At 34.0% G+C, this 57,671-nt stretch carries 60 protein-coding genes (2 of these 60 cut by a window edge); 49 read left to right on the top strand and 11 right to left on the bottom strand.

Annotation, left to right across the window (positions count from 1 at the left end; all coding sequences use genetic code 11):
- Position 1, top strand: partial view of a phosphocarrier protein HPr gene (locus tag BP17_RS09085; RefSeq protein WP_035053681.1) — a 1-nt sliver only. It extends 266 nt beyond the left edge of the window; a 1-nt sliver of its 267-nt coding sequence is all that appears in the window; the start codon falls outside the window, past its left edge; only part of the stop codon is in view: it crosses the left edge, with 1 base visible at position 1.
- Entirely contained in the window at positions 1–1,722 is a 1,722-nt protein-coding gene (gene ptsP, locus BP17_RS09080) for a phosphoenolpyruvate--protein phosphotransferase (protein WP_035053678.1), read from the top strand. The genes BP17_RS09085 and ptsP overlap by 1 nt, the downstream gene beginning before the upstream one ends.
- A 120-nt stretch (positions 1,723–1,842) precedes the next feature.
- Positions 1,843–2,727: an NAD(P)-dependent oxidoreductase gene (locus BP17_RS09075; protein WP_035053675.1), complete on the top strand. Its 885-nt coding sequence runs from the start codon at positions 1,843–1,845 to the stop codon at positions 2,725–2,727.
- Positions 2,728–2,787: 60 nt separating this feature from the next.
- Here BP17_RS09075 and BP17_RS09070 read toward each other — a convergent pair whose 3' ends face one another.
- A complete protein-coding gene (locus tag BP17_RS09070; protein ID WP_035053672.1) occupies positions 2,788–3,969 on the bottom strand; it encodes a pyridoxal phosphate-dependent aminotransferase in 1,182 nt (393 codons plus the stop codon).
- Positions 3,970–4,145: 176 nt separating this feature from the next.
- Between BP17_RS09070 and BP17_RS09065 the strand changes: the two genes are divergently transcribed.
- The 4 genes from BP17_RS09065 to thrB all read left to right on the top strand — a co-directional run bounded on the left by BP17_RS09065 (position 4,146) and on the right by thrB (position 7,826).
- A complete protein-coding gene (locus BP17_RS09065) occupies positions 4,146–4,379 on the top strand; it encodes a YkuJ family protein (RefSeq protein ID WP_035053669.1) in 234 nt (77 codons plus the stop codon).
- A 236-nt stretch (positions 4,380–4,615) separates the two neighbouring features.
- On the top strand, positions 4,616–5,905 hold the full coding sequence (locus BP17_RS09060; protein ID WP_035053668.1) for a homoserine dehydrogenase: 1,290 nt from the start codon (positions 4,616–4,618) through the stop codon (positions 5,903–5,905).
- Positions 5,905–6,963: a threonine synthase gene (thrC, locus tag BP17_RS09055; protein WP_035053667.1), complete on the top strand. Its 1,059-nt coding sequence runs from the start codon at positions 5,905–5,907 to the stop codon at positions 6,961–6,963. The genes BP17_RS09060 and thrC overlap by 1 nt, the downstream gene beginning before the upstream one ends.
- Positions 6,960–7,826 (top strand): homoserine kinase, encoded by an 867-nt coding sequence (gene thrB / locus BP17_RS09050; protein WP_035053666.1) that lies wholly within the window; start codon positions 6,960–6,962, stop codon positions 7,824–7,826. The genes thrC and thrB overlap by 4 nt, the downstream gene beginning before the upstream one ends.
- A gap of 192 nt (positions 7,827–8,018) precedes the next feature.
- On the opposite strand, the gene BP17_RS09045 is transcribed toward thrB, so the two are convergent.
- Entirely contained in the window at positions 8,019–8,660 is a 642-nt protein-coding gene (locus BP17_RS09045) for a copper homeostasis protein CutC (RefSeq protein ID WP_035053663.1), read from the bottom strand.
- Positions 8,661–8,916: 256 nt separating this feature from the next.
- On the opposite strand from BP17_RS09045, the gene dapG reads away from it, so the two are divergent.
- From dapG to BP17_RS08870, 35 genes are all read left to right on the top strand, one after another.
- Positions 8,917–10,116: an aspartate kinase gene (dapG, locus tag BP17_RS09040; protein ID WP_035053660.1), complete on the top strand. Its 1,200-nt coding sequence runs from the start codon at positions 8,917–8,919 to the stop codon at positions 10,114–10,116.
- 178 nt (positions 10,117–10,294) lie between these two features.
- Entirely contained in the window at positions 10,295–10,840 is a 546-nt protein-coding gene (locus BP17_RS09035) for a YqeG family HAD IIIA-type phosphatase (protein ID WP_035053658.1), read from the top strand.
- On the top strand, positions 10,818–11,951 hold the full coding sequence (gene yqeH, locus BP17_RS09030) for a ribosome biogenesis GTPase YqeH (RefSeq protein WP_035053657.1): 1,134 nt from the start codon (positions 10,818–10,820) through the stop codon (positions 11,949–11,951). Before BP17_RS09035 ends, yqeH begins: the two co-directional genes overlap by 23 nt.
- A gap of 49 nt (positions 11,952–12,000) precedes the next feature.
- A complete protein-coding gene (gene yhbY / locus BP17_RS09025; RefSeq protein ID WP_035053654.1) occupies positions 12,001–12,315 on the top strand; it encodes a ribosome assembly RNA-binding protein YhbY in 315 nt (104 codons plus the stop codon).
- 33 nt (positions 12,316–12,348) lie between these two features.
- Positions 12,349–12,993, top strand: a complete 645-nt coding sequence (locus tag BP17_RS09020; protein ID WP_035053651.1) for a nicotinate-nucleotide adenylyltransferase — start codon at positions 12,349–12,351, stop codon at positions 12,991–12,993.
- Positions 12,983–13,591 carry a bis(5'-nucleosyl)-tetraphosphatase (symmetrical) YqeK gene (yqeK, locus tag BP17_RS09015; protein WP_035053649.1) on the top strand — a complete coding sequence of 203 codons (609 nt, stop codon included), beginning with the start codon at positions 12,983–12,985 and terminating at the stop codon, positions 13,589–13,591. The genes BP17_RS09020 and yqeK overlap by 11 nt, the downstream gene beginning before the upstream one ends.
- 10 nt (positions 13,592–13,601) lie before the next feature.
- Complete coding sequence (rsfS, locus tag BP17_RS09010) at positions 13,602–13,958, top strand: ribosome silencing factor (protein ID WP_035053647.1); 357 nt, start codon at positions 13,602–13,604, stop codon at positions 13,956–13,958.
- A gap of 5 nt (positions 13,959–13,963) precedes the next feature.
- Positions 13,964–14,698 (top strand): class I SAM-dependent DNA methyltransferase, encoded by a 735-nt coding sequence (locus BP17_RS09005; protein ID WP_035053645.1) that lies wholly within the window; start codon positions 13,964–13,966, stop codon positions 14,696–14,698.
- A gap of 99 nt (positions 14,699–14,797) precedes the next feature.
- Positions 14,798–16,567, top strand: coding sequence for a DNA helicase RecQ (recQ, locus tag BP17_RS09000; RefSeq protein WP_035053641.1), 1,770 nt, complete (start codon positions 14,798–14,800; stop codon positions 16,565–16,567).
- A gap of 16 nt (positions 16,568–16,583) precedes the next feature.
- Positions 16,584–17,804, top strand: coding sequence for a nucleotidyltransferase (locus tag BP17_RS08995; RefSeq protein ID WP_035053639.1), 1,221 nt, complete (start codon positions 16,584–16,586; stop codon positions 17,802–17,804).
- An 85-nt stretch (positions 17,805–17,889) separates the two neighbouring features.
- The gene (locus BP17_RS08990) at positions 17,890–18,453 is read left to right on the top strand and encodes a YceD family protein (protein ID WP_035053638.1); all 564 of its coding nucleotides are present in this window, start codon (positions 17,890–17,892) and stop codon (positions 18,451–18,453) included.
- A gap of 68 nt (positions 18,454–18,521) precedes the next feature.
- Entirely contained in the window at positions 18,522–18,701 is a 180-nt protein-coding gene (gene rpmF / locus BP17_RS08985) for a 50S ribosomal protein L32 (RefSeq protein WP_034548189.1), read from the top strand.
- Positions 18,702–18,915: 214 nt separating this feature from the next.
- The gene (locus BP17_RS08980; protein WP_035053637.1) at positions 18,916–19,296 is read left to right on the top strand and encodes a DUF3397 domain-containing protein; all 381 of its coding nucleotides are present in this window, start codon (positions 18,916–18,918) and stop codon (positions 19,294–19,296) included.
- 570 nt (positions 19,297–19,866) lie between these two features.
- The gene (mraZ, locus tag BP17_RS08975; protein WP_035053636.1) at positions 19,867–20,298 is read left to right on the top strand and encodes a division/cell wall cluster transcriptional repressor MraZ; all 432 of its coding nucleotides are present in this window, start codon (positions 19,867–19,869) and stop codon (positions 20,296–20,298) included.
- A gap of 61 nt (positions 20,299–20,359) precedes the next feature.
- A complete protein-coding gene (rsmH, locus tag BP17_RS08970) occupies positions 20,360–21,316 on the top strand; it encodes a 16S rRNA (cytosine(1402)-N(4))-methyltransferase RsmH (RefSeq protein ID WP_035053635.1) in 957 nt (318 codons plus the stop codon).
- Positions 21,317–21,346: 30 nt separating this feature from the next.
- On the top strand, positions 21,347–21,730 hold the full coding sequence (gene ftsL / locus BP17_RS08965; RefSeq protein WP_035053633.1) for a cell division protein FtsL: 384 nt from the start codon (positions 21,347–21,349) through the stop codon (positions 21,728–21,730).
- A complete protein-coding gene (locus BP17_RS08960) occupies positions 21,727–23,892 on the top strand; it encodes a penicillin-binding transpeptidase domain-containing protein (RefSeq protein ID WP_035053631.1) in 2,166 nt (721 codons plus the stop codon). Before ftsL ends, BP17_RS08960 begins: the two co-directional genes overlap by 4 nt.
- A 15-nt stretch (positions 23,893–23,907) precedes the next feature.
- A complete protein-coding gene (locus tag BP17_RS08955) occupies positions 23,908–25,386 on the top strand; it encodes a UDP-N-acetylmuramoyl-L-alanyl-D-glutamate--2,6-diaminopimelate ligase (RefSeq protein WP_035053629.1) in 1,479 nt (492 codons plus the stop codon).
- 12 nt (positions 25,387–25,398) lie between these two features.
- Positions 25,399–26,364: a phospho-N-acetylmuramoyl-pentapeptide-transferase gene (gene mraY / locus BP17_RS08950; RefSeq protein ID WP_035053625.1), complete on the top strand. Its 966-nt coding sequence runs from the start codon at positions 25,399–25,401 to the stop codon at positions 26,362–26,364.
- Positions 26,365–26,435: 71 nt separating this feature from the next.
- Entirely contained in the window at positions 26,436–27,821 is a 1,386-nt protein-coding gene (gene murD / locus BP17_RS08945; protein WP_035053622.1) for a UDP-N-acetylmuramoyl-L-alanine--D-glutamate ligase, read from the top strand.
- Between the two features lie 20 nt (positions 27,822–27,841).
- On the top strand, positions 27,842–28,945 hold the full coding sequence (gene murG, locus BP17_RS08940; protein ID WP_035053620.1) for an undecaprenyldiphospho-muramoylpentapeptide beta-N-acetylglucosaminyltransferase: 1,104 nt from the start codon (positions 27,842–27,844) through the stop codon (positions 28,943–28,945).
- Between the two features lie 23 nt (positions 28,946–28,968).
- Complete coding sequence (locus BP17_RS08935; protein WP_035053617.1) at positions 28,969–29,925, top strand: cell division protein FtsQ/DivIB; 957 nt, start codon at positions 28,969–28,971, stop codon at positions 29,923–29,925.
- A 144-nt stretch (positions 29,926–30,069) separates the two neighbouring features.
- On the top strand, positions 30,070–31,392 hold the full coding sequence (ftsA, locus tag BP17_RS08930; RefSeq protein WP_035053615.1) for a cell division protein FtsA: 1,323 nt from the start codon (positions 30,070–30,072) through the stop codon (positions 31,390–31,392).
- 35 nt (positions 31,393–31,427) lie between these two features.
- Positions 31,428–32,687 carry a cell division protein FtsZ gene (ftsZ, locus tag BP17_RS08925; RefSeq protein ID WP_035053612.1) on the top strand — a complete coding sequence of 420 codons (1,260 nt, stop codon included), beginning with the start codon at positions 31,428–31,430 and terminating at the stop codon, positions 32,685–32,687.
- Between the two features lie 2 nt (positions 32,688–32,689).
- Complete coding sequence (locus BP17_RS08920) at positions 32,690–33,364, top strand: YggS family pyridoxal phosphate-dependent enzyme (protein ID WP_035053610.1); 675 nt, start codon at positions 32,690–32,692, stop codon at positions 33,362–33,364.
- A gap of 45 nt (positions 33,365–33,409) precedes the next feature.
- On the top strand, positions 33,410–33,895 hold the full coding sequence (locus BP17_RS08915; RefSeq protein WP_035053608.1) for a cell division protein SepF: 486 nt from the start codon (positions 33,410–33,412) through the stop codon (positions 33,893–33,895).
- A 21-nt stretch (positions 33,896–33,916) separates the two neighbouring features.
- Positions 33,917–34,201: a YggT family protein gene (locus BP17_RS08910; protein ID WP_035053606.1), complete on the top strand. Its 285-nt coding sequence runs from the start codon at positions 33,917–33,919 to the stop codon at positions 34,199–34,201.
- A gap of 20 nt (positions 34,202–34,221) precedes the next feature.
- Positions 34,222–35,004, top strand: a complete 783-nt coding sequence (locus tag BP17_RS08905) for a YlmH family RNA-binding protein (RefSeq protein ID WP_035053603.1) — start codon at positions 34,222–34,224, stop codon at positions 35,002–35,004.
- 82 nt (positions 35,005–35,086) lie between these two features.
- On the top strand, positions 35,087–35,749 hold the full coding sequence (locus BP17_RS08900; RefSeq protein WP_035053601.1) for a DivIVA domain-containing protein: 663 nt from the start codon (positions 35,087–35,089) through the stop codon (positions 35,747–35,749).
- Positions 35,750–36,098: 349 nt separating this feature from the next.
- Positions 36,099–38,882, top strand: a complete 2,784-nt coding sequence (ileS, locus tag BP17_RS08895; RefSeq protein ID WP_035053598.1) for an isoleucine--tRNA ligase — start codon at positions 36,099–36,101, stop codon at positions 38,880–38,882.
- Between the two features lie 71 nt (positions 38,883–38,953).
- The gene (gene dapF / locus BP17_RS08890) at positions 38,954–39,976 is read left to right on the top strand and encodes a diaminopimelate epimerase (protein WP_198022559.1); all 1,023 of its coding nucleotides are present in this window, start codon (positions 38,954–38,956) and stop codon (positions 39,974–39,976) included.
- A gap of 163 nt (positions 39,977–40,139) precedes the next feature.
- The gene (locus BP17_RS08885; protein WP_035053596.1) at positions 40,140–40,340 is read left to right on the top strand and encodes a cold-shock protein; all 201 of its coding nucleotides are present in this window, start codon (positions 40,140–40,142) and stop codon (positions 40,338–40,340) included.
- Between the two features lie 262 nt (positions 40,341–40,602).
- Positions 40,603–41,103 (top strand): MarR family winged helix-turn-helix transcriptional regulator, encoded by a 501-nt coding sequence (locus BP17_RS08880; protein ID WP_232219611.1) that lies wholly within the window; start codon positions 40,603–40,605, stop codon positions 41,101–41,103.
- Between the two features lie 30 nt (positions 41,104–41,133).
- Positions 41,134–42,912, top strand: a complete 1,779-nt coding sequence (locus BP17_RS08875) for an ABC transporter ATP-binding protein (protein WP_035053594.1) — start codon at positions 41,134–41,136, stop codon at positions 42,910–42,912.
- A gap of 97 nt (positions 42,913–43,009) precedes the next feature.
- Positions 43,010–44,707 carry an ABC transporter ATP-binding protein gene (locus BP17_RS08870; protein WP_198022558.1) on the top strand — a complete coding sequence of 566 codons (1,698 nt, stop codon included), beginning with the start codon at positions 43,010–43,012 and terminating at the stop codon, positions 44,705–44,707.
- A gap of 373 nt (positions 44,708–45,080) precedes the next feature.
- Here BP17_RS08870 and BP17_RS08865 read toward each other — a convergent pair whose 3' ends face one another.
- From BP17_RS08865 to BP17_RS08855, 3 genes are all read right to left on the bottom strand, one after another.
- Positions 45,081–45,329 carry a GlsB/YeaQ/YmgE family stress response membrane protein gene (locus tag BP17_RS08865; protein ID WP_408605787.1) on the bottom strand — a complete coding sequence of 83 codons (249 nt, stop codon included), beginning with the start codon at positions 45,327–45,329 and terminating at the stop codon, positions 45,081–45,083.
- 361 nt (positions 45,330–45,690) lie between these two features.
- Positions 45,691–46,911 (bottom strand): toxic anion resistance protein, encoded by a 1,221-nt coding sequence (locus BP17_RS08860; RefSeq protein WP_035053590.1) that lies wholly within the window; start codon positions 46,909–46,911, stop codon positions 45,691–45,693.
- Positions 46,912–46,930: 19 nt separating this feature from the next.
- Complete coding sequence (locus BP17_RS08855; RefSeq protein WP_051910510.1) at positions 46,931–47,635, bottom strand: 5-bromo-4-chloroindolyl phosphate hydrolysis family protein; 705 nt, start codon at positions 47,633–47,635, stop codon at positions 46,931–46,933.
- Positions 47,636–47,912: 277 nt separating this feature from the next.
- On the opposite strand from BP17_RS08855, the gene BP17_RS08850 reads away from it, so the two are divergent.
- Genes BP17_RS08850 through BP17_RS08840 form a run of 3 tightly spaced genes read left to right on the top strand, consistent with a single transcriptional unit; the run spans position 47,913 to position 49,447 of the window.
- A complete protein-coding gene (locus BP17_RS08850; protein ID WP_035053588.1) occupies positions 47,913–48,464 on the top strand; it encodes an NUDIX domain-containing protein in 552 nt (183 codons plus the stop codon).
- Positions 48,465–48,483: 19 nt separating this feature from the next.
- A complete protein-coding gene (gene macP / locus BP17_RS08845) occupies positions 48,484–48,735 on the top strand; it encodes a cell wall synthase accessory phosphoprotein MacP (RefSeq protein ID WP_035053585.1) in 252 nt (83 codons plus the stop codon).
- A gap of 19 nt (positions 48,736–48,754) precedes the next feature.
- Entirely contained in the window at positions 48,755–49,447 is a 693-nt protein-coding gene (locus BP17_RS08840; RefSeq protein WP_035053583.1) for a 5'-methylthioadenosine/adenosylhomocysteine nucleosidase, read from the top strand.
- A gap of 59 nt (positions 49,448–49,506) precedes the next feature.
- On the opposite strand, the gene BP17_RS08835 is transcribed toward BP17_RS08840, so the two are convergent.
- Positions 49,507–50,001 (bottom strand): GNAT family N-acetyltransferase, encoded by a 495-nt coding sequence (locus BP17_RS08835; protein ID WP_035053581.1) that lies wholly within the window; start codon positions 49,999–50,001, stop codon positions 49,507–49,509.
- A 230-nt stretch (positions 50,002–50,231) separates the two neighbouring features.
- On the opposite strand from BP17_RS08835, the gene BP17_RS08830 reads away from it, so the two are divergent.
- Positions 50,232–50,792: a GNAT family N-acetyltransferase gene (locus BP17_RS08830; protein WP_232219610.1), complete on the top strand. Its 561-nt coding sequence runs from the start codon at positions 50,232–50,234 to the stop codon at positions 50,790–50,792.
- A gap of 30 nt (positions 50,793–50,822) precedes the next feature.
- On the opposite strand, the gene BP17_RS08825 is transcribed toward BP17_RS08830, so the two are convergent.
- The gene (locus tag BP17_RS08825; protein ID WP_035053579.1) at positions 50,823–51,272 is read right to left on the bottom strand and encodes a YueI family protein; all 450 of its coding nucleotides are present in this window, start codon (positions 51,270–51,272) and stop codon (positions 50,823–50,825) included.
- Between the two features lie 328 nt (positions 51,273–51,600).
- On the opposite strand from BP17_RS08825, the gene BP17_RS08820 reads away from it, so the two are divergent.
- Complete coding sequence (locus tag BP17_RS08820; protein WP_035053577.1) at positions 51,601–52,245, top strand: DUF1054 family protein; 645 nt, start codon at positions 51,601–51,603, stop codon at positions 52,243–52,245.
- A gap of 65 nt (positions 52,246–52,310) precedes the next feature.
- Here BP17_RS08820 and BP17_RS08815 read toward each other — a convergent pair whose 3' ends face one another.
- The 4 genes from BP17_RS08815 to BP17_RS08805 form a co-directional block, all read right to left on the bottom strand.
- A complete protein-coding gene (locus BP17_RS08815; RefSeq protein ID WP_035053575.1) occupies positions 52,311–52,775 on the bottom strand; it encodes an S-ribosylhomocysteine lyase in 465 nt (154 codons plus the stop codon).
- Between the two features lie 123 nt (positions 52,776–52,898).
- Positions 52,899–53,069 (bottom strand): hypothetical protein, encoded by a 171-nt coding sequence (locus BP17_RS13435; protein WP_156956023.1) that lies wholly within the window; start codon positions 53,067–53,069, stop codon positions 52,899–52,901.
- Positions 53,070–53,400: 331 nt separating this feature from the next.
- Positions 53,401–54,006, bottom strand: coding sequence for a 30S ribosomal protein S4 (rpsD, locus tag BP17_RS08810; protein ID WP_035053573.1), 606 nt, complete (start codon positions 54,004–54,006; stop codon positions 53,401–53,403).
- A 221-nt stretch (positions 54,007–54,227) separates the two neighbouring features.
- Positions 54,228–54,695, bottom strand: a complete 468-nt coding sequence (locus BP17_RS08805; RefSeq protein ID WP_035053570.1) for a GAF domain-containing protein — start codon at positions 54,693–54,695, stop codon at positions 54,228–54,230.
- Between the two features lie 225 nt (positions 54,696–54,920).
- Between BP17_RS08805 and BP17_RS08800 the strand changes: the two genes are divergently transcribed.
- Positions 54,921–56,642 carry a septation ring formation regulator EzrA gene (locus BP17_RS08800; protein ID WP_035053568.1) on the top strand — a complete coding sequence of 574 codons (1,722 nt, stop codon included), beginning with the start codon at positions 54,921–54,923 and terminating at the stop codon, positions 56,640–56,642.
- Between the two features lie 165 nt (positions 56,643–56,807).
- On the top strand, positions 56,808–57,671 hold the 5' portion of the coding sequence (locus tag BP17_RS08795; protein ID WP_035053566.1) for a cysteine desulfurase family protein. It continues 276 nt past the right edge of the window; 864 of the gene's 1,140 nt are visible here — the first part of the coding sequence; its start codon is at positions 56,808–56,810; its stop codon lies beyond the right edge, outside the window.

Below are 57,671 nucleotides of genomic sequence, written 5' to 3'. Positions count from 1 at the left end.
ATGGTTGAAAAATTAAATGGGATCGCAGCAAGTGACGGTATTGCAGTCGCAAAAGCTTACTTACTAACTGAACCCGATTTAACTTTCAACAAAATTTCAGTTGAGAACTCTGATTCAGAAATTAACCGCTTAAAATCGGCATTAAACGAAGCATCAAAAGAACTTGAGATCATTCGGTCTAAAGCAGCAGAATCTCTAGGTGAAAAAGAAGCCCAAGTTTTTGATGCGCATTTAATGGTTCTATCTGATCCAGAATTAATCGGGAGCATTGAAAGCTCTATTAATGATAATAAATTTAATGCAGAAAGTGGTTTGAAAGAAGTAACAGATACGTTTATCAGTATGTTTGAAGGCATGGAAGATAACCCTTACATGCGTGAACGTGCAGCTGATATTAAAGATGTTACTAAACGAGTATTGAGTCATTTGTTAGGCGTGAAACTTCCTAATCCTTCAATGATTGATGAAGAAGTGATTGTGGTTGCTCATGATTTAACACCAAGTGACACTGCTCAATTAAATCGCCAATTTGTGAAAGCTTTTGTTACCGACATCGGTGGACGTACTTCACATTCAGCAATTATGGCTCGTTCTTTAGAAATTCCTGCAATTGTAGGAACAAAAGATATTACTTCTTTTGTTAAAGAAGGAGATCTTATCATCATCGATGGTCTTGAAGGCGATGTAATCGTTCATCCAGAAGCATCTGATGTTGCGACGTATGAAGCAAAAGCAAAAGCTTTTGCAGATCAAAAAGCTGAATGGGATAAATTAAAAGATGAACCAACAATTACAGCAGATGGAAAGCACATCGAATTAGCTGCAAATATTGGTACTCCAAAAGATTTAGTAGGCGTAAAAAGCAATGGTGGTGAAGCTGTTGGATTATACCGTACAGAATTCCTTTATATGGATTCACCTGATTTTCCTACAGAAGAAGCTCAGTTTGAAGCTTATAAAGAAGTTTTAGAAGGTATGGAAGGTAAAGGCGTTGTTGTTCGTACAATGGATATTGGCGGAGACAAAGAATTACCTTATCTAACGTTGCCACATGAAATGAATCCATTCTTAGGTTACCGTGCTATCCGTATTTGTTTAGCAAGACCGGATATGTTTAGAACGCAATTGCGTGCATTATTACGTGCCTCTGTTTTCGGACAATTACGTATTATGTTTCCAATGATTGCAACTTTACAAGAATTCCGTCAAGCTAAAGCAATGCTTTTAGAAGAGAAAGCTAAATTAGTAAATGAAGGTATTGAAGTATCAGATGATATCGAACTTGGTATCATGATCGAAATTCCTGCTGCTGCTGTTATTGCAGATAAATTTGCTAAAGAAGTAGATTTCTTCAGTATTGGTACTAATGATTTGATTCAGTATACTATGGCTGCTGATCGCATGAATGAACGCGTTTCTTATCTTTACCAACCCTATAACCCATCAATTTTACGTTTAATTAAAACGGTTATTGATGCTTCTCATAAAGAAGGAAAATGGACTGGTATGTGTGGAGAAATGGCGGGAGATCAAACGGCTGTGCCGCTTCTATTAGGACTGGGATTAGACGAATTTTCTATGAGTGCTTCAAGCATTCTTAAGACACGTAGTTTAATGAAACGTTTAGACACAAAACAAATGGCTGAATTGGCTGATAAAGCAATCAATGATTGTGATACTGCTGATGAAGTTGAAAAACTTGTCGAAATGTATACTAAATAAAGATGAAAAGTGGAAGAATCAATTTGATTCTTCCACTTTTTTTATTTTTTTCTAAATAAATACGCTCTCTTTGCAAGAACTGATATACTAGAGTTAAATTGAAAAGGGGAGAGGATATAAATGAAAAAAACTATCGGATTTATCGGAACTGGGGTAATGGGTTCCTCCATTGTTAAACATTTATTAATAGCTGACTATACAGTCACAGTATACAATCGTACGAAGAGTAAAGCTGACGAATTAATTCAGTTAGGAGCAAAATGGGCTGATTCACCAGCTGAGGTAACTGAAAAAAGCGACATTGTTTTTACTATTGTAGGCTATCCAAAAGACGTTGAGCAAAGTTATTTTGGTGAGAAGGGCATCTTTAAAACGGCCACTGAAAAACATATCTTAGTAGATATGACGACCAGTACACCTACATTGGCTAAAAAACTGTATAAAGAGGGACAGCAAAGAGGTATTGAAGTTCTAGACGCTCCAGTTTCTGGAGGAGACTTAGGGGCTAAAAATGGAACTTTGACAGTTATGGTTGGTGGAGATATACATACTTATGAAAAAGTGAAACCTATTTTTGAAGTATTTTCTGGCAAAGTTAATTTACAAGGTGAAGCTGGGAGTGGACAGCACACGAAAATGGCTAATCAAATCATGATTGCTGGAACAATGATGGGTATGGCTGAACTGTTAGTTTATGCGCAAGCTGCAAATTTAGATCTTGAAAAAGTATTGGATACGGTTGGCGGAGGCAGTGCCCAAAACTGGTCTTTATCAAACTATGCTCCAAGAATTCTTAAAGAAGATTATACAGCTGGTTTTTTTGTTAAACATTTTATTAAGGATTTGAAAATTGCTCTAGACGAAGCTGGAAAAATGGCTTTGGATCTGCCTTCAACTCGCTTAGCTAAACAATTATATGAAGATTTGGCACAAAATGGTTTTGAAAATGATGGAACGCAAGCTATTATTAAATTATGGTGGTCAGAAGGAAAACGTTCAAAATAAAAAAAGACAGAAATGAAATTGATTCAATTTCATTTCTGTCTTTTAGGTATGAGGATCATTTTACAAGCTACCTTTATTTCTTTGGGTGTAATTGCTCAAACGCTTAACAGCTTCCACTAATTTTTCCATACTAGCAGCATAACTTATCCGTACATAACCTTCACCGGCACTCCCAAAAGCAGATCCGGGTATCAGCGCTAGTTTATCTTTTTCGGCTAGTTCAATACAAAACTCCATGCTGTTTTGTATATACTCTTGTGGGATTTTTGCAAAAAGATAAAAAGCTCCATTTGGACGAGCAATTTCAAATCCTAATTGAGTCAGTTCTTCAAAAAGATAATCTCTTCTTTTATGGTATTCTTTTTTCATTGGAAGAGCATCGTCTATCCCCGTAGTTAAAGCTGCTAAAGCTGCTTTTTGAGAAATAGAAGTGGCGCATGTGACGAGGTATTGATGTACCTTGATAATTTGTGCTGCAAGTTCTTTTGGAGCAAAAATGAAGCCAATTCTCCACCCGGTCATGGCATGAGATTTTGAAAGTCCGTTGATCAAGATAGTTTGATTTCTCAGGTACTCTGCAATAGAAACATGTTCAACATCATAAGTTAGTTCACTGTAAATTTCATCACTAATAACAAATATAGGGTATTTTTTAATAGTATCAGCAAGGGCTTTGATCTCTTCCCTTGTATAAGTCACGCCTGTTGGATTATTTGGGTAATTTAAGATAATTGCTTTTACACTCGGTCCGTGTTCTTCCATTGCATTTTCAATCATCTGTGGAGTCAATACAAATCCATTTACACTAGTATCAATAAAAATAGGCGTCGCTTGACTCAAGGTGATCAGCGGTTTGTAGCCTGGAAAAATTGGAGAAGGAATCAATATTTTATCCCCAGGATTTAGAATAGCTAACAAGGAAGCTGAAATAGCTTCAGTAGCTCCAACGGTAACTAATACCTCATTTTTAGGATCATACGAAACGGCATATTTTTTTTGCATAAAAGCTGAAGCAGCTTCGCGCAGTTGGATATCCCCAGCTGTACCTGTATAATGCGATTGATTGTTGTTGATAGCTTCGATGGCAGCTAATTTAATATGATTGGGTGTATTGAAATCGGGTTCACCCAAGGTCAATTTAAGGATGTCATTTATTACTGACACACGCTCATCAAATTTCCGAATATCTGAGATCTCAATTTTATACGTTTGATTGTTAAAATGATCAAGTAATGGATTCATAATTTTAACGTCTCCTTTTGGATTATGTAATGCAATTATAGTAACACAACTCTTTGAAAAAAATAAATTTTTTAGATAAAGATTATTTTTTTATGAAAATAGTGTGAGTTTAATGTCTTTTGTATAAAATTCTGTTAGAATGATTATTGAGTTAAGTTTGAAAGGGGCACGAAACTATGACAACTTCACAATTAGTAGGGATTATTCGCCGATTGGAAGCTATGCTAGAAGATACAGAAAGTGAAGTTCAAGTTCGTCGATTTGAAAAAGAAGGAAATGAACGGTGTATTATTACCTATGATACAAAAACCGAAACATTTGAATTGTTAGAAACATCTACTCAGCAAGTATATCAATTTGATGATGTAGACTTAGTTGCTATGGAAATATTTGAAGTACTTCAAGATTAAAATAGCCGTTGATGGTAAAAAAATATTAATTAAAGACAGATAGAAAAAATTCTAAAAAGAATTTTTTCTATCTGTCTTTTTTTTGATCAATTCTAGCTAGTATTTTTTCTGAAATCCTTTATACTAGTGATATTGATAATTAAAATTGGATGAAAAATAAATTGCTTAAATCTCATATAAAAACAAATATAAAAACAAATATAAAAGGTAATCAGATAAGTAAAAGGAGAGAAAGCATGAAAAATAATTTGCAGATAGGTATCTTAGGTTTTGGAACTGTTGGAAGCGGCGTATTGCGTATTTTGAAGCATCATGAGCCGAAATTAAATCAAGTAACAGGTGTATCATTAAAAGTGAAAAAGGTTTTAGTGCGTGATATGGAAAAAAATCGAGGTTCAATTGCTGAGGGCATTGAACTAACGCTAGATGCTGATGAGATTGTAAGTGATCCTGAGATAGATATTGTTGTCGAAGTTATGGGCAGTGTTGATGATGCAAAAAAATACATCAAAAAAGCATTAGTATCTGGAAAGCATGTCGTCACGGCAAATAAAGATTTAATTGCATTACACGGGAATGAATTGGTCGCATTAGCAAAAGAAAATCATTGTGATCTTTACTATGAAGCTAGCGTTGCTGGAGGGGTCCCAATTTTACGCACGATAGTGGATAGTTTAGCTTCTGATGAGATCCAAAAAGTTTTTGGTATTGTTAATGGAACAACAAACTTTATCTTGTCAAAAATGACAAACGAAGGAAAATCTTATGATGATGCCTTAAAAGAAGCACAGGAATTAGGTTTTGCTGAAAGCAATCCAACTAATGACGTTGACGGTATAGACGCTGCTCGTAAGATGGTTATATTAACGCGTTTAGCTTATGGGATGAATGTAGAAGTAAATCAAATTGAAACAAAAGGAATTCGAAATTTACAACAAAAGGATATTGAAATGGCTAGAAAATTAGGCTACAAAATCAAATTAATTGGATCAGCGATTCAAATTGAAAATAAAATCAGTGTAGACGTAGGCCCAATATTGGTACCAAACAATCATCCACTAGCAAGTGTCCAAGATGAGAACAATGCTGTTTTTGTAGTAGGAGCTGCTGTTGGAGAAACAATGTATTATGGACCTGGAGCTGGGGAATTACCAACGGCTACCAGCGTCGTCAGCGATGTCATTACAGTAGCAAAAAATATTCGTTTAGGTACAAGCGGAAATGTATTTAGTTCTTATCAACATGAAACAAGACTCGCAGAAGATACAGAAGTATTCAATAAATATTATATTGCTATTGAAATGCAAGATAAAACAGGACAATTTTTAGCTTTAACAAAGTTATTTAGTCAATTTGATATTGGTTTTGACCAAATTATTCAACAACCACTGCCTAGCGATATGTCAAAGGTCGTAATTGTGACCCACAAGATAAATAAGGATCAACAAAAAAAATTACTAACAGTTCTTAAAGGTGCAAATGAAATGAATTTACTCGTTTGTTTTAAAGTGATGGAGGGAAAATAATGTATCAAGGACTACTTGAAAAATATAAAGAAGTATTGCCAATTACAGATAAAACACCTATGATTTCTCTTTACGAAGGGAACACACCTTTAATTCCACTGAAAAATCTTTCGAAAGAGCTTGGTGTCAAAATTTATGGGAAATATGAAGGGTTAAATCCTACTGGGTCTTTCAAAGATCGTGGGATGGTTATGGCAGTAGCTAAAGCAAAAGAAGAAGGAGCAAAAGCAATCATTTGTGCATCTACTGGAAATACCAGTGCTGCAGCTGCAGCTTATGCTGCACGTGCAGGATTAAAAGCGTATATTGTTATTCCAGATGGGAAAATTGCTTTGGGTAAGTTAGCCCAAGCTGTTATGTATGGAGCAGATATTATTTCTATACAAGGTAATTTTGATCAAGCATTAAAATCAGTAAGGAAATTAGCTGAAACGGAAGCTGTTACACTAGTTAACTCAGTAAATCCATACCGAATTGAAGGGCAAAAGACTGCTGCTTTTGAAGTTTGTCAAGATCTCGGAAAAGCTCCAGATGTTTTAGCTATTCCAGTTGGGAATGCTGGAAACATTACAGCTTATTGGAAAGGTTTTAAAGAATGGAATGAATTAAATCAAACTGGGCTGCCGAGAATGCATGGTTACGAAGCAGAAGGAGCAGCTGCAATTGTCCAAGGAAAAATTATTGAATCTCCTGAAACGATTGCCACAGCTATAAGAATCGGCAACCCAGCTAGTTGGAAATTAGCTGAAAATGCTCGGGATGAGTCTAAAGGAAAAATAGATTTTGTTACAGATGATGAAATCATTGACGCTTACCGAAAAGTTGCTGCAATGGAAGGTGTCTTTATTGAACCAGGATCAGCGGCTTCATTAGCCGGAGTAATTAAAGATGTTAAAAGTGGAGCTATTAAAGAAGGAGAAACCGTTGTTTGTGTATTTACTGGGAATGGATTGAAAGACCCAGATACAGCACTTGAAGTAAACACTATTCCTATTTCAAAAATGGATGATTTAGAAGATATGAGGAAACATTTGCAGGCAAGTGTGAAAAAATTATGAAAATAATTGTACCCGGAACAACTGCAAACCTAGGTCCTGGTTTTGATTCATGTGGATTAGCTTTAAATCTTTATTTGACGTTAGAAGTAGGAGCTGAAAATAGAAATTGGGTGATCCATCATACTTTAGATGAGCGTATTCCATGTGATGAAACGAATCTTATCATTCAAACGGCTCTTGCTCTTGCTCCAACTATTCAACCTAGAGAACTATGGATGGAAAGTGAAATACCTGCAACTCGGGGATTAGGGAGCAGTTCGGCTGCTATTATTGCTGGAATTGAATTAGCTAACCAATTAGCCGAATTAAAGTTAAGCGACAAAGAAAAGGTGACTATAGCTTCTAATTTGGAGGGACATCCAGATAATGCTGCATCAGCTATATTAGGAGACTTTGTGGTAGCAACTAAAATTAATGAGGTCGTTTTTGCAGTTAAACATTCTTTTCCAGATACAGGGATATTAGCTGTTATCCCAAATTATGAATTATTAACAACAGAAAGTCGGGATGTATTGCCAAAAAAATTGGCTTATCCACAAGCAGTTCAGGCCAGTTCTATTAGCAATGTTATGATTTCAGCCTTTTTAGCTAATGAATTAGAGGTAGCAGGGGAAATGATAGAAAACGATTTATGGCATGAGAAATACCGCAAGGATTTGGTTCCTCACTTGTCAAAAATTCGCATTTTGGCTAAAAAAAATGGAGCTTATGCTACTTTTTTAAGCGGTGCAGGACCTACTGTTTTAATTCTTGTACCTTATCTAAAATTAAAAAAACTTGAACAGTTATTAAAGAAGATGTTTTCAAATGCTACTGTGCAACAATTTAAAGTTGACCGAAAAGGTATGCAAGTACTGAAATAAAAGCAAAAATGGAGTCGGAATTTATACCGACTCCATTTTTTTAAGTTAAAATAAGTTCTTAAACAATTCTCAAAAAAACTGTTACCAAATTAAATTTATTAAAAAATTTTTTTAATTTTAGAGTATTCCTATTTTTTGTAACGGTATTTCGTTGAATAGTTCACTAACCAACACTATTTGATACAGGGTATTTTAAAGTTCACCGACGATTTTTGAACCATGTAACTCTGAAACACCTAGGTAGTCTTGAATAGTAGCTGCGTTTTTGTCAGTAATGCCTCCACCTGGAAGAATAAGAATACGATCTTTTGCATAGTCGACTAATTCTTTAAGATGTGGAAGTGTTTCTGTAATGGGTATACTTAAATCCCCACCATGCGTTAAAATTCTTTGTACACCATGTTCAGCCAACCAATCGATTGCTTCAAACTGATTTTCAACTGGAATTGCATCAAAAGCCATATGAAAGGTTGTTTGTAATCCATAAGATTCCTCTAATAACTGTTCCATTGCATCTTCATCAATTAAATGATCGTTTGTCAAACAACCAAATACGATTCCATCTAATCCTAAGTTACGAGCTTCAATAATATCATAGCCCATAATTTTCAATTCACTGTCATTATAAATGAAATTACCCGATCGAGGACGAATCATGGCCATTAACGGTATCATTTTTTCGGCACAATAAGCAGCTGCTTCATGCATGACGCCTTTGCTGACCGTTGTTCCGCCACTTATTAAGTAATCACATAATTCTATTCTGGTTGCTCCTTGCGCAATTGCTTTTGGCAGAGAACTATAATTTTCTATACAAACTTCTTTTAAATACATAATAATGATCCCCTTTTAGATAGTTTATAAGCTAATTGTAAAACTAAGATTTGACATTTTTTATTTACTAGTACAATACTAAATAGTATAGCAAAAAACTACTAAAGAGTTCTATGAAATTCGTAAGATAATTGAATCTAAAGAACGTCTTCGTTATAATAGAGCAGAAATACTAAATGAAGCTTTTGATATTTTTTTAAATAACGAGACAGTAACGACTTTTTTTACGGATAAGTTGTTTCAAAGGATGGTAATGATGAGAATTTTAATTCAAAAATTTGGCGGTACATCAGTAAAAGACGAAGAAAGTCGATTAGCTGCAGAAAAACATATCGTACATGCCGTTGCATCAGGATATAAAGTGATAGTGGTAGTTTCAGCTATTGGAAGAATAGGTGATCCTTATGCGACAGATTCACTTCTAGCACTAATAGATGGAGAAAAAAGTTATTTAGATTTAAGAGAGCGCGATATGTTGTTATCCGTTGGAGAGACAATATCTACAGCTGTATTTACAAACCAACTGAAAAAGAATGGTATTCATGCAATCGGTTTGACTGGACAAAGTGCTGGTATAGTTACTAATGAAGATTATGGACAGGCAAAGGTACAAAGAATAGATACTGATGCGATTTATGCATATATGAAAACAAATGATGTAGTTGTAGTAGCCGGTTTCCAAGGGATAAGTGAAAATGGGGATGTAACAACTATTGGGCGTGGAGGCAGTGACACCACAGCTGCTTTGTTAGGTGCCGCATTTGACGCAGAGTATATTGATATTTTTACAGATGTTTCCGGAATGATGACAGCAGATCCACGATTAGTAGAAAAAGCTCAATTTTTACAAATCGTGAGCTACAATGAAGTAAGCAATATGGCTCATGAAGGCGCAAAAGTTATCGACCCAAAAGCTGTTGAAATTGCTCAACAGGCTGGCATACCTGTTCGGATCCGTTCTACTTACCAATCCGTAAAGGATATGGGAACGTTGATTACCAATTCAGAAACTCAAAGTGGTCCGCAGCGTCTAGTAACGGGAATTGCTCATGTGCCTCATTTAGTTCAATTTACTATTGAAACAGATGAGAATTTACAAGAGTCATTATTTAATCTGTTAGCTCAAGCGGGATTTAGTTTGGATTTCATTAATATATTTCCTGGCAAAATTGTTTTTACGCTCCCAAAATCCATTTCTGGAAAAGCGAAGCAATTGTTGAATGAACAGAAAATCATTTTTGCAACTCATGAGAATTGTGCAAAAGTTGCAATTGTAGGTGCAGGTATAACTGGGGTGCCGGGTGTAACAGCTAAAATCGTGACAACAATGTCAAAATTGAAAATTCCTATTTATCAATCTGCAGATAGTTACACAACTATTTGGATTTTAATTGAAGAAGAAAATTTAAAGCTAGCATTAAACGAACTGCATGAAGTGTTTTTACAAGTAAAATAAGGTTGAGAAAAGTAAAATAATGCCGTTCAAGTATAAAATAAAGACGAGTCACATGAGAATTAACCTGGAAATCACCGGTAATGATTGTTTTTTTAATAATTTGGCGTATAATTAAGAAAATAGTAAACTTGAGGAGTACTGTAAATGGTACTCCTATTTTAGTGAGTAAGGAGAAAAAATGTTAAAGATATTTAAGCCGACATATATGGTAGAAGCTATTTACCATATAACACCAGAACAATTGAGAGAGCAAAAAATAAAAGCTGTCTTAACCGACTTGGACAATACCTTAATAGCATGGAATAACCCGGATGGAACTGAACAGTTGATTGAGTGGATCAATGTGATGGAAGAAGCTGGGATACCTGTTGTAATTCTTTCTAATAATAAAGCAAAGCGTGTTGACCGAATTGCAAAAGTGTTGCACTTAGACTATGTTTCTCGAGCTTTAAAACCAACAACAATTGGTTTTAAAAGGGCAAGTAAAAAATTAAATCTAACTACTGATGAAATCATCATGGTAGGGGATCAAGTTATGACGGATATCTGGGGAGCAAATCTTTCTGGAGTACGTAGTGTTTTAGTTAAACCGATACTAGATACGGATGCTTGGAATACTCAATTTAATCGTTTTATGGAGCTGCATATCATGAATTACATGATTAAAAAAGATCCAAATATGAGATGGAGGAAGTCAATAAATGACGAAAGTAGAATTAAATAATGAAGAAGAGATTCGTTGTGTTGGTTGCGGAGCTATTATCCAAACAACGGATAAAGAAATTGCAGGTTATACACCAACTTCAGCCTTAGAAAAAGGTTTAGAAAAAGGCGAAGTGTATTGTCAACGTTGTTTTAGATTACGTCATTATAATGAAATTCAAGATGTCCAATTAACGGATGATGATTTCCTGAAATTATTAAATGAACTTGGTTCAGAAGATGCATTAATCGTAAACGTTGTTGATATTTTTGATTTCAATGGAAGTTTAATACCTGGCTTACATCGCTTTGTTGGGAAAAATCCAGTTCTCTTAGTTGGAAATAAGGTGGATTTACTTCCTAAATCATTAAAACGTGGGAAAATGACACAATGGATGCGTGAACGAGCTCACGAAGAAGGCTTGCGACCGGAAGATGTCTTGTTAACAAGTGCTATGAAACCAGCTGAGATGGAAGTCTTGCTAGATACTATTGAAAAACATCGCAAAGGACGTAATGTTTTTGTAGTCGGTGTAACAAATGTTGGAAAATCAACATTGATCAATCAAATCATTAAGTCAACAGCAGGCGTCCAAGACTTGATTACAACTTCTCAGTTTCCTGGAACAACGCTTGACCGAATAGAGATTCCATTAGATGATGGGAAGTTTCTAATTGATACACCGGGAATCATTCATCGTCATCAAATGGCTCACGTCTTAGGAGACAAAGATTTAAAATTAATTGCGCCAAAAAAAGAAATAAAACCAATCGTTCATCAACTGAACGAAGGCCAAACATTGTTTTTTGGAGGAGTCGCTCGTTTTGATCATTTAAAAGGAGGCAGACATTCGTTTACTTGTTTTACCTCGAATGATTTACTTATTCACCGTACAAAATTAGAAAAAGCGGATGAATTATATCAAAAACAAGTCGGTAAACTATTGCAGCCTCCTCGTGAAGATGAAGTTGAGAACTTCCCTAAATTGGTTCGTTTTGAGTTTTCTGTTAAAGAAAAATCAGATATTGTCTTTGCAGGCCTTGGCTGGGTCACAGTCAATGAACCAGGATGTGTCGTAGCTGGATGGGCACCAAAAGGTATAGATGTCCTTATTCGAAAATCTTTGATATAACTAGAAATAAATTAGAAATGATCATTAAGATCTTAATGGAGTGAATAAAATGAATTTAACTGGTAAACAAAAACGTTTTTTAAGAAGTAAAGCACATCATTTAAACCCAATTTTTCAAATTGGAAAAAATGGATTAAATAAAGAGGTAATTGTTCAAATTAATGAAGCTTTAGAAAAAAGAGAATTGATTAAAGTAGGCTTACTACAAAATACAGATGAAGTAGCTCAAGACGTAGCCGCAATTCTTGAAAAAGAAATCGGTTGTGATGCAGTTCAAATAATTGGTCGCGTAATCGTATTATTCAAGAAATCAACTCAAGAAAAGTATCAACGTGTTTCCATTGAACTTCCAAGAGCAAAATAATGATTATTAGTCGCATAAAGAAAGGTGATCAGCTTGAGAGGGCAATCTTTTTCTAGTAACAAAACACAAGTTTTAACTGAAATTGAAATTGGGAGTCGGCCAAAAAGAAGAGTGGGTATTCTTGGTGGAACGTTTAGTCCTCCGCATATTGGGCACTTAATTATTGCAGATCAAGTGTGTCATCAATTAGGATTAGAAAAAATCTATTTTATGCCAAGCGCAAATCCACCACATCAAGATGAAAAAAAAGCAATCAATGTCAATCATCGTCTTCGGATGGTTGAATTGGCTATTGAAGATAATGTTTTTTTTGATATTGAAAAAGCCGAAATTGAACGCGGCGGAAAAAGCTATACTTATGATACGATAACGAAATTGAAGGAAGAACATCCCGATACAGAATATTATTTTATTATTGGTGGAGACATGGTAGAATATTTACCTAAATGGTACAGAATAGAAGAATTGGCAAAGCTTGTAGAATTTGTGGGAGTGAATCGTCCAGGTTACCCGACTATCAGTCCTTATTCTATTATCTGGGTAGATGTCCCTTTAATGGATATCAGTTCTACTTCTTTACGTAAAAATCTAAAAATGAACTGTCCAGTCAATTACTTGATTCCTGAAAAGACACTCAATTATATTTGTCAGGAAGGATTGTATCAAGATGAAAAATGAAATAAATCCTTTAGTGTATTCAAAAAAATACGTATCCCTAACAAGAGATAAATTGATTCAGACTATTCAAAGTCAAATGAGCCAAAAGCGACTTCAACATGTTTTGGGTGTAGAACAAGCCGCTGTTCAATTAGCTGAAAAATATGGCGCTTCAATAGAAGCTGCTAGTATTGCTGCCTTAACCCATGATTATGCTAAAGAACGTAGTAATAAAGAAATGCAAGACTTGATTTTTAATGAAAAATTAGATTTAGAATGGCTCGATTATGGAAGCAATATTTGGCATGGTCCTTTAGGAGCTATCTTAGTTGAACGAGAATTAGGTATATCAGATGCAGATATTCTGAATGCCATTAGACACCATACAATAGGCGCTGAAAAGATGACAGTGTTGGAACAAGTAATTTATGTTGCTGACTACATTGAACCTGGAAGAAACTTTCCAGGTGTGGAACATGCACGTACTCTTGCAGCAGAAAACTTACAATCAGCCGTTCGGTATGAAACAAAACAAATATTGCAGCATTTGATTGAGCAAAACAAAAAAATTTATCCAAAAACAATTACTACCTATAATAAATGGGTAGCAAATCCTTAGGAGGAACAACATGGTAACTGAAAGCATAAAATTAGTAGAAACAGTCGTTAAAGCAGCAGATGATAAAAGAGCAGAGGATATCATAGCAATGGATGTCAGCAAGATTTCTATTTTAGCAGATTACTTTATTGTGATGCACGGAAATAGTGAAAAACAAGTTAAAGCTATTGCCGAAGGAATCATTGACAAAGCTCAAGAGTCAGGAATTGACGTAAGAAGAATTGAAGGGCGTGAATCGTCTAAATGGATGCTTATTGACCTTGGAGATGTAGTTGTACATGTCTTCCACTATTCAGAACGTTCATTTTATAATCTTGAAAAATTATGGAGTGATGCTCCATTGGTAGACATCACAAAAATGGTCTAACTCTAATGAGTTATCAAATCTTTGCACAAGTCTATGATGCTATTATGGATGAAACCCTCTACGATCGCTGGGGAGAATTTGTGGATAGTCAGCTTGTAAATAATAAACCAACAGTATTGGAACTGGCTTGTGGAACTGGAGCTTTAGCAGTAGCACTTTCTAAAAGAGGGTATGACGTAACAGGGCTAGATTTATCTGAAAACATGCTAAGTTTAGCTAATGAACGAGCTATGGAGGAACAAATAAGTCTACCTCTGATTCAAGCAGATATGATGGACCTGTCTGAAATTGGTCAATTTGGAGCGGTTACTTGTTTTTCGGATTCACTATGTTATATGCCTGATGAAGAGGCTGTTTCACAGGTTTTTCAGCAAGTATATAATGTACTAATGAAAAATGGAACGTTTCTGTTTGATGTTCATTCAATTTATCAAACAGATATTGTGTTCCCTGGCTATATGTTTAATGATCAATCAGAAGAAATTAGTTTTTTATGGAAAAGTTATGCGGGTGAAAAAGCCCATTCGGTTGAACATGATTTAACGTTCTTTGTACATGATAAAGAATTAGATCTCTATGATCGTTATGATGAAACACATAAAGAACGGACTTATCCATTGGAACAGTATAAAAGCATGCTTTTAAAAGCTGGATTTTCTTCAGTTGAAGTAAGCGCCGATTTTGGGAAGTCAGAAATAACAAAAGAAAGCCCACGGTGGTTTTTCATTTGTACTAAATAAATTGTTTATAAATTAGAAACTTTTTAATAAAAAACAGAAAAATCGACTAGGATTTTTCTGTTTTTTTTCATAATGTGTTCTAAAGAAAGGAGAGATACAATGTTAACAGAGGCTCATCATGTACTCAAAGAAATTTACGGTTTTCTAGAATTTAAAACTGGACAAAAAGAAGTTATTGAAAAAATATTACAAGGAAAAGATACACTAGCTATTATGCCTACAGGTGGCGGGAAATCTCTTTGCTACCAAATTCCTTCTCTCGTATTCGAAGGAGTGACAATAGTCGTATCACCACTTATTTCATTGATGAAAGATCAAGTGGATGCTTTAACAGAGTTAGGAATACCAGCGACCTATTTGAATAGTACCTTGACAGCTGCTGAGATGAATGTCCGGCTAAAAAAGGCAGTCAATGGAGATTATAAACTGATTTATGTTGCTCCAGAACGATTCCAAACAGAAGAAATCTTTTACTTGATGCATACGATAACTATTTCAATGATAGCCATCGATGAAGCGCATTGTATTTCGCAGTGGGGTCATGACTTTAGACCGAGTTATCTATCTTTAGGAGAGTCTATTCAACAATTAGATTATCGACCAATCGTATTGGCATTGACTGCTACAGCGACTCCAGTCGTTTCAAATGATATTATAAATTTATTAGGTATCCATTCAGATAATCGAGTGAAAACTGGGTTTGAGCGTGATAACTTAGCTTTTCAAGTAATCAAAGGACAAGAACGCAATCGGTTTTTATTAGATTATTTAACAGTAAATAAAGGTCAGTCAGGAATCGTCTACGCTAGTACACGTAAAGAAGTAGAGCGGATCTATGAATTGTTGAATGCTAAAAAGATCAAAGCGGGTAAATACCATGGTGGGTTAAAAGAAGATGAACGTAACAGTTGGCAAGAAAAGTTTCTTTACGATGAAGTGACTGTAATGGTTGCCACGAATGCATTTGGTATGGGTATCGATAAAAGCAATGTGCGATTTGTCATTCATTATCAGATACCTAAAAATATTGAAGCTTATTATCAAGAGGCTGGACGTGCAGGCAGAGATGGTCTACCAAGTGATGCAATTTTATTATTTTCTCCTCAAGATATGCAAATTCAAAAGTTTTTCATTGATCAATCAGAATTAAATGACGAATTAAAGAATCAAGAATACCGTAAATTAAGAGAAATGGCTCAATATGGTTCTACTCAGATTTGTTTACAGCGGTACATCGTTGAGTATTTTGGAGACAACTGTGGGGATTGTGGGAGATGCAGTAATTGTTTAGATGACCGTGAAGCTACAGATATCACTTTAGAGACTCAAAAAGTATTATCCTGTGTTAAGCGAATGGGTGAAACCTATGGGAAATCGCTTATTATGAAAGTATTGACAGGCTCTAAAGACAAAAAAGTCGCTCAATGGCATTTCGAAAAACTTTCAACTTATGGACTGATGAAGGGTGAACCTCAAAAAGAAGTAACCCAGTTAATCGATTATTTAACAGCTGAAAAATATTTATCTTCGACTGATGGACAATACCCCGTTTTAAAATTAACAGAAAAAGCTGTTGCCGTATTAAAAGGAGAAATGTCAGTCACTAGAAAACAAGCGAAAGTTGCACAAAAAGTAGCGGTTGATGATGTGTTGTTTGATCAGCTAAGAGAACTAAGACGTGCATTTGCTACAGATCAAAAAGTTCCGCCTTATGTTATTTTTTCAGATGAGACATTGCATCAAATGTGTGTATTAATGCCTCAAAACAAAGCAGAAATGCTAGAAGTAAAAGGTGTGGGTGAAAATAAGTTTGAAAAATATGGTGAAGCTTTTTTAACTTGTTTAAAGCAAGCTAAAGTAATGAATTAAAGAGAGGTCGCTCAATATGAAAAGCTGTGGTGTAGTTGTAGAATATAACCCTTTGCACAATGGACATGTTTACCATCTGAAGAAAGCAAGAGAAGTATCAGGTGCAGATATAATTATTGCTATTATGAGTGGGAATTTTCTACAACGCGGTGAACCGGCTATTGTAGATAAGTGGTCTCGAGCTCAGATGGCCTTAGCAGCCGGAGCGGATATTGTAATAGAACTACCGGTAGCTTTTAGTACACAACCAGCTGATTATTTTGCTAAAGGAGCGGTTGGGTTATTGCATGCCCTGAAATGTGAGGCTATTTGTTTTGGTTCTGAATCTGGTGAGAGTACGGACTATCAAAAGCTAGCTCAATTTTTAAAACAGCATACAGCTACTATCAATCAACGATTTAAAGAAAATAAAGATCCTGGACAGACTTATGCTTGGCAGATGGAGCAAGTTCTTAAAGAATTTATGCCTGTTCAGCCGGTTTCTCTTTCAACACCGAACAATATATTGGGATTAGCTTATACCAAAGAAAACTTGCTGTATGAAAAACCAATGGAACTGTACGCCATAAAAAGGGTAGGATCAGATTATCATGATAAAGAATTGATTGAGGGGGATTTTTCAAGTGCTACGGCTATTCGGGAAAAATTGCTTAGTTCTAAGCAAAAGAATGCGCTTGTTGAAAAAGTAAAGTTAAGTATGCCTGATCTCAGTTTTGAACTAGTAGCTTCAGATCCTTTAGTTAGTTGGGAAAACTATTGGCCATACTTGAAATATCAAATACAAGTTCAACCGCTTGAAGAGTTACGAAATGTGTATCAAGTAACAGAAGGTATTGAATACAGATTAAAAGCATACATTCAAGAAGCAGAAAGCTTTGAACAGTTTATTTCATTGGTGAAAAACAAAAGAGTGTCCTGGACTCGATTGCAACGTATCTGTGTGTATATTCTACTTCAATTAAAAAAAGAAGAAATGGTAGATGAATTAAAAAACCCCAAAGCCATACACTTATTAGGATTTAATCCTATTGGAAGAAATTATTTAAAAGAAATGAAAAATGTTTTCTCTTTACCATTGATGGCCAACGTAACAAAAAAAAACAAAAATTTATGGACATTAGATATAAAAGCAGGTAAAATTTATCAAATGGGCCAGATGGGTTTAATAAAAGAACAAGATTATTATCGTCAACCATTAAAAGTTGATTTTGAAAAAGCCTATGAAAACAAAGCCTAGCAAGAAAAGACTGTAAGGTAAAATACGTTGACAAAGGATTCATTCACTAGTATAATAATCCTTGTTGCTTTAGGAGTGATATATAATGAAATGGTCATTAAACGAATTGCAAAAATATCGCAATCAACCGTTAGTTTTCTCGGAAACTGTTGACTTAAAAAAACCGTTGATGAATCGAGAAAAGGAATTAATGGATGTTTCTCCGATTAATATAGAGGGAACACTCATTGTTCATGAGAAAGAAATCTTGCTTCATATGGTTGTTTCATTAAACGTGACACTACCCTCTGCAAGATCATTAAAACCAGTTTTGTTCCCTATGTCAATTGGAATAGATGAAATATATATTCCGCCTTCTGCTACTCCTGGATCTAAAATAGATAATGAGGAAGAGACAGTCATTCTTTTAGATAAAGATATGGTTGATCTGACTGATGCTATAACGGATGCAGTGTTGTTAAATCTCCCATTGCAAGTTTTTACGCAAGAGGAAGAAGAAGGACAAAAAATGCCTAGTGGAAATGATTGGCTGGTCGTTTCTGAAGATGAATATATTTCAGATTTAGAAACACAGAAATCAGAAACTGAGGATCCACGTTTTGCTGGTTTGAAAGATTTATTCAAGGATGAATCTGATAATCAGAAATAAGTATGTATTATAGGCTTCTTCCTAGCACAATTTTGTGCAGAGAAGCAACTTTTAAGGAGGTGTAAGGAATGGCAGTACCAGCAAGAAAAACATCAAAAGCTAAGAAAAACAGACGTCGTACTCATTATAAATTAGAAGTTCCAGGTATGAACGCATGCCCTAACTGTGGCGAATTGAAAAAAAGCCATCACGTTTGTGCATCATGTGGACATTACGATGGTAAAGAAGTAATCAGCAAAGAAGCTTAATTTTTGCACATTTCATCATGAGATGATTTGAAACCCCTTATTGAGACCATGGCTCAATAAGGGGTTTTTTTTTGATTTAACAAGAATAAGTAATTAAAAGTATACAAAAAAGAAAAATTACGTTAAATTTAAAAAAAGATCGTTTGGTATTATTTCTCGGTAAAGCCAAAATACATACCGATTGAATGGATATATTTAAAAAGGTGGGGTAAAAGTGGATTCTGGAACTTCTTTAATAATAGGTAAAGTAATTTTGTTTGGTTTACCCATTATTTTACTGATATTGTTTAGCAAGGCAGTACAGCGTCATTTTAAAAAACAAAATTCAACTATTATATTACCAGATTTACTAGTTCCTTTTTTAATTTTAGGCATTCATATTCTTAGTGAGTTAACCTATGAATTCTCTTTATTTCCATATTTTTTGATTTTTATTTTTAGTCTAGGAATTATTATTCTTTTGATTGTAGCGGCAAAAAAAGGCGAGATTCTATATAGAAGTTTTTTTAAAACTTATTGGCGATTCGTTTTTATTAGTTCAATCATAGCTTATTACGGATTAGTTATAGCCAATATAATTGTAAGTTTAAAATGAAGTGCAACAGTGTGTGAACCAATCTTTACTAATTATGTCGAAATTGTCATCAATTTTGTTAGTCAGACATATCTAGTAGTAAAAAATCTAAAAAGTGAGATAAGGACATATTGTTCTTATCTCACTTTTTTTTCGCGTAATTTAGGATGTGTTTGAAAATTAATAATTATTCTGATTTTTAAGTTAACTAAGAAAGGTGGCAGTGATTAAAATGACTATCGAACAACAAGAGCGACCTAACGAATCATGGATTTAAATAAAATAATCTTCTATTTTAAAGTTCTTCTAATTAAGGCTCGTTGCAGCTACTCAAATGAAAAATCGACCTTGAGTTACACGAACTAATGCTTGTTACGACTACTCGTCTCTTAACAAGATAGTTTTAAAATAGACCCTAGTAAAATGAAAAAATATACTACAGTAAAAACACTATAGAAAGTAGGATCAGGCTATTAACAAAACAAATATTACATTAATAAAAAAAATGTGTCTTTTTTGAATAATTGTGGAGGAAAGTGGGGCATTGTGGTAGACTAAAAATATCTAATTGGAGACTGAGGTGAGACAGCTATGCTAATGGGTGAACACAAGCACAATATCGATGCAAAAGGTCGTTTAATCATGCCATCAAAATTCCGATCCGATCTAGGTGAAAAATTTATTCTCACCCGCGGATTAGATGGATGTTTGTTTGGTTACCCAAAAGAATCATGGTCTGCTCTTGAAGAAAAGTTAAAACAGCTCCCTTTAGCAAAAAAAGAAGCTCGTGCTTTTACACGATTCTTTTACTCAGCAGCGGTTGAATGTGAATTAGATAAACAAGGAAGAATTAATATTCCTCAAACATTAAGAGAACATGCACAATTAGAAAGAGAATGTCATGTTATTGGTGTCTCTGAACGGATCGAAATTTGGAGTGAGACAAGATGGAACCAAGTTTCCCAAGATGCTGAAGAAATGTTTGATAGCATTGCTGAAGATATGATCGATTTTGGATTCTGATAACCGATTATCATAAAATTAAAAAATACTATGAAAAATAGTGAGTTAGGTAGGCGAAAGAATGACAGCATTTAATCATGAGACAGTCTTATTACGCGAAACCGTTGATGGGCTGTCGTTATCCCCAGAAGGCATTTATGTCGATTGTACGCTAGGTGGAGCCGGACATAGTGAATATTTATTATCACAATTGAATGAAAATGGGCACTTATATGCCTTTGACCAAGATGAGCGTGCAATTGAAAATGCAAAAGTTCGGTTGGCTGAATATGTAGAAAAAGGTATGATCACTTTTGTTAAAGCGAATTTTCGCTTTATAAAAGAAGAATTGAACAATTTAGGAGTAAATGAAGTAGATGGAATTTTATATGACTTAGGCGTGTCTTCTCCTCAATTAGATGAAGCAGAAAGAGGCTTTAGTTACCATCAAGATGCTCCGCTAGATATGCGGATGGATACTGATGCCCCGTTAACAGCTAAAGAAGTCATCAATGAGTGGTCTTATCACGATTTGATAAGAATTTTTTATCGCTATGGGGAAGAAAAATTTTCAAAACAAATTGCTCGTAAAATTGAAGCCGCTAGAGAAATAAAATCAATCGAAACAACAAGTGAATTAGTAGAACTGATTAAAGCAGGAATACCAGCACCAGCTAGAAGAAAAGGTGGGCATCCAGCAAAACGAGTATTTCAAGCTGTGCGAATCGCGGTTAATGATGAGTTATCTTCAGTCGAAGATTCTTTGGAGCAAGCGATTGATTTATTAGCAATAGGTGGACGAATTAGTGTGATTTCTTTTCATTCATTAGAGGACCGAATCGTTAAATCCATTTTTAAAGATCATTCAAAAGGCCCGGATTTGCCACGTGGATTGCCAGTTGTTCCAGATGGATTTTTACCAGAATTAAAATTAATTACTAGAAAACCAATTTTACCTTCGGAACAAGAGTTAGAAGTAAATAATCGTTCGAGAAGTGCCAAGTTACGAATTGCTGAAAAACAAAATAAACTAATGTAATCATTAGATGACAGAAAGGAAGGATTAAATATGGCATTAGAAAGTAATTTAGCTAGAAATCTTGAAGTCGAATTACCAATTCAGCCCCAGACGGTTCCTACTCCTAAAAAGGAAAGAATACATACTCCTTTAACTAAAAGAATAGGTATCACAAAAGGTGAAAAGTTACTTATAAGTTCTGTTTTAGTTATTTTGTTTGCTTTAGTTGCTGTCAGTATTTCATTGGAGATAACTATCGCTAGTACGAATCGTACACTGCAAGATACAACGACATCTATCAATGAATCAACAACGATCAATGAAAACTTAGAACAAGAAGTCCAAGAATTATCTAGGTATGATCGCGTATACGAAATAGCGAATAAATTTGGTTTAGATATGAATGAAGAAAATGTAAGGAATGTTATAAAATGAATAATAAAAATCCTTTAAAGAATAGAAAAAAAATCGTTATACTGTTGTTTTTCGGTACGATTGCTTTACTAATCTTTTTTGCGGGACGAATTGCATTTATAATGGTAAAAGGTGAAGTCAATGGGGAAAATTTATCTCAAAATCTAAACAATCTATACACAAGAAGTAGTGTCCTAGAAGCAAACCGAGGAACCATATACGATGTTGGGGGAGAATCGGTTGCATTGGACGCTACTTCTTATTCTTTAGTAGCTGTTTTAACGGATGAATGGTCTAACCCTGATGAACCTCAGCATGTAACTGACAAAGAAAAAACAGCTGAACTATTAGAAAAATACATCCCAATGAGTAAAAAAGATATTCTAGCTATATTGAATCAAAAAGACCTCAATCAAGTTGAGTTTGGTGAGGCAGGAAAAAATTTATCATTTGATACAAAGAAGAGCATTGAAGAAGAAAAATTGCCGGGAGTAGTCTTTGAAGAAACACCTACAAGACTTTATCCAAATGGCGTTTTTGCTTCACATCTAGTAGGCTATGCAGCACTGCCTTTTGGAGAAGAAGATGAAGAAGAAGTCTCTAGCACAGATTTAACTGGTATGATGGGAATTGAACTTGCTTATGATGATATTTTAAAAGGAACAGATGGTAAAACAATTTACCAAAAAGATAGTTTTGGTTATGTCATTCCTAATTCTGAAGTAGCAACGACAGAACCTGTAAATGGCGATGATATTTACTTGACGATAGATAAACGAATGCAAGTGTATATGGAAAATATTATGAGTGACATAGATGAAAAGTATAATTCAGCTATGGTAACAGCAACTTTGATAAACCCAGAAACAGGAGCTATTATTGCAACTTCGCAAAGACCAACTTTTAATGGTACAACAAAAGTTGGAATTGATCAATTATGGCAAAATCTATTAGTTGAGAATACTTTTGAACCTGGATCAACAATGAAAATCTTAACTTTAGCAGCAGCGGTGAGTGAAGGAGTCTTTGATCCAAATGCTTATTATGAGTCCGGAGTAAAAATGATTGGTAACGAGGCGATACATGACCATAATCCAGAAGGATGGGGAACGATTTCATATTTAGAAGGTCTAGCTCGTTCAAGTAATGTAGCATTCGCTAATTTAATGGAAAAAATGAGCCCAGAAACCTGGAAAGAGTACATGGATGCTTTTGGATTGGGACAAACAACCAACTCAGGTTTGGCTAATGAAGCAAAGGGATCAATTGGTTTTAATTATCCTTTAGAACAGGCTAATACAGCTTTTGGACAAGGATTAACAGTAACGGCGGTCCAAATGCTACAAGCTTTTACGGCAGTCGCAAATGATGGACAAATGATGAAGCCACAATATATAAGTAAATATGTTGATTCTGATACAGGCAAAGAAACGACTGTTGAACCTGAAGTGGTTGGCGAACCAATTACTGAAGAAGTAGCTCATCAAACATTAGAGTATTTAAAAGAGGTTGTTTATAATGAAAATGGCACTGGAGTAGACTATCAAATCGATGGTTACGAAATTGCTGCAAAAACTGGGACCGCAGAGATTGTTAATCCCGAAACAAAACAGTATTATAGTGGTGGAACCGATTATATTTATTCAGTAGCAGCTATGGCTCCAGCAGATGATCCTAAAGTAATACTTTACATCACTGTGCAACAGCCAGAAATTGAGGATGGAAGTACAACGGGAAGCGGAGTGGTTAAGGAGATTTATCATCCTATTATGAAACGGGCATTAGAATATTTGTCTTTGGGAGAAAAGGAAGATTCTGAAACAAATACTGTAGAAATGCCAAAAGTTACTGGAATGGTAAAAGAAGAAGCCCTTAAATCGTTAGAGGATACTCAGTTAAATGTGACCGTTGTGGGAAATGGTGATACAATAGTACAGCAATTACCATTACCTAATGAAACAACTATCGAGAACCAGCGGATAGTCTTGATGACAAATGGCGCAATGACGATGCCTGATATGATGGGCTGGTCAAAAAATGATGTTCTAAAAGTTTCTGAGATAACTGGATTAGAATTCGTATTTGAGGGTGAAGGCTATGTCGTTAGTCAAAACCTAGAACCAAATACAAATATGAATAGTGCGGATAAAATTACCATAAAATTAGAAACTCCACAAGAATAGAAAAAGGTGAAAATAGTGAAAGCAATAGAATTGATCAAACCATTAAAAACAACAAAAATTTCAATGGATATTTCCGATACTTTGGAAATAAAAAAGGTTACCCAAGATACGAGAGAAGTTGAACCAGGTTCGCTTTTTGTCTGTATTGTTGGTTCTCTTCAGAATGGACATAATCTTGCAAAAGAAGCTGTTGAAAAAGGAGCCATTTTATTAGTAGCAAGTGAACCAGTAGAGGTAACGGTTCCTGTTATTTATGTGAATAACACAATAAAAGCAATGGCCATTTTAGCAGCAACTTTTTATCATCATCCAAGTCAAGAGTTGCGGGTAATTGGTGTTACAGGTACAAATGGAAAAACAACCGTCACGCATCTTCTGGACTATATATTCCATGATCACAAAGAGAGAACGGGCGTCATTGGAACGATGTACCGTCGAATTGGTTCTGAGGTATACGAGACAAAAAATACAACACCTGATAGTATCACGTTACAAAAAACACTGCGTGAAATGCAAGAAAGTGGTGTAAGTACCTGTTCTATGGAGGTTTCTTCTCATTCATTAGTTCAAGGGAGAGTATGGGGAACCGATTTTGATATTGCTATATTTACTAATTTAAGCCAAGATCACCTAGAGTATCATCATACTATGGGGGAATATGCTGAAGCTAAGAGTCTATTATTTTCACAATTAGGTAACGGTTATCAACAAGATAAGGCTAAATTTGCTATTTTAAATTTTGATGATTTAGTGGGTAAAAGTTTTGAAGGAAAAACAGCAGCTCGTGTGTTTTCATATGGAATCGATCAACCAGCAGATTTTAGAGCAACTGATTTGAGTATCACAAATAAAGGAACACATTTTAAATTGAACTTTGAAAGTCGGGTATATGAAGTACAATTGCAATTAGTTGGTAAGTTCAACGTATCAAATGCACTAGCAGCGATTGCTGGAGCCTATGCTGCAGGACTAGAGTTGTCTTCTGTCATAAAGTCCATTGGTGAAATAAGTGGTGTAAGAGGACGTTTTGAACTAGTTAAGGGCAATCATGACTTTGCGGTAATTGTTGATTATGCACATACACCAGATGGTCTGCTGAACGTTTTAAATACAGTAAATGAAATTAAAACTGGTAACGTTTTTTGCGTAGTTGGATGTGGTGGAGACCGTGACCGTACTAAGAGACCGATAATGGCTAGGATTGCACAAGAAAACTCAAATACTGTAATTTTCACATCTGATAATCCGAGGACTGAAGACCCAATTGCAATATTAAATGAAGTGGTCGAAGGATTAGAAGAGGGAACATACCAATTGATTCCTGATAGAAGAGAAGCCATTCAAGCTGCTATAAAACAAGCAAAGGCAAATGATATTGTTATGATTGCTGGAAAAGGCCACGAAAACTATCAAATTATAGGTACTGAGAAAATTCATTTCGATGATGTTGAAGAAGCTAAAATAGCAATAGAATTAAAAAACAGCGATAATTAGGAGCGAAAAACAATGCAATGGACAGAAATGGTAATTGCAGTTGTGAGCGGATTTGCCTTAACTATTATGGCAATGCCAATCGTAATTGGATTTTTTAGAACAAAACAATTAGGCCAAACGACTAGAGATGAAGGTCCTAAATGGCATGAGATAAAAACAGGAACTCCAACAATGGGAGGAATCGTCTTTTTAATAGCAGCCATTATTTCGACTATTTGGGTAGCTATATGGCAAGATGTTTTTTCATTAGGAATTGGATTATCCTTATTCATCTTAATTCTTTATGGGTTGCTAGGATTCTTGGATGACTTTATAAAAGTATTTAAAAAAAGAAATCTTGGATTAACTTCTAAACAAAAACTAATTGGTCAAATAGTCGGTGGGCTGCTCTTCTTTATTGCTTACCGCTATGATGGACTCCCCACTGAATTAGCTTTTCCATTTTTAGGTGTAATTGATATCGGCTGGTTATATGGATTATTCATCATTTTTTGGCTAGTTGGATTTTCAAATGCTGTTAACTTAACAGATGGTTTAGATGGACTAGTGGCTGGAACAGCAAGCATTGCTTATGGTGCATATGCAATCATCGCTTGGAATCAACAACAGATAGATATTTTAATTATTTGTTTAACAATCATTGGTAGCTTGATAGGCTTTTTCTTCTTTAATAAAAAACCTGCTAAAATATTCATGGGCGATGTTGGTTCTCTAGCATTAGGTGGTGGTCTAGCAGCAATCTCAATTTTACTGCATCAAGAATGGTCACTTCTTTTGATAGGTTTTGTATTCGTTATGGAAACAGCTAGTGTTATGATCCAAGTGACTTCTTTTAAATTGAGAGGTAAAAGAGTGTTTAAAATGAGCCCTATTCATCACCATTTTGAGATGAGTGGCTGGAGCGAATGGCGTGTTGTTTTAACTTTCTGGGCTATTGGTTTAATTGCTACGGTAGCTTGTCTACTCATAATCCTGTAATGCTCACTTTAAGAGTATAACTACTTTTTAAATTAAAGATTTACTTATTTTTAAGAAAAAGAGGTCTATAAATGAAAAAAATAAAACGTTATGAGAATAAAAAAATATTGGTTTTAGGTTTAGCACTAAGTGGAGTGAACGCAGCTAAATTGCTTCATACCTTAGGTGCACTAGTGACTGTCAATGATTATAAAAAATTCGATGAAAATCCTCAAGCACAAGAATTATTAGAGTCGGGTATACGAGTAGTAACAGGAGGACATCCGGTTGAGTTGCTAGATGAAGATTTTGAATGGGTCGTTAAAAATCCAGGTATTATGTATAATAATCCTATTATTATAAGAGCAATCGAAAAAGGGATACCGGTTATTACTGAGGTTGAATTAGCTTATGAAGTAGCTGAGAGCATGGTTATTGGGATTACAGGTACAAATGGAAAAACAACAACTACAACGATGATTGCTGAGTTGCTAAATGCAGAACGTTCAAAAGGACAAGCTTATGTTGCTGGAAATATTGGGACACCGGCTAGTCTTGTTGCTCAAAAAGCAACTGCAGATGACGAGATCATTATAGAATTATCTAGTTTTCAGTTGATGGGTATCACTGAATTGAAACCGCATATTGCAGTGATTACAAATATTTACTCGGCCCATTTAGATTATCATGGGACGAGAGAAGAATATGTAACAGCTAAAATGAATATCACGAAAAACCAAACTAAAGAAGATTACTTAATTATAAACTGGGATCAACCTGAGTTAAGAAAGCTGTCTAAAAATAGTAAAGCTGTAATTATTCCTTTTTCAAGAAAAGAAATTTTAGATAATGGTGTATATTTACAGGATGATGTTATTTATTATCAAGGAGAGCCTGTGATGGCTAAAGAGAACATCTTGATTCCTGGTGATCATAATGTCGAAAATGCTATGGCAGCTATTGCAGTTGCTAAATTATTGAATCAAAAAAATGGTGTCATCCGGACAAGTCTTGAGAAATTTACAGGTGTAAAACACCGGACTCAATTTGTAACAGAGTTTAAAGAGAGACGTTTTTATAACGATTCAAAAGCAACTAATATTTTGGCAACAGAAAGCGCCCTAAAAGGTTTTGACTCACCAGTTATTTTATTAGCAGGTGGTTTGGATCGAGGAAATGATTTTGATGAATTGATTCCAGCTATGAGCGGAAAAGTAAAAGCTTTGATTGTTTTCGGAGAAACGGCAATGAAGTTGAGTGAGACTGGTGAAAAAGCTGGGATCTCGACGATTCTTTCAGTTCAAAATGTTGAGGCTGCTGTACTTGCAGCTTACAAATTAAGCGAACCGAATGATGTTGTTCTATTATCTCCTGCTTGTGCCAGTTGGGATCAATACCGAAGTTTTGAGGTTCGTGGGGATGCTTTTATCCATTCCGTTGAGCAATTAGTAGAAGAAGCAATAGAAGAGGGGGAATAGGCCAACTGGTCTAACAACTTATGAAAATATTACTGTCCGGTGGTGGGACTGGAGGACATGTGTATCCAGCACTCGCACTAATGCGTCGTATACAAGAAGTAGACCCAACAGCCGAGTTTCTGTATGTTGGAACTGAAAAAGGTCTAGAAAGTAAGATTGTAAAAAACTATGGCATACCTTTTGCTTCTGTAGAAATAAAAGGGTTTAAGCGCTCATTGTCTTTGGACACCTTCAAAACGGTTCGAATGTTTATTAGCAGTATTAGTCAAGCAAAAAAAATTGTTAAGAAATTCCAACCTGATATTGTAATTGGGACAGGTGGGTATGTGTGTGCTCCAATAGTATATGCTGCCTCGAAATTAGGAATTCCAAGTATCATACATGAACAAAATAGCGTTGCAGGTATAACAAATAAATTTTTATCACGATACGTTACTAAAATTGCCATTTGTTTTGAAGAAGTAAAAAAAGACTTTGCTAACTATCCTGAAAAAATATGCTTTACTGGTAACCCTAGAGCACAAGAAGTAAGTAATGTAGAAAAGAAAGCGGCGTTAGAAGAATATAATTTAGATTCTGAACAACCGACCGTTCTAATTTTTGGCGGAAGCAGGGGAGCAAAAAGAATCAATGACGCTTTTATTGAAGCTCTACCTATGTTGGCCACTAAAAACTACCAAGTATTGATGGTTACAGGAGATATCCATTACGAAAACATTCAAAGTCAATTAGTAAAAATAAAAAATGATAAATTTAATATTTCGGTGGTATCGTATATTCCAAATATGCCAGAAGTTTTTACAACAGTTTCACTGGTTGTTTCAAGAAGTGGTGCTACAACATTAGCGGAACTTACAGCGTTAGGCTTGCCTAGCATATTGATCCCTAGTCCGTATGTCACAAATGATCATCAAACAAAGAATGCCGAAAGTTTAGCGAACAAAGGTGCTGCAAAACTAATTAAAGAAGAATCATTAACAGGTGAAAAATTAGTACAGACACTGGATGAGTTGATGTTGAACTCAGAAAAGCGTCAAGAGATGGCCAAAAATGCTAAAAAAATAGGTATGCCACTTGCTTCAGATCGATTAATTGAAGTGATAAATGGAATCATGAAAAAATAATTTTTAGAGAGGAGGATAGGTGCATGAAAAAAGAGAATAAAAAACAAAATAAACAAATCAAATTGCATCTTTCTTCCTTGAAAAAAAGAGGGAAACAAACAACTGAATCAACTATTGATCAACAGGTAGATCAAATAAAAAAAACAAAAGAGCCATCAAATAAAAAGCCAAAGTCATTTGAGAATACTTTACAAAAACTAAAAAAACAACGTCAAAAAAAATTAACTATAAGATTGACTATGCTGATTTTATTATTTTCATTTGCAATTTTAATAGTTGTGTATTTCGTAAGCTCATTAAGCAAAGTTGATATTATTTCTGTTAGCGGATCAAAAGAAGTAGCAGATCAAGAAATAATTGATGTTAGTCAAATTAAAGCTGGAGATGATTTTTGGAAAATTTTCTTTGAAAGAAAAGAAATTTCAGAAAAGATTTTCTCGGAATTGCCACAAGTGAAATCTGCAGAAATTAATTTTGGAGGCTTGAATGATTACACAATAGAAATTGAAGAGTACCAAACAGTTGCTTATTTAGCTGAAGATAATAAGTACTACAATATTCTTGAAAATGGAAAAATTGTAAATGAAAGTAGAAAAGTATCTATTGGAAATCCACCAATATTTAAAAATTTTGAAGAAAGTAAAGCTTTAAGTACAATCATCGTTCAATACGAGTTATTAAACGAGAATATTCAAAACAGTATTTCAGAGATTGAAAATACACCAAGCAACATTGATGATCATCTGATTAAACTGTATATGAATGATGGTAATGAAGTGATTGCATCTATTCCTTCCTTTGCTGAAAAAATGGTTTATTATCCTGATATGGTGAAAAAAATAGGAGATCAAAAAGGAACTTTTAATATTGAAGTAGGAGCTTATTTTTCTCCCTTTGAGTACACTGAGGAAGAAAAAGAAACACCAGAATCAAAAATAACGTCTGATGAAAACAGCGTAGAACTCAATTTAGACGAGTAAATTGAGTTCTACAAAATAAGTAGATGATGTTTGATATAAACAGAAAAAAATAAAGGAAATACTTCGTAAATTGATAACGCTTATGTTAAAATTGGTATTACTATAGGTTTTAATAAAAAATAATGATATAGGAGGTTTCAATGAATGCGAGCTACTGAAATGTATGTAAGTCTAGATATTGGAACCACTTCAATAAAAGTAGTTGTAGCTGAATATAATAATGGCCAAATGAATATTATTGGAGTAGGAAATGAAAAGTCAGAAGGTTTAAATCGCGGAATCATCGTTGATATTGATAAAACTGTACAATCAATTAATAAAGCTATTAAACAAGCAGAACAAAAAGCAAATGTAGATATTTATAATGTTGTGGTCGGTATTCCAAGTAATTCTGTTGAAATAGAAACTTGCCATGGAATGATAGCAGTATCGGGAGAGAATCGAGAAATTACTGAAGTAGATGTTCAGAACGTTTTGGCAGCTGCAATGGTAAAATCAGTTCCACCTGAAAGAGAAATTTTAACTATTTTACCTGAAGAGTTTATTGTTGATGGTTTTGATGGCATCAAAGATCCAAGAGGAATGATTGGTGTCCGGCTAGAAATGTATGCTGTTATGTTGACCGGACCTAAAACAATCATTCATAATACAAAACGTTGTGTAGAAAAAGCGGGTTTGCAAATTCAAAATATTGTTATGCAACCTCTAGCAGCAAGTAGTGTAGCTATGTCTAGCGGTGAACGAGATTTTGGTACAATTTTAGTAGATATGGGAGGTGGACAAACAACTGCTTCAGTTATGCATGACCATCAGTTGAAATACACATATGTAGATCAAGAAGGTGGAGATTACGTAACGAAGGATATATCAGTTGTTTTAAATACCACTATCGAAAATGCTGAAAGAATCAAGCGTGACTATGGATATGCTTTACCTGAAGAAACTTCTCAAGAAGAAAAATTTCCAGTAGAAGTGATTGGCAAAAGCCAGCCCGTAAAAATAGATGAGCGTTATTTGTCAGAAATTATAGAAGCACGTTTGATTCAAATTTTTGAAAAAATCAAAAATGAGTTGGACAAAGTAGGAGCAAGAGATTTACCAGGAGGAGTTATCTTAACTGGAGGAGCTGCTGCTATACCTGGTATAGTAGAATTGGCTGAAGACATTTTTGAAATCCCAGTGAAAATTTACATACCTAATCAAATGGGTATGCGCTATCCAGCCTTTACGACTGGGATAGGATTGATCCAGTACGAAGCCAACTTAGATGAAATCAATCAAATTGTTAAAGAATATCAATTAGGCATTACGAAAAAAGAAAATACTTCGAATAATGCTAAATTAGAATACACAGCAGAAGATGATGAAACAGGTCCCTTAGAATTTGAAAAAGAAAAACGTGTAAAGAAAAAAGAAGACAAATGGAGCAATAAGGCCAAAAGCTTTATCTCGAATTTCTTTGATTAAACAAATATATGCAAACAGTAGTAGGAGGAAATGGAATGGACTTAGAATTTGATACAAATCCAGCTAATGGAGCGATAATTAAAGTAATAGGTGTTGGTGGAGCGGGTAATAACGCTGTTAACCGTATGATTGATGAAAATGTACAAGGTGTAGAATTTATTGTAGTAAATACCGACTTACAAGCACTAGCAGGTTCAAATGCCGAAATTAAAATCCAATTAGGGCCCAAATTAACACGCGGACTCGGAGCAGGGGCAAATCCTGAAATCGGACGTAAAGCAGCAGAAGAAAGCGAAGAACAAATTGCTGAAGCCTTGCGTGGAGCAGATATGATTTTTGTAACTGCTGGTATGGGTGGCGGAACAGGTACGGGTGCTGCACCAATTGTGGCTCGTATTGCTAAAGAACAAGGCGCTTTAACAGTAGGTGTCATTACGAGACCCTTTACTTTTGAAGGACCTAAACGTGGACGCTTCGCTGCGGAAGGCGTAGCACAAATGAAAGAGCATGTAGATACTTTAGTTATTATTTCTAACAATCGTTTATTAGAAATGGTTGATAAAAAAACGCCAATGCTTGAAGCATTCCATGAAGCGGATAACGTTTTGCGACAAGGTGTACAAGGAATTTCAGATTTAATTACAGCTCCTGGATATGTGAATTTAGATTTTGCTGATGTAAAAACAGTGATGGAAAACCAAGGTTCAGCATTGATGGGTATCGGTATGGCTAGCGGTGAAAATCGTACAGTTGAAGCGACTAAAAAGGCGATATCTTCTCCACTATTAGAAGTTTCAATTGATGGAGCAGAATCTGTATTGTTAAATATTACGGGTGGCTCTGATTTGACTTTGTTTGAAGCACAAGATGCATCGGACATCGTTTCAGCAGCATCTACTACGGAAGTGAATATCATTTTTGGAACTTCTATTAACGAAAACTTAGGTGATGATGTTATCGTAACGGTTATTGCAACTGGTATCGATGCAGGTAAAATGAAAGAAGTAAAACCACAAACAAGCGAAAGAAATAGAAATAGCTCTGCACAAAGAAGTAATCCTGAAACTTCAGCTGTGCAATCTGAGCACACAAAAGATCCTTTTGGTGATTGGGATATTCGTCGTGAACCTAGTTTACGTGATCAAAGAGTTAAAACTCAATCAAATGATTTGAATCAACAAAATGAGAACCCTGAATTTGATATTTTTAAACGAGAAGAAAAGAAAGACCAAAATAATCATCAAGATGAGGATAATCTTGATACTCCTCCATTCTTCAGAAGACGTCGTAAATAAAAATGAGTTCGGTAAAAGAAAATAGTCGAAAGATTGAGCAAATGTTAAATCTTTCACTGGAAAAATCCAATCGAAAACGTTCTGATGTACAAGTTATTGCAGTAACTAAAAGTGTCTCTAGTGAGCAAGCTTTAGCTGCAATTGAAGAAGGTTATGACCATCTTGCTGAAAATCGACCAGAAGGATTAGATTTGAAGCAAAAAGAGTTGAATGATCAACGACTAGTTTGGCATTTTATTGGAAATTTACAAACAAGAAAAGTGAAAAAAGTAATCAATAAAATTGATTACTTTCACGCTCTTGATCGTTTATCTTTAGCTGAAGAGATTGAAAAGAGAGCAGAGAAATCTGTCTCTTGTTTTGTTCAAGTTAATGTAACTGGTGAAGAAACGAAAAGTGGAATAAGTCCGAATCAACTGGATGATTTCATAAAAAGTCTCTCACAGTATTCAAAAATAAAAGTGGTAGGTTTAATGACGATAGCGCCATTAAATGCTAGCGAAACGGTTATCCGTTCTGCTTTTGTTGTTTTAAGAAAATTGCAAGAATCAATTAAAGATAAAGCCCTACCATACGCACCTTGTACTGAACTTAGTATGGGGATGAGTAAAGATTACACAATAGCTGTTGAAGAAGGAGCAACTTTTGTTCGAATTGGAACGTCTTTTTTTGAATAAGAATCGATTGAAAAAATAGAATCGATTTAAAAAGGAGGACTTTAAATGGGCATGATAAATAATTTCACTCAATTTTTCGGGTTAAATGATGAAGAAGAGTTTGAAATAGAAAAAGCAGCAAATAATAAGGAAAAGACTTCAACTAAGGTTAGAGAAAATGAAGAAAAACATGAAGTTAAAAATCAACGTGCTTTGAATACACGTCGCGAATCTGCAAAAACAAATAAAGTTGTGGCAATGAAAAATCCGGAAAATCCTTATCAATCAAAAATTGTTGTCTTTGAACCTAGAGTTTACTCCGAAGTTCAAGAAATAGCAGATTTCCTACTGAGTAATCAATCAGTAATTTTAAATTTTACTCGTATTGAAGAAGATCAAGCTAAAAGAATCGTTGATTTTTTAACGGGTACGATTTATGCTATAAGTGGTGATATTCAACGAGTTGGAGAAGAAATTTTCTTGTGTACTCCTAAAAATGTTGAAATTGATGGTGTCATATCAGATGTAATGCAAGAAAAAGATTTTTATTAAAGAAAAGAGGAAAAACAGATAGTGGATTATTTATCGTTATTATATACAGTACTTTCTAGAGGCTTAGATATATATTCTACACTAATTATAGTTTATATTTTGATGTCTTGGTTTCCTGGGGCTTATCAATCTAAGTTTGGCCAAATATTATCAACGATTTGTGAGCCATATTTAAATTTCTTTAGAAGATTTATTCCGCCAATTGGTATGATAAACTTTTCAGGAATTGTTGCATTGATTGTTTTAAATTTAGCTAAAAGTGGATTGTTTTCACTCTTTCAGTTGATTGCTAGGATTATTTCTTAAATGAAGGAGGTGTTTTTCTTATGATTGAAAATGTTTACCAACATTTTAGAAAAGAAGAGCAAGCCTTTATTGATAACGTTATAGGATGGATAAGAAGTGTAGAAGATCAATATACTCCCTATTTAACAAATTTTTTAGATCCTCGCCAATTGCATATCGTAAAAACAATAGTTGGAAAAAATGATGAAATCACTATTCATTCTTTTGGTGGATATGAAGCGGCAGAGAGAGTGAGAGCTTTCATCTGTCCTGCGTATTTCACGCCAAAACAGGAAGATTTTGAGATAACTATCTTTGAGATACGATACCCTATAAAATTTGCTTCATTATCACATGGAAAAGTATTAGGTACATTGCTTTCGACTGGGTTAAAAAGAGATTATTTTGGCGATATTATATCAGATGGAGCACGTTGGCAAGTGTTTGTTGAAAATTCAACAAAAAGTTACATTGAGCAACAAGTTATTAGTATTGGAAAAGTTGCCGTTCGAATAGAAGAAAAAAATTATACAGATATTTTATTACCGGTAGATAATTGGACGATTGAAAGTCAAACGGTTTCATCAATGCGTTTAGATACGCTTGTTTCTAGTGTATTCAAAATCTCTAGACAACGGGCTAAACAAATGATTGAATCAGGTAAAGTAAAGCTGAATTGGGTAGAATTAAACCGACCTGATTTTGAAATTGGTTTATTAGATATTGTTTCAGTTCGTGGATATGGGCGATTACAGGTACAAGAAATTGAAGGCAAAACAAAGAAAGATAAATGGCGTCTTCAATTAGGTATCTTGTATAAATAATGATCAACTCATTTACATCTGGGAAAGTTTATGCTAGTTTAATACTAAAGTACGTTAAATTTAAAAATTGGAGGTGTCTTATATGGTGTTGACTCCCTTAGACATACATAACAAAGAGTTCCCTGTCAAGATGCGAGGCTATGATCAAGATCAAGTGAATGATTATTTAGATCAAATCATTAAAGATTACGAAATGGTTTTAAAAGAAAAACGTGAATTAGAAAAAGAATTGCAATTTTCTGAAGAGAAAGTAGGCCATTTTAACAATCTTCAGGATGCTTTAAATAAATCAATTATCGTTGCTCAAGATGCAGCTGATAGGCTAAGAGAAAATGCAGCAAAAGAAGCAAATATTATTGGTCTTGAGGCTGAAAAGAATGCTGATCGTTTATTAGATGAAGCTGTTTCTAAAGCTCGAAAAATCACAGCAGAAACAGATGAACTAAGGAAACAAAGCAGAGTCTTTAAACAACGTTTACAGATTATGATAGAGTCACAGTTAGAAATGGTCAAAAATTCTGAATGGGATGATTTACTAAAACCTATAGAAGAAGAAGTACTGAATATTCCTACATTAAAAGAAATCCTATCCAGTGTTAGCGAAAGTGAAAAAAACTCAGTCAATACTAATGTGGAATCAATTAATGAAACACTAGTGATTAGTACTGAAGATACAGAAAATAGTCATGAAGAAGAACAATCTTCAGAAGAAGGTACATTACCAGCAATCGAGTTTCCTAAATAAAGTAAATCAGTGAATGGAATATAAAAACGATAGAATACTAATTAAGCGAGTTAGAAAATAGTGGAAGTCTAACAGTCCCTTTTATTTGTAAAATCCTCCATGAGTGTTAATTTGAACTAGAGTAAAATTAACCGTTTAATTGACGTTATACAATTACTTAAGAGAAGAAAAGAATAAGAAATTGCTTTTTCTTCTGAATTTGGGTGGTAACACGAAGATTTCGTCCCTCTAGGGGTGGAGTCTTTTTTTATTGATAAGAATAGTTGCAATTGATAAAACTCAGTTGTATGATGAGCATGTCATTTTGGAGTGTGAAAGATAAATTTAACAAATAAGGGGTAGATCTTTGATGAAAATGAAAGAAACATTACAATTAGGAAGCACAAAATTTCCCATGCGTGGAAATTTGCCAGTTCGCGAATTAGAGTGGCAAGAAAACTGGGAAGAATTAGATATCTATGGACAACGTCAAAAAATTAATGAGGGTAAACCAACATTCGTCTTACATGATGGTCCTCCGTATGCAAATGGAAATATTCATATTGGACATGCGCTGAATAAGATTAGTAAGGATATCATTGTTCGTTACAAATCTATGTCAGGTTTTAGATCTCCATACATTCCAGGTTGGGACACTCATGGACTTCCTATTGAGCAAGCGTTAACGAACAAAGGTGTCAAACGTAAAGAAATGAGTGTCGCTGAATTCCGTAAATTATGTGAGGAATATGCTTGGGAACAAGTGAATAAACAAAAGGAAGATTTTAAACGTTTAGGAGTAGCTGGAGAGTGGGACAAACCCTATGTAACTCTAACGAAAGAGTACGAAGAAGCGCAAATTCGTGTATTTGGAAAAATGGCTGAAAAAGGCTATATCTATAAAGGATTGAAACCAATTTATTGGTCACCTTCTAGTGAATCAGCTCTCGCAGAAGCTGAAATTGAATACAAAGATGTTAAATCAGCAAGTATTTATGTAGCATTTAAAGTAGTTGATGGAAAAGGTCTGATTGATGAAGACACATCATTTATTATTTGGACAACTACGCCATGGACGATTCCATCAAACCTTGCAATTGCAGTTCACCCTGATTACGATTATTCAGTTGTCGTAGCAGATGGCAAGAAATATGTGGTGGCAAAAGATTTAATTGAAGTAGTAGCAGAAGAAATTGGCTGGAATAAATTTGAAATCATTAAAGAATTAAAAGGAAAAGATCTAGAATTGATGACCGCTAAACACCCTATGTATGATCGTACATCTCTTTTGATTCTAGGGGACCATGTTACTCTTGAAGCAGGTACTGGGCTTGTCCATACTGCTCCAGGGCATGGAGACGATGACTTTGTTGCAGGTCAAAAATATAAATTAGCTGTTTTGTCACCTATTGATGATAAAGGTTGTTTTACAGATGAAGCGCCTGGATTAGAAGGTATCTTTTATGATAAAGGGAACAAAGTCATCACAGAATGGCTAGAAAAAGAAGGAGCGCTATTGAAATTAAACTTCTTTACTCATAGTTACCCACATGACTGGAGAACCAAGAAACCGGTTATTTTCCGTGCTACACCGCAATGGTTTGCATCTATTGATAAGTTCCGCGGAGACATCTTAAAAGCTGTTGAAGGCGTTGAATGGGTTCAGAAATGGGGCATGCAACGTTTGTACAATATGGTGCGTGATCGCGGTGACTGGGTTATTTCACGTCAACGTGCTTGGGGAGTTCCATTACCTATTTTCTATGGTGAGAATGGAGAGCCAATCATTACTCCTGAAACAATTGAACACGTAGCAGCTTTATTTGGAGAATTTGGTTCAAATATTTGGTTTGAACGTGATGCAAAAGATTTATTGCCAGAGGGTTTCACTCATCCTTCAAGTCCAAATAATAATTTTACAAAAGAGACTGACATTATGGATGTATGGTTTGATTCAGGATCTTCTCATGAAGCCGTATTAAGAGCAAGAGAAAACTTAACTTTTCCAGCTGATATGTATCTTGAAGGATCAGATCAATACCGTGGATGGTTCAATTCAAGTATTACAACAAGTGTAGCAATCAATGGAATAGCTCCTTACAAAACGGTTCTATCTCAAGGAATGGTTTTAGATGGTAATGGTCGTAAGATGAGTAAATCAATAGGTAATACTATCGCACCAAGCAAGGTGATCAAGCAAATGGGAGCAGATATTATCCGTTTGTGGGTTTCTAGTGTAGATACACAAGCTGATGTGCGTGTAAGTGATGAAATTCTAAAACAAGTTTCTGAAGTTTACCGTAAAATTCGTAATACGATGCGTTTCTTATTGTCTAATACTACTGACTACGATCCTTCAGAAAATAAAGTTGCATTTGAAGATTTACGATCTGTGGATAAATATCTGCTAGTTCGTTTAAATCAATTAGTAGAAAAAGTAGAAGGCCATTATGAGAAGTATGAATTTTCTTCTATCTATCAATTGATCAACAACTTTTGTACAGTTGATTTATCTCAATTTTATTTGGATTTTGCTAAAGATGTTGTTTATATTGAAGCTGAGGATGCTTACGAACGCCGTGCTATGCAAACAGTATTCTATGAAGTTTTAGTAAAAATCACAAAATTATTGACTCCTATTCTTCCTCATACGACGGAAGAAATTTGGTCATTCTTAAGTGAATCGGAAGACTTTGTTCAATTAGCAGAAATACCAGCAGTCGATACCTACGAAAATGAAGCTGAATTGTTGAATAGTTGGAATGCGTTTATGGACATTCGAGTTGTTGTTCAAAAAGCGCTTGAAGAAGCCCGTAACGAAAAAATTATTGGGAAATCTTTTGAAGCAAAAGTTACACTTTATCCAACCGAACAAACAAAAGACCTATTTGTTTCACTGAATAGCAATTTAGCTCAATTATTGATTGTTTCAGAGTTAGAAATTGCAGAATCAATTGAAGATGCTCCAAGTAATGCTATCCGTTCTGAATCTGTTGCAGTTGTTGTTGAACACGCTCACGGAGAAACATGTGAAAGATGTCGTGCTATTAAAGAAGAAGTTGGAACTATTGACAATGCACCAACTCTTTGTGCTCGCTGTGCCGCAATTGTCGAAAAACATTTTCCAGAAGCATTAATCCCTGAAGCAGAATAAAGCAATTCTAAAAATGTGTATCCGAGAGATTGATCTTTGGATGCACATTTTTATTGTATTATGTTATTGAAATGGTAAAATATGGTAAAGAAAAAGTAGGAGGTACAATTAAAGTGCAATTAGAATTGATTAAAGTCCATGGGTCAGAAAACGAGTTTTTTATTTTAGATGAAACCTTGCTTGACAGACCTTTAACGCAAGATGAGTTAGTAGCAGTAACGAAAAATATTTCAGATCGTAGTACGGGTCTTTTAAAGGGTGCTGATGGCGTTCTTTTAGTAGGTGCAGCTAAGCGAAAAGAGTCAGGCGAAAGCATGAGAGTGATCAATTATGACGGCAGTGAAGCAAGTATGTGTGGAAATGGCTTAAGAACGATTGCACGTTACCTTTCAGAAAAGAATAAGGTAGATGAATTTGTTGTTGAAACCATGCACGCGGATTTACAGGTGAAAAAAGCGGAGGCGTTAGGGGAAAACATTCAAACTTTTCAAGTTGAAATTTCTCCGGTATCTTTTGACGTAGAAAAGTTACCCTTTAATTGGGAATCGAAAAACTTTATTGATCAATCATTACCAGAGTTATCGACTAGTCTGCGATTTTCAGCGGTAGCAGTTCCAAATCCTCATTTGATTAGTTTTGTTGATCATGAGACATTGACTAGCCCACTGTTTGAAAAACTTGCAAGATATTTAAACGGAAAGAATCCTTATTTCCCTGATGGAGTAAATATTAGTTTTGTGGAAGAACTAGCTAATCAAGAAATATTTGTTCGTACATTCGAAAGAGGTGTCGGTTTCACAAATGCTTGTGGAACAGCAATGGCAGCGAGCAGCTTAATATATGTATTACTAAAAGACGGTATTTTAGAAGAAAAAATTCAAGTGAAAAATCCTGGTGGAATGGTTCAAACAATCGTTCATAAAAAAGAAGATGGGACTTACTGGATGGATTTAATTGGAAATGCGACATTCCTTAACAAAGTTTCTATCTCATTAGAAGATATTTTGGAACATAAATTAGATAACGCTCGTATTGAATCGTTTGGTGAAGATAAAGTTTACCGTGAATTTATTGAAAGCCTTTCTAATTTTTAGTAATCTCTTTAATAAAACGGCTCTATTAAAGAAAAGTAACCCCTTGCAAAATAAAAAACACTGAGTTACAATAAGTTTGCAATCGATTTTATTTTTGTTGAAAAGGCAAGTAGCTACAAAAGAGAATCAATTGCAAAATGACTAATTGGGGGCAAGGTTAATTATGGAAAAAGGGACAGTAAAATGGTTTAATAGTGAAAAGGGTTTTGGCTTTATTGAAGTTGAAAGTGGAGATGATATATTTGTCCACTTCAGTGCAATTACAGGTGAAGGTTTTAAATCATTAGAAGAAGGACAAGCAGTTGAATTTGAAATCGTTGAAGGAAACCGAGGAGCGCAAGCTGCAAACGTTGTGAAACTTTAATTTCGATTCTAGCTAGAATTTTTTTATCATAATTAGATATTTAAAATACAATAATATGGTCAAGTATATTACTATAAAAAAGTACCAACAGATAAAGAATCTGTTATGCTGACCCCCGACTGTTAGACTAAAAATCTAATGTTTGGGGGTCAGTTTTTTTATGTTTTACTGCATATATTTTCAAAAGATTAGATGTTTCTATTGACTTAAAATTAGTAACAAGTTATTATTGTTAGCGTGCTAACAATATATTGCTCATTAAATGTCTAATAAAATAGTAGAAAAGACTGGGGTGAGAAAAATTCATTTTGATGAAGAATATGATAAAAAAGAAATTGGAATGGAAATGCGTAAATTAATGAATTTTATTCAGAGAAATATTAAGTCCAGTAAAAGTGAGGATAAAATTTTCCCTACGACTAAGATGCATGCAATGATTCTTGGATTTTTAAATAAATTTAAGAATGAGGATATATTTCAAAAAGATATTGAAAAAAAGTTTTCAATGCGCCGATCTACTACTTCAAAGATGCTGAAAAACATGGAAGAAAAAGAACTAATTGAGCGTATTTCGAGTGAAAAAGACGCACGAATGAAAAAATTACAATTAACAACTAAAGGTCAAAACTTAGTTGAAGAAGTAAATAAAGAATTTCAAAGAATTGAAAATTTATTGTCAGAGGGTTTAACTGAAGAGGAACTTGAACAGTTTTTTTTAATAATTTTTAAAATGCAACAAAATATGTTGAAAGATATAAAGTAAGATTTTATATATGGATGAAGGAGAACGACTATGCTAAAAATATTAAAATATTTAAAACGAAAAGAATGGGTGATGATTTTATTTAGTTTCATCTTTATCGTTCTTCAAGTCTATTTGGACTTAGAATTACCAGAATACATGTCTAAAATTACTCAACTTATTCAAATACCCGGTTCAGAAATGCAAGATATCTACAAGAATGGCGGATACATGGTGATATGCGCTTTAGGCAGTTTAGCCGCATCTTTTATAACAGTATACTTTGTTTCAAAAGTAGCAGCTGGTCTTTCACGTACGTTAAGATCAGAAGTATTTACAAAAGTTGAAGGATTTTCAATGGAAGAGATCAATCATTTTTCTACTGCAAGTTTGATTACCCGGTCGTCAAATGATGTAACACAAATCCAAATGGCTATGGCACTTGGTTTGCAAGTGCTAATTAAAGCCCCAATTACAGCTATTTGGGCCATTACAAAAATAGTAGATAAGTCTTGGGAGTGGACACTTTCAACAGCTGGAGCAGTAGCATTATTATTAGTAATTATAAGTATCGTCGTATTGTTCGCTTTACCTAAATTTAAAATTATCCAAGATCTAACAGATAATTTAAACCGGGTTACACGCGAAAATCTAACTGGGTTACGTGTGATTCGGGCATACAATGCGGAAGATTTTGAAGAAGCAAAATTTGAAGAGGCGAATACTAAATTAACAAGTACAAATTTATTTATTACTAGAACTATGTCTGTTATAGCGCCAGGAATGACACTGATTATGAGTGGATTAAGTTTATCCGTTTATTGGATTGGTGCTTACTTGATCAACAATGTTCAACTAGTGAATGAATCAAGTGCGTTAGAACGCATTACTTTATTTAGTGATATGGTTGTATTTTCTTCTTATGCAGTTCAAGTGGTTATTTCATTCATGATGTTAACAGTTGTCTTTATTATTTTGCCACGAGCCTCTGTATCAGCAGGACGTATTAGAGAAGTATTAAATACAAAAGCAACTATTAGTGATGGAACTTTAACACAGTCAACTAATAATCAAAAAGGAATTGTTGAATTCAAAAATGTTAGTTTCCAGTACCCAGATGCTACTGAAGCTATATTAGAAAATATTTCTTTTACTGCAAATACTGGGGAAACAGTTGCTTTTATTGGGTCCACTGGTAGCGGTAAAAGTACTCTGGTCAATTTAATTCCTCGTTTTTTTGATGTATCAAGTGGAGAAATAGTGGTTAATGGACATAATATTAAAGAATACACGCAAAAAATGCTTCACTCTTTAATTGGATTTGTTCCTCAGAAGGCATTTTTATTTAGTGGAACGGTTCGCTCAAACGTGAGTTATGGGGATGCTGGACATGAAATAACGGATGCCGATTTTAAAAAAGCAATTGAAATCGCTCAAAGTAAGGATTTTGTTGAAAAAATGGAAGACGAGTATGATGCTTCCATTTCTCAATCAGGTAGCAACGTTTCTGGTGGACAACGTCAACGATTAGCAATTTCACGTGCAATTTCACGTAAACCTGAAATTTTAGTATTTGATGATTCATTTTCAGCATTAGATTATAAAACGGATCGTGTTCTACGTGCAGCTTTAAATACAGAATTAGCAGATACAACCAAATTGATTGTTGCTCAACGAATTGGTACGATTCGTGATGCAGATAAAATTATTGTTTTAGATGAAGGAAAAATTGTTGGAATTGGTACACATCAAGAATTGATGCAAACATGTGAAGTCTATCAAGACATTGCTTATTCTCAACTTTCTAAGGAGGAATTAGCAGGTGAGTGAAAATACAAAAGTTTCAGAAAATGGATCATTAGCAGGGAAAAAACCCGATAATTTCAAAGAATCTATTGGTAAATTAGCGGGTTATTGTAAAATATATATGTGGCACATTCTAATAGCTTTTGTTTTTGCGATTATCGGTACAGTATTCAATTTAGTTGGTCCTGACCGTCTTAGTGAAGTTACCGATATAATTACTGCAGGAATTACAGGAGAAATTGATTTAGAAAAAATAAAAAATATTGGTTTATTTTTAGTTACCCTTTATGTTCTTGGGTTTGTTTTATCCTACTTCCAAGGCTTTATTATGGCGACTGTTACTCAAAATGTTACCAAAAAATTGCGTACAGATATTTCAAAAAAAATAAATCGTTTACCACTTCGCTATTTTGACAGCAATAATCATGGAGATATTTTAAGTCGCGTGACAAATGATATTGATACAATTGGCCAAACGTTAAACCAAAGTTTAGGACAATTAGTGACAGCTATCAGCTTATTTGTTGGATCATTGATTATGATGTTTTATACGAATGTGCCTATGGCAATCTCAGCTGTTCTATCAACTGGGTTAGGATTTACTTTAATGGCACTGATTATTAAGCAATCACAAAAATTCTTCAGTCAACAGCAAAAAAGTTTGGGTGAATTAAATGGACACGTTGAAGAGATATACACTGGCCATAATATTGTGAAAGCTTTTAATGGCGAAGAAGCGGCAATTGAAGAATTTGATAAAATTAATAACACATTATTTGATAGTGCTTGGAAGTCTCAATATATTTCAGGTCTAATGATGCCTTTAATGAGCTTTATTGGGAATTTTGGGTATGTAGTTGTCTGTGTGGTAGGAGCTTACTTGGCATTTAATGATTATATTACTTTTGGAGTAATTGTTGCATTCATGCTGTATATTCGTTTCTTCACTCAACCTCTAGCACAAATTGCACAAGCCTTTACAAGTTTGCAATCCGCTGCAGCTGCAAGCGAACGCGTTTTTAATTTTTTAGAAGAGGAAGAATTAGAAATAGAAACTGGTAAACCAACTTCAATAGGTAATGTTGCAGGAAATGTGACATTTGAACATGTTAAATTTGGTTACAATCCAGGGCAACAAATTATTAAAGACTTCTCTCTAGAAGCTAAGGCTGGACAAAAAATTGCTATTGTTGGTCCTACGGGTGCTGGTAAAACCACTTTAGTTAACTTGTTGATGCGTTTCTATGAGGTAGATAGTGGAGAAATCTACATTGATGGAACACCAATTTCAAGTGTTTCGCGTAGTGCGTTGCATGAACAATTCTGTATGGTGTTACAAGACACTTGGTTATTTGAAGGAACAGTTAGAGAAAATATTATTTATAGCAAACAAGGTGTAAGCGATGAAACAGTAGTCAACGCTTGTAAAGCAGTCGGAGTAGATCACTTTATTCAAACATTACCACACGGTTATGATACGATTTTAGATGATACCACAAGTTTGTCTGCCGGACAAAAACAATTAATGACTATTGCTCGTGCAATGGTAGCAGATGCACCTTTGTTGATCTTAGATGAAGCAACAAGTTCAGTTGATACACGTACTGAACTAATCATTCAAACAGCAATGGACCGATTAATGCATGGAAGAACTTCTTTTGTTATTGCACATCGTCTGTCTACCATTAAAAACGCAGATTTGATTATTGTTATGAAAGACGGGGACGTAGTAGAAAGTGGAAGCCATGATATCTTGTTGCAGCAAAATGGTTTTTATGCTGATCTTTATAACAGTCAGTTTGATCAAGAAGAAGAGTAAAATAAAAGTTATACATTTTGGAATGTGGATGAAGAAATTCATTCACATTTTTTTATGTTCTGAATTGTCAAATCAATTACAGCATCTTTCGGATATAACCAATATCTCCAAAAAAGCAAACCTATTTATTTAAAAAGAAATTTTTGAAACAATACCACCATTAATTAAACAAACTTAAAATAAAGTTGCCTTAAACTAATATAGCAAGAGAGCTAATAATGCCAATAGAAGACCTCTAAAGATTTCCGTCTATAATGTATCTATTAAATAGAGTTGAGCTGCTTAAAAATAGCTTTTTGCGGTATTTAAGGACGAACAAAAAACAGTTCAAGAAAGAAGTTTCTTTCTTGAACTGTTTTTTTGTTATTTTTAATTAACCTTTACGTCTTCCAATAATAAATGAGAAGATAAAAATTAAAAGAACAGCTCCAAGTAATGCTGGAATAATCGCAAAACCACCAATAACAGGTCCGAAGTCGCTTAATAACGAACTACCGATCCATGATCCAATAAAACCAACAATTATATTTCCGATGATACCTCCTGGCACATCTTTTCCAACTATCATACCTGCGATAGCTCCTAAAACTCCACCTACAATTAAGGACCAAATAAATCCCATAATAATTTCCTCCTTCAAAAAAAGTTATTCTTTAGTACAACTATTAGTATAGTCACAAGATGTTCACATATCAAATAATATGCTCATTCTAATATAGGTCTACAAAAAAGAGCTAGTTTAGGGTTGTTAGATCAGGTGAATTATATACTTGGAAATTTCTGAAGGAAGAGGTATTACTTGTAGACAGTTGAAAATCTAAATTGACTTTTGTTGGTTCTGTGGCTTTCTATAAGCAAACTTGAACATTCCAGAAGAAATTTATTCTTGAAGGACCCACACCATTTGACCTAGAGTCAAAAATAATAAAAAAATATCTAGATAATAAAATAGAAAGTATCATTTTATCGTCTAGATATAGTTTTTACTGTTTGTCTGTTGTAAGTTCTAATAATTTATCTCGTAAAGAAGTTTCCATGACTGATAATTCTCGTTCAGCTTCTTTCCGTTTGATCCGTCCATCTTGTTGGATCTGCAATGTTTCTTGTAATGTTTCAACCAAATCATTTTGTGTTTGTTGCAAGGTTTCAATATCAATAATGCCTCGCTCGTTTTCTTTTGCTGTTTCAATAGAAGAAATTTTTAACATTTCAGAGTTCTTCTTCATCAAATCATTTGTTGTTTCAGATACTTGTCTCTGAGCAGTAACTGCATCTTTTTGACGGAGCAGAGTGAGAGCAATCGCAATTTGATTTTTCCATAAAGGAATAGCCATATTTATAGAGGATTGGATTTTTTCTGCTAAAGCTTGATTGGTATTTTGGATCAAACGAATTTGTGGAGCTTGTTGAATCGTCATTTGACGTGCAAGTTTCAAATCATGTGTTCTTTTTTCTAAACGATCTAAGAATTGATTCAAATCATTTACAATTTGCACATCCATTTGGTTTGTACTAGTTTCAGCCTTTTTAACGGCTTCTGGAATTAAGCTATTAAGCAGGTCATCAATTTTTAATTCCCCAGCGGCAATATAAATATTTAAAGCATCAAAATAGTCTTTATTCTTATTGTAAAGTTGTTCTAACATTAGGTTGTCATTCAATAAACCAGTTTTTTCCTTATCCAATTTTACTGAAATTTTATCGATTTGAGCGCCAATTTTTTGATATTTTGCAGTCATCTCATAAATTGATTTCTTTACTCGACCAAATATTTTTTTGAATACATTACTGTCTTCAGCTCTTAAATCTTCTGGGTTAGCTTCATTCAAACGATACATTAAATCATTTAGAGTATCACCAATTTCTCCGGTATCTTGGTTTTGTACATGATTTAACATTGAATGAGAAAATTCACCAAGTTTTTGTTGAGCAGCTGAACCATACATCATAACGGATTGAGCATTTGTCACATCTATTTGTTCAGCTAAAGTCTTAGCTTGTTCTTGACGTTCCTTGCTTAAACTATCAATTAAGCGGGGAACTTGTTCGGTTTGTACCATTTCTTTTTCAATCTGTTCTTGCTTTTGTAATACAGGAGCATTTTCTAAGACATCTCCAAATGGATTAGCTAATAAACTCTCTAATTCAGAGTCGATCTCTTTAACTGTAGAAGGTTGATTTTGTGTTTCGTTTTCTTTGTCCATCTTACCATCTCCTTAAAGATTATAATTCTTCTGATTCAATTGATTGTGTATGTCCATTATCGCGTTCAATAGCTTTCTTTGCAAGTTCTACCTCAATGGCCATATCTTCAAAATCATCAGATTTGAAAAGAACATAATCTTCAGCAATCAATTGGCACATTTCATCGATTGTAGAGGCACTTTCGTCAAGAATATCAAAAGTAGATTTATTTTTCACTTCATGTTGACTGATTTCTAAATACTTATCCGTTAAATCTGTTAGAGAAGGAAGGTGTACATACAAGAACTTATTTACTTCATGCAATCGTTTTGGCTCTGCTGTAATTCCTTTGAATAGAGACTTAGATAACTGAACAGTATTGTTTCGTTTCTCAATTGCTTCAAGTTTAGAAATACCGTTTAAATTCTTTTCTAAGCGCAATAACTTTAATTTAGCAGTATGCATGGTTTCTCTAAAGAATTGAATCTCTTCTTTTGTCATACCTTTAGATTTATAAAAAGCTTCTTTTTCGGCAGATAAACGGTTTAGCTTTTTAGCAGAATCAGAAGTTCCATCTAGTGATTGCGTATAAATAAAAAATGCTCCTATGCCAAGGCTGATAATTAATGACCAAATGAATCCAACATTGAATAGAGAGTAAACGACAAGGAAAATTAGAATAGTTGTTATAGCTATTAAAGTGTAGTAAAAAATATCTCCTATATTTTTTATATTTTTTTTCATATAATTCACTCCATTAATTTTATTTTTTTTGATAGTTTTAAGCTTATTTCTTTAAATCTATTTTAGCATAAATGACTATAAAACTGCTATCAGACCTAAGCATGATTTCTTGTTAAAACGATTGAAGTGGAGCTAGAAACAGGCAACAGAAAAATCCTTTATAAAAAATTAAGATATTAGTAGTGAAAGAAGTTGCAGAATACTAACTTAATTGAAAAAAAAGAAGATGAAAGGTATGATAAGACGAAAGTATAAATGATCTAAGGAGGAATTTTTAATGGACTTTGAAGAAAAAACACTTTCCAGCAAGACGATTTATAATGGTCATTTAATTGATTTTGTAGTCGATACTGTTCAATTGCCTAATGGAGAGACCTCCACTAGAGAATTGATTAAGCATCCTGGTGCAGTGGCTATTATGGGCATCACGGCTGATGAGAAAATGATATTTGTTAAACAATATCGCAAAGCAGTTGAACAAGTATTATTAGAAATACCTGCTGGAAAAATTGATTTGACCGATGAGAGTCCTTTAGAAACTGGGAAAAGAGAGTTTGAAGAAGAGACAGGATTCCATGCTGAATCATTTGAATTAGAAACTTCTTTTTACACTTCACCTGGATTTGCTAATGAATTGATTTATATTTATACAGCTCGCGGACTAACGAAAGTTGAAACTCCTCTTGCTCAAGATGAAGACGAGTTTATTGAACTAGTTTACTTAACTTTTGATGAAGCTTGGCAAGCCTATGAAAAACATTTGATTTATGATGCGAAAACAGTATATGCTCTTATTGCTTGGAAATTAAAATTAGTTACAAAGAAATAGAAGGGATGAATTTTGTTAGATGAATCTAAAAACTAGAGCAGAAATTAAAAAAGATAATCAATTGAATGAAAAAACGCAAAAAGAAAGAGATAAGAAACGCAAACAAGTAGAGCACAAATACCAAAAGAAATTAGAAAAAGAAGGCCTTGTTACAAAGAGTCGCAAAAGTGAAAATGATAAAATTCGTGATAGAGGTCGCAAATTAGATAAGATTATTTTGGTTGTAACGGTTTTATTGATTATTGTTTTAGCAATTGTCTTCATTTTTTAAACTAGAGAGGAATTGAACGATGAAAATTGGAATTATTGGTGCCATGCAAGAGGAAGTAACAGTACTAAAAAATAGTATGAGAGATAAACACGAGTGGATAGAGGCTAATGCCTCATTTACGTCTGGTAAAATTGAACAGACCGAAGTGGTTTTAGTTCAATCTGGTATAGGTAAGGTGAACTCAGCAATTTCTGCAACGTTATTATTAGCTAAACATGAAGTAGATGCAGTTATCAACACAGGATCTGCTGGAGGAATTGGAGAAGGTTTAGCTGTAGGAGACGTCGTTATTTCAACTGAACTAGCCTATCATGATGTTGATGCAACTATTTTTGATTATGTCATTGGGCAAGTTCCACAGATGCCGGCTCGTTATCAAGCGGATAGTGTTCTTGTGGCGCAAACTAAAGAAGCGGCTAGAAAAGTAGGCTTAGAAACAGTACAAGGGTTAATTGTCACAAGCGATTCTTTTGTTGCTGACAAAAAAATTGTTCAACGAATCAAACATTACTTTCCAGATGCATTAGCCTCTGAAATGGAAGGGGCAGCGATTGCTCAAGTGTGTTACCAGTTTGAGAAGCCTTTTGTTATTGTAAGAGCCATGTCTGATGTAGCAGATGAAGAAGCAGGAATGAGTTTTGATGAATTTATTATTGAAGCAGGCAAGAAATCTGGTGAAATGGTAATAGAGCTAGTTAAAAATTTAGTTTGATTTATTAAAGCAAAAGGAAGAAACAGAGGGTTTATACCTGTTTCTTCCTTTTTTCACGGTTAAAAATTTGGAGAATGATTTTCTAATTGCTTATAAGCTATTTCAGTATAAACCTCATAACCTAATTGAGGATAAAGGTTTTTTGCAATTTCATTTTGAGACCAATAATGAAGCTCCGCTTGTGTAATACCCTGTTTTATTGCAAAATCATCAGCAAAATTCAAAAGTACTTTACTCAAACCTTTGCCTTGATATGTAGGCATGATCAAGACGTGGTGTAAGTACAATCGAGTGTACCCATAGCGGTATACCGTTTCAGGTACAATTTCTTCTTCCAACCATAGGTAAGCTGCAATTGGTTCAGACTCTTTTTGGTCATCGACCCAAAGAAAGATTTGTTGTTTTGGATTTTCAAATATTTCTTGAAAATGATGCATGATATTCTTCTCATTGTAAGGTTTAAAAAAATCGGGATATAGTTTCTTGTGATGGTCTTGCATGATGTTTCCTAGTTTAGCCATTAATTGTGCATCTCTTGTTTCAATTACTTTCATATAAAGACCTCACTTAATTTTTTTTTGAAAAATAAAATACATTGCAATTTTATCACGTGACTCAATAAAATAAAATGTATTTTAATTTTCATATTATATAGTTTTCAAAAAAAGTAAAACAAGGTTGCTATAAAAGCGTAATCATTTTAAAATAAACTAGTGAAGTATAATGTATCACCTTTAGTTACAATTCATCAGGTATTACATAAGCAGGAAAGAGGCTAATAGTGATGAAAATATTAGAAACAGAGCGTCTACTACTTGTACCTTATCAGTTATCATATATTGAAGCTACTCTTATTGGTGATAATAGATTAAGTGAAGTGTCTGGATATGGTGTTGCAGAAGAATGGCCTGGTATAGAATTTTTCTTTTATTTACCTTATGTATTGGAAGCCGTAAAAGAGAATAAAACTAAAGAGAAATGGACCCATCTAATTGTACTTAAATCTGAAAATAAAATCATAGGAGAAGTGAGTGCGCAAGGCACCCCCGAACTAACTATGGAAGCAGAGTTAGGTTATGGAATCGTAGAAGCTTATGCAGGGAATGGGTATGCAACAGAAGGAGCGCAAGCCTTTTTAAAGTGGCTGGATTGTGAGGAAATTAAGTTAGTAAGAGCTAAAACTTATTTATATCATAAAAAGTCACAAAACATTTTAAAAAAAATAGGGTTTGTAAAGACGGGTGAAAGTTCTTTTACTGGTGGTGAGCGGGTAGTTGATTTTGAATGGATACCATACCGCTTTGAGTATCAGGAAAATAATACGCAAAACGAAAAAGCTAAATGAACAATCATTTAGCTTTTTCAGACTTGCGTATTAAGAAAATAATTTTTTGAAAAAGGAATCCTTTTTCTCTTCTGCCTCTTCCTCTTTTGGAGGAGAAGTCTGGGGATACTTTGTTGCTGCATCAATTACTTCTTCATTTACTGCATTTGTTGAAACATAAATTAAACCTAGAGGACTGCGCTGAGCTCCTTCATCAGATACGATTCGAAAAGAGCAATCGTTTTCTTGACTTAATTTAATATAAGGACTTAATAGATTCATATCAATTTGTCCATTTAACAATAGTTGTTGATTTGGATGGAGTTGAATTTCTTTCTTTAAAGATTCAAGATAGTCATTAGAAACAAGCTGCTCAACAGTCATAGATAAGTAAACACGTTCTCTAAGACTACCAAAGTACTTGTTTCTTTCATCAGGATTCGTTTTTTTATTCCCATAAATACCTTTTGTCAGGTAGTCTTGAGTGTCTCTTTCAGCCATTTTAAAAGCCCCCTTGGATAATAGTTAGCAACCGAAAATAAATTTAAACGTTACATTGGATTAAATTTTAGTATATCATGAACTTATGTAAATTAAAACTTTTTTGTTTGCTCAATTTCGTGCAAAAATTCTGTGAAATATTGTTATTTATAAAAAAATCTAAACAATTGACAGTAGGAATGAAGTTCAGATTTGTTAGTTGTCATTGACTGCGTTTTTGCAATTAGTGGAGATAAAATCGATAATAATATAGTCAACACAGTTAATAAATAATAGAAGAAATCAAAACAGCTATTGAATCATAATAGTTGTGCTCAGGGGTGTTAAAATGGAAAATTGTACATTTACTAAAGATGATTTTGCTGTCTTTACAATTGAAGGGCTGGAACCAAGAATGTCAGCCATTCGAAAACAGATCCAACCAAAATTTCATAAATTAGGGCAAGAATTTGTAAAAGTATTAGCTGCTGAATTAAATGTAGAAAGCCTGCCTATCCATATCGCGCAGCATATAAGAAGAACGAAAAATGCTCCAAAAGATACATGGCTAGCAATTGGAGGGAATAATAGAGGATATAAAAAATATCCTCATTTCCAATTAGGATTGTATGAAACGCATATTTTTATTTGGCTAGCATTTATTGATAATCCGCTACATGAAGAAGAAATGGCTTTACAAATAATTGAAGATCCAACTTTATTATTCAGTATTCCTGACGATTATGTTATTTCATGGGATCATACGAAAGAGCAAGTGGTACCCATTCATGAAGCTGATTTATTGAGTGGGTTGATTCGATGGCAGACAATAAAAAAAGGAGAGTTTTTAATTGGGAGACAACTTTTAGCCGATGATTTACTTTCATTGAGTCCAACGGAGACTCAACAATATATACTTGATACATTTTTGCAGTTAGTACCACTGTATAAACAGGCTTATGGGACATATGAAATAAAAGAAAATAATAGTTGAAAACAAAAAAAGGGTTCAATGCGCTTATTAAGCGCATTGAACCCTTTTTTGAGAAAAATAAATTATTAAGCAAATACAATATGCCATTCATCGCGTTTTGCTAAGAAATTTTTGGCTAAGTTTTGTGCACCTTCTAGAGTGTGATGAGCTGCCCAGCCACATTGAGTTTCATTGCTTGCTGGAACCTCAGTAGCGACTAAAACATCCTCCATTGTTTTTTGTAACACGTCCAAAATTTCATCATAGTTTTCATGATTGATCACTGTTAGATAAAATCCTGTTTGGCATCCCATAGGACCAAAATCAATAATATAATCTGCATGGTTACGGATCAATTCAGCGGTTAAATGTTCTAAAGAATGAATACTCATCATGTCCATATGTTCTTTATTGGGTTGTGAAAAGCGGATATCGTATTTTAAAATTTTATCACCATTTAATCCAATTTTTTTATCTGCTAATCTAACGTAAGGTGCTTTAACTTTTGTGTGATCTAAATTGAAGCTTTCTACATTCATTTTGGTTGTCATAAATTAATTACTCCTTTTTTTAACGTTATTTAAGTTATTAATATCTAGTGTACCATTTCTATAGAAATACTGAAAATTTTTTTGAAGGTGATGATAAATAAAAAAAACGCTGAATATAAAATTTCAGCGTTTATCATCTTTATGGTTATCTTTTTCTTCATTGAATTTTCGGACAATAAATTCATAATGTATAAGTGCATTAAAATCATCTTGATAATGAATAACAATTTTAGACTTACTACTTTTTAATTTGACGGAAGGGCCAGTAACCTCTACTACTGTTTTATTAGACACATTGTACACTCCTTTTCAGTGGAATAAAGTTAGTGAATAGGAACTATAAAAAAACCAAGTTACCGAAATAAATAATTGCTAAGTTATTAATTAGTAAAGCTTACCACAAAAATTGTTAGATGAAAATATACTTGAACTACTTTTTTTCTGTTTCTCATCAAATTCATATAAACCCTTATAACATAGTATTTAAAACGGTTAACAACGAGTAAAATAGAATTGATTTTGTGCTCTAAAATTTTATTAAGGCGGAGAATGAAATAGAAAAAAAACCCACAAACATTTTGGTAAATGTTTGTGGGTTTAAAAAGCTGTTTTACTCTAATTAAAATTAACGAGAGTAGTATTCAACGATGATTGTTTCATCGATTTCAGCAGATAATTCATCTCTTAATGGTAAACGGTTATATGAACCTTCTAATTTTTCAACATCGAAAGTTACGTATTCAGGACGGCCAAATAATGATTCAGCAGCTGATTTAATAATTTCCATGTTTTTAGATTTTTCACGAACAGTAATAACTTGTCCAACTGAAACGCTGTATGATGGGATATCAACGCGTTTGCCATCAACAAGGATGTGACCGTGGTTTACTAATTGACGTGATTGACGACGAGTAGTAGCTAAACCTAAACGGTAAACAACATTATCTAAACGTTGTTCTAAAAGGATCATGAAGTTTTCCCCATGTTTACCTTCTTTGAATTTACCAGCTTTTAAGAATAAGTTGCTGAATTGACGTTCATTCAAACCAAACATATGACGTAGTTTTTGTTTTTCTTGTAATTGAAGACCGTATTCAGTTAATTTTTTACGACTGTTTGGACCATGAGGACCTGGAGCGTAAGGACGGCGTTCGATTTCTTTACCTGTGCCAGAAAGTGAAATGCCTAGACGACGAGAAACTTTCCAACTTGGACCTGTATAACGTGACATAATGTAATTCCTCCAATAAAATTTTTTTTTGGAGTAAAATAATAAGTTGAAGTTCAGTATTTCGTGCAGTCCATTTTTCAATCTTCACCTTTGCAGCCAGAGGTTACGCAATTGCACCATTACTGGCAATGAACTGTTGACGTGAATACCACTCTCACGCTGCATTATTTTACACATTCGCAAGTATACGCTATAAAACATTAAAAAGTCAAGCTATACCGTTAGATACTTGAAGAATCTAAGAGGATTTTGACAAAATCTTCTAAATATTTTTGATCGATTTCGTCAAAACGGTCAGTAATCGGAGCATCAATATCTAAAACGCCAATAGCACGACCATCTTTGACTAGTGGAATAACAATTTCAGACTGGCTAGCAGCATCACAAGCGATGTGTCCTGGGAATTGGTTAACATCTTTAACAAAAATACTTTCTTTTTTAGAAAAAGCTGTTCCACATACCCCTTTACCAGGTTGAATTCTTATACAAGCTACTTTGCCTTGGAAAGGGCCTAAGACAAGTTCTTCAGAAGCAGCTTCATATAAGTAAAACCCTGCCCAATTGATAGTAGGTAAGTTTTCAAATAATAAAGCGGCTGCGTTACTAAAATTAGCAATGAAATTAGACTCATCACCGATTACGGCACTCAATTGTTTATTTGTTAATGAATAAACAGATTCTTTTGTCATATATATACACTCCTTCAAAAAAATTTCACAACAATTTAGAAAATTAAGATTTTCTAAATTGAGGTGTGAGAATGAATTCTTCTATGCTATAATATACAATAGGAGTTTTTATAAGTAAATCCCTATTGGGAAATTAGGTAAATCGCTACATTGATACATAAATAAAAAAACTATTTTTGTGAAGTTAATAATGAAGTTAGCAGTAACTCAATCGGAGGGTTTAGAATGAAAATGGAAACTGTTTTAATAGTTATTATTGTAATCGCTGTTGCATCTTATGCAATAAGTTATTTTTTGAAAAAAAGGCATTATCAAAATATTAATAACTTGGAACAACAAAAATTTGAGTTAATGGATACATCAGTTACTGAAATGATTCAGAATGTTAAAAGTTTGTCTTTAACAGGGCAAACAGAGAAAAATTTTGATCAATGGAAAGATAGATGGAAACAAATTGAACTGACTGCATTTCCAGATATAGAGAATTTTTTATTTGACGCTGAACAAGCGACAGACCGATTGCAGTTAATTAAAGCTGGCAAAGCTGAGAATAAAAGTAACCAGCTGATTGAAAGTACTGAAAAGAAAATCAAAGAAATTCAATTAGCACTAGATGAATTATTAAAAAGCGAAGAAAAAAATAATCAAGCAATTAAAAAAGTTCAAGAAAAGTATCAGGGTATACGAAAAAAATTATTGACCCAAAGTTTCTCTTTTGGTCCGGCGCTAGATAAACTTGAAAAACAGTTGACATTTTTGGAGCTGAGCTTTGCTGAATTTTCTGATTTAACTTCTTCAGGAGATCATAATGAAGCAGAGGAAATATTAAAAAAAGTTAGTTTTGAGACAAACGAGTTGAATGATGCAGTTACTACTATTCCAAGTTTAGTTAAAGAAGTTAGTAATGAATTTCCAGCTCAAGTTCAGGAATTAAAAGAAGGTTATCATGAATTAAAAGATGTACAACATTTCATTTTCTTAGAGGATAGATTAGCAACTGATATTGCTGAAATTGAACAAGATATAAAACAAAGCGAAAAACTAATCAAGCAATGTGAAACTGAAAAAGTTGAAAAAATAAATTCGATTATTGAAGAAAAAATCAATCATTTGTATGATGTCATGGAAGCTGAAATAAACGCTAAAGAAATGGTGGAAAAAGAGCAACCTAATTTGGCGGAGTTAATTGAATTTGTGAATAAAAGGAATCAACAATTATTGATTGAAATTGATCGAGTATCTCAAAGTTACACACTTAATGATACGATTTTTGAACAACCTAAAGATATGCAAAGACAGATTGAAGAAATTCAATTGAATTTTGAAACATTTAATAATGGGATGGAAAAGAATCAAGCTGTATACACAGTTGTAGCAGAAAGCTATGCTGAAGATAATAATAGGTTAACTCAGATTGAGGAGAAACAAGAAGAATTAATCAACCAATTGACTGATCTACGTAAGGAAGAAACAGAAGTAAAAGAAAAAATTGATGACTTTGAGTTTAATATGCGTGGAATTAAACGCTACATTGAAAAACAACATTTACCTGGTTTACCTGAAGAATATTTAGATTTGTTTTTTGTCACGACAGAACGCATTGAAAAATTAGCGAAAGAATTAAATAAATTAAAAATCAATATGACAGATATAAAGAAAATGTGTGAGCTGTGTGAAGATGATGTTGAACTGCTTATCGATAAGACTGAAGAAATTGTGGATAGTGCGTTGTTAACAGAATATATGATGCAATATGCTAACAGATATCGAAATGATTATCCTCAAATCGCAGAAGCTATTTTAGAAAGTAATGATTTATTCAATAAGGAATTTCAATATAAAGAATCGCTTGAAGTTATTTCGACGGCCTTAGAAGTTGTAGAACCTGGTTCATTCAAAAAGGTTGAAAATCAATATTATGAAGAAAAAAGCAGAAATGCTAAATAATTGAGATAAATGAATCTAATTTTGAAGAATAAAACAGAGTAGTGAAAAGCTACTCTGTTTTATTTTGTTGAAAAATGAATCCGCCTTGTATTCAAAAAGGTTTTTGTTATAATGAGTAAAGAATTTTTTATGAGGAATAATTTTAAAAGAAAGTGTGACAATATAATGATTTATTTTGATAATAGTGCAACAACTAGTATAGATAAAAATGTTTTACAAACATTTGAAAAAATAAGCCAAACCATCGATGGCAATCCTTCCAGTTTACATCAGTTGGGCAACTATGCTGATGGTTTACTTCAACAATCTAGAAAACAAATAGCTGATTTGTTGCACGTTTTACCTGAAGAAATCTATTTTACAAGTGGTGGAACAGAAGGGGATAATTGGGCTATTAAAGGAACATCAATTGAAAAACGGCAATTCGGGAACCATATCATCACAACAGCTATTGAGCATCCTGCTGTTAAGGAATCCGTTGCTCAAATGAAAATGCTAGGATTTGATGTTACGATTTTACCTGTTGATTCTAATGGAACAGTGTCCGTCTCTGATTTGAAAGAAGCTCTAAGGTCGGATACTATTTTAGTTTCGATAATGGCTGTTAATAACGAAGTTGGAAGTGTTCAGCCTATCGTCGAAATAGGAGAAGTTTTGAGACAGCATCCAACGGTTCATTTTCATGTAGATGCGGTACAAGCAATTGGGAAAATTTCTTTACTGTTAGGTGAAGAGTCAAGAATTGACTTAGCAACATTCTCTGCTCATAAATTTCACGGACCCAAAGGTAGTGGATTTATGTATATCAAAAAAGGGAAAAAAGTTGCTCCGCTTTTAAATGGTGGAGGACAAGAATTAGGTAAGCGTGGCGGAACAGAAAATGTAGCTGGTGCAGCGGCAATGGCTAAAGCCTTACGTCTTTTGCTTGAAAAAGCAGAAGAGAAAAAACAAAATCAAAAAGAAATAAAAACTTATTTAATGACTCAACTAGAAGGATATAAAAAAGTTTCAATTTTCTCGCAAAAAGAA

Origin of the sequence: Carnobacterium pleistocenium FTR1 (genome assembly GCF_000744285.1) — a bacterium.
GTDB classification, from domain to species: domain Bacteria; phylum Bacillota; class Bacilli; order Lactobacillales; family Carnobacteriaceae; genus Carnobacterium_B; species Carnobacterium_B pleistocenium.
The sequence above is the reverse complement of the archived record's forward strand: the minus strand, read 5'-3'. Positions and strand labels throughout refer to the sequence as shown.

Bases quoted from the DNA above. Each gene is read 5' to 3' on its own strand.
- yqeH (WP_035053657.1), top strand. From the start codon at position 10,818: ATGACGAAAGTAGAATTAAATAATGAAGAAGAGATTCGTTGTGTTGGT.
- yqeK (WP_035053649.1), top strand. From the start codon at position 12,983: ATGAAAAATGAAATAAATCCTTTAGTGTATTCAAAAAAATACGTATCC.
- BP17_RS08835 (WP_035053581.1), bottom strand. From the start codon at position 50,001: ATGAAAGTAATTGAAACAAGAGATGCACAATTAATGGCTAAACTAGGA.
- BP17_RS08830 (WP_232219610.1), top strand. From the start codon at position 50,232: ATGAAAATATTAGAAACAGAGCGTCTACTACTTGTACCTTATCAGTTA.
- ptsP (WP_035053678.1), top strand. From the start codon at position 1: ATGGTTGAAAAATTAAATGGGATCGCAGCAAGTGACGGTATTGCAGTC.
- BP17_RS08935 (WP_035053617.1), top strand. From the start codon at position 28,969: ATGAAAAAAGAGAATAAAAAACAAAATAAACAAATCAAATTGCATCTT.
- BP17_RS09070 (WP_035053672.1), bottom strand. From the start codon at position 3,969: ATGAATCCATTACTTGATCATTTTAACAATCAAACGTATAAAATTGAG.
- BP17_RS08815 (WP_035053575.1), bottom strand. From the start codon at position 52,775: ATGACAACCAAAATGAATGTAGAAAGCTTCAATTTAGATCACACAAAA.
- BP17_RS08840 (WP_035053583.1), top strand. From the start codon at position 48,755: ATGAAAATTGGAATTATTGGTGCCATGCAAGAGGAAGTAACAGTACTA.
- BP17_RS08920 (WP_035053610.1), top strand. From the start codon at position 32,690: ATGAGTTCGGTAAAAGAAAATAGTCGAAAGATTGAGCAAATGTTAAAT.
- BP17_RS08870 (WP_198022558.1), top strand. From the start codon at position 43,010: ATGTGGCACATTCTAATAGCTTTTGTTTTTGCGATTATCGGTACAGTA.
- rpsD (WP_035053573.1), bottom strand. From the start codon at position 54,006: ATGTCACGTTATACAGGTCCAAGTTGGAAAGTTTCTCGTCGTCTAGGC.
- rsfS (WP_035053647.1), top strand. From the start codon at position 13,602: ATGGTAACTGAAAGCATAAAATTAGTAGAAACAGTCGTTAAAGCAGCA.
- BP17_RS08905 (WP_035053603.1), top strand. From the start codon at position 34,222: ATGATTGAAAATGTTTACCAACATTTTAGAAAAGAAGAGCAAGCCTTT.
- murD (WP_035053622.1), top strand. From the start codon at position 26,436: ATGAAAAAAATAAAACGTTATGAGAATAAAAAAATATTGGTTTTAGGT.
- BP17_RS08850 (WP_035053588.1), top strand. From the start codon at position 47,913: ATGGACTTTGAAGAAAAAACACTTTCCAGCAAGACGATTTATAATGGT.
- BP17_RS08915 (WP_035053608.1), top strand. From the start codon at position 33,410: ATGGGCATGATAAATAATTTCACTCAATTTTTCGGGTTAAATGATGAA.
- dapG (WP_035053660.1), top strand. From the start codon at position 8,917: ATGAGAATTTTAATTCAAAAATTTGGCGGTACATCAGTAAAAGACGAA.
- mraZ (WP_035053636.1), top strand. From the start codon at position 19,867: ATGCTAATGGGTGAACACAAGCACAATATCGATGCAAAAGGTCGTTTA.
- murG (WP_035053620.1), top strand. From the start codon at position 27,842: ATGAAAATATTACTGTCCGGTGGTGGGACTGGAGGACATGTGTATCCA.
- BP17_RS09060 (WP_035053668.1), top strand. From the start codon at position 4,616: ATGAAAAATAATTTGCAGATAGGTATCTTAGGTTTTGGAACTGTTGGA.
- ftsA (WP_035053615.1), top strand. From the start codon at position 30,070: ATGCGAGCTACTGAAATGTATGTAAGTCTAGATATTGGAACCACTTCA.
- thrB (WP_035053666.1), top strand. From the start codon at position 6,960: ATGAAAATAATTGTACCCGGAACAACTGCAAACCTAGGTCCTGGTTTT.
- macP (WP_035053585.1), top strand. From the start codon at position 48,484: ATGAATCTAAAAACTAGAGCAGAAATTAAAAAAGATAATCAATTGAAT.
- BP17_RS08805 (WP_035053570.1), bottom strand. From the start codon at position 54,695: ATGACAAAAGAATCTGTTTATTCATTAACAAATAAACAATTGAGTGCC.
- BP17_RS08855 (WP_051910510.1), bottom strand. From the start codon at position 47,635: ATGAAAAAAAATATAAAAAATATAGGAGATATTTTTTACTACACTTTA.
- BP17_RS08880 (WP_232219611.1), top strand. From the start codon at position 40,603: ATGTCTAATAAAATAGTAGAAAAGACTGGGGTGAGAAAAATTCATTTT.
- recQ (WP_035053641.1), top strand. From the start codon at position 14,798: ATGTTAACAGAGGCTCATCATGTACTCAAAGAAATTTACGGTTTTCTA.
- BP17_RS08885 (WP_035053596.1), top strand. From the start codon at position 40,140: ATGGAAAAAGGGACAGTAAAATGGTTTAATAGTGAAAAGGGTTTTGGC.
- ftsZ (WP_035053612.1), top strand. From the start codon at position 31,428: ATGGACTTAGAATTTGATACAAATCCAGCTAATGGAGCGATAATTAAA.
- BP17_RS08990 (WP_035053638.1), top strand. From the start codon at position 17,890: ATGAAATGGTCATTAAACGAATTGCAAAAATATCGCAATCAACCGTTA.
- BP17_RS08960 (WP_035053631.1), top strand. From the start codon at position 21,727: ATGAATAATAAAAATCCTTTAAAGAATAGAAAAAAAATCGTTATACTG.
- rpmF (WP_034548189.1), top strand. From the start codon at position 18,522: ATGGCAGTACCAGCAAGAAAAACATCAAAAGCTAAGAAAAACAGACGT.
- BP17_RS08800 (WP_035053568.1), top strand. From the start codon at position 54,921: ATGAAAATGGAAACTGTTTTAATAGTTATTATTGTAATCGCTGTTGCA.
- BP17_RS08875 (WP_035053594.1), top strand. From the start codon at position 41,134: ATGCTAAAAATATTAAAATATTTAAAACGAAAAGAATGGGTGATGATT.
- BP17_RS09045 (WP_035053663.1), bottom strand. From the start codon at position 8,660: ATGTATTTAAAAGAAGTTTGTATAGAAAATTATAGTTCTCTGCCAAAA.
- BP17_RS09005 (WP_035053645.1), top strand. From the start codon at position 13,964: ATGAGTTATCAAATCTTTGCACAAGTCTATGATGCTATTATGGATGAA.
- BP17_RS08995 (WP_035053639.1), top strand. From the start codon at position 16,584: ATGAAAAGCTGTGGTGTAGTTGTAGAATATAACCCTTTGCACAATGGA.
- ftsL (WP_035053633.1), top strand. From the start codon at position 21,347: ATGGCATTAGAAAGTAATTTAGCTAGAAATCTTGAAGTCGAATTACCA.
- BP17_RS08825 (WP_035053579.1), bottom strand. From the start codon at position 51,272: ATGGCTGAAAGAGACACTCAAGACTACCTGACAAAAGGTATTTATGGG.
- thrC (WP_035053667.1), top strand. From the start codon at position 5,905: ATGTATCAAGGACTACTTGAAAAATATAAAGAAGTATTGCCAATTACA.
- rsmH (WP_035053635.1), top strand. From the start codon at position 20,360: ATGACAGCATTTAATCATGAGACAGTCTTATTACGCGAAACCGTTGAT.
- BP17_RS08865 (WP_408605787.1), bottom strand. From the start codon at position 45,329: ATGGGATTTATTTGGTCCTTAATTGTAGGTGGAGTTTTAGGAGCTATC.
- yhbY (WP_035053654.1), top strand. From the start codon at position 12,001: ATGAATTTAACTGGTAAACAAAAACGTTTTTTAAGAAGTAAAGCACAT.
- BP17_RS08820 (WP_035053577.1), top strand. From the start codon at position 51,601: ATGGAAAATTGTACATTTACTAAAGATGATTTTGCTGTCTTTACAATT.
- dapF (WP_198022559.1), top strand. From the start codon at position 38,954: ATGGTAAAATATGGTAAAGAAAAAGTAGGAGGTACAATTAAAGTGCAA.
- mraY (WP_035053625.1), top strand. From the start codon at position 25,399: ATGCAATGGACAGAAATGGTAATTGCAGTTGTGAGCGGATTTGCCTTA.
- BP17_RS09075 (WP_035053675.1), top strand. From the start codon at position 1,843: ATGAAAAAAACTATCGGATTTATCGGAACTGGGGTAATGGGTTCCTCC.
- BP17_RS09065 (WP_035053669.1), top strand. From the start codon at position 4,146: ATGACAACTTCACAATTAGTAGGGATTATTCGCCGATTGGAAGCTATG.
- BP17_RS08860 (WP_035053590.1), bottom strand. From the start codon at position 46,911: ATGGACAAAGAAAACGAAACACAAAATCAACCTTCTACAGTTAAAGAG.
- BP17_RS08900 (WP_035053601.1), top strand. From the start codon at position 35,087: ATGGTGTTGACTCCCTTAGACATACATAACAAAGAGTTCCCTGTCAAG.
- ileS (WP_035053598.1), top strand. From the start codon at position 36,099: ATGAAAATGAAAGAAACATTACAATTAGGAAGCACAAAATTTCCCATG.
- BP17_RS09035 (WP_035053658.1), top strand. From the start codon at position 10,295: ATGTTAAAGATATTTAAGCCGACATATATGGTAGAAGCTATTTACCAT.